Origin of the sequence: Methyloceanibacter sp. (assembly GCF_041573655.1) — a bacterium.
Lineage (GTDB): Bacteria > Pseudomonadota > Alphaproteobacteria > Rhizobiales > Methyloligellaceae > Methyloceanibacter.
The window spans coordinates 1-50,583 of record NZ_JBFFQD010000017.1 but is presented as its reverse complement, the minus strand read 5'-3'; the positions used below and the strand labels follow the sequence as shown (position 1 = coordinate 50,583).

At 62.9% G+C, this 50,583-nt stretch carries 53 protein-coding genes, 2 tRNA genes and 1 pseudogene; 23 read left to right on the top strand and 33 right to left on the bottom strand.

What is annotated here, in order from left to right; translation table 11 throughout:
- From ABY454_RS06120 to ABY454_RS06085, 8 genes and pseudogenes are all read left to right on the top strand, one after another.
- Window positions 1-283: pseudogene (locus ABY454_RS06120) on the top strand (S49 family peptidase); the annotation flags it as partial.
- A 3-nt stretch (window positions 284-286) separates the two neighbouring features.
- Window positions 287-499: a hypothetical protein gene (locus tag ABY454_RS06115; protein WP_372929298.1), complete on the top strand. Its 213-nt coding sequence runs from the start codon at window positions 287-289 to the stop codon at window positions 497-499.
- Window positions 500-593: 94 nt separating this feature from the next.
- The gene (locus ABY454_RS06110) at window positions 594-1,523 is read left to right on the top strand and encodes a glycine--tRNA ligase subunit alpha (protein ID WP_372929297.1); all 930 of its coding nucleotides are present in this window, start codon (window positions 594-596) and stop codon (window positions 1,521-1,523) included.
- On the top strand, window positions 1,520-1,933 hold the full coding sequence (locus ABY454_RS06105; RefSeq protein WP_372929296.1) for a VOC family protein: 414 nt from the start codon (window positions 1,520-1,522) through the stop codon (window positions 1,931-1,933). The genes ABY454_RS06110 and ABY454_RS06105 overlap by 4 nt, the downstream gene beginning before the upstream one ends.
- Window positions 1,926-3,977 (top strand): glycine--tRNA ligase subunit beta, encoded by a 2,052-nt coding sequence (glyS, locus tag ABY454_RS06100; RefSeq protein WP_372929295.1) that lies wholly within the window; start codon window positions 1,926-1,928, stop codon window positions 3,975-3,977. The genes ABY454_RS06105 and glyS overlap by 8 nt, the downstream gene beginning before the upstream one ends.
- 4 nt (window positions 3,978-3,981) lie before the next feature.
- The gene (locus ABY454_RS06095) at window positions 3,982-4,398 is read left to right on the top strand and encodes a gamma-glutamylcyclotransferase (RefSeq protein WP_372929294.1); all 417 of its coding nucleotides are present in this window, start codon (window positions 3,982-3,984) and stop codon (window positions 4,396-4,398) included.
- Window positions 4,399-4,491: 93 nt separating this feature from the next.
- Window positions 4,492-7,182 carry a pyruvate, phosphate dikinase gene (ppdK, locus tag ABY454_RS06090; RefSeq protein WP_372929302.1) on the top strand — a complete coding sequence of 897 codons (2,691 nt, stop codon included), beginning with the start codon at window positions 4,492-4,494 and terminating at the stop codon, window positions 7,180-7,182.
- A gap of 302 nt (window positions 7,183-7,484) precedes the next feature.
- Window positions 7,485-8,570 (top strand): cell wall hydrolase, encoded by a 1,086-nt coding sequence (locus ABY454_RS06085; protein ID WP_372929293.1) that lies wholly within the window; start codon window positions 7,485-7,487, stop codon window positions 8,568-8,570.
- On the opposite strand, the gene nadC is transcribed toward ABY454_RS06085, so the two are convergent.
- Genes nadC through nadA form a run of 3 tightly spaced genes read right to left on the bottom strand, consistent with a single transcriptional unit; the run spans window position 8,515 to window position 12,087 of the window.
- Complete coding sequence (gene nadC / locus ABY454_RS06080) at window positions 8,515-9,387, bottom strand: carboxylating nicotinate-nucleotide diphosphorylase (protein WP_372929292.1); 873 nt, start codon at window positions 9,385-9,387, stop codon at window positions 8,515-8,517. The genes ABY454_RS06085 and nadC overlap by 56 nt on opposite strands.
- Window positions 9,384-10,994 carry an L-aspartate oxidase gene (locus tag ABY454_RS06075; RefSeq protein ID WP_372929301.1) on the bottom strand — a complete coding sequence of 537 codons (1,611 nt, stop codon included), beginning with the start codon at window positions 10,992-10,994 and terminating at the stop codon, window positions 9,384-9,386. Before ABY454_RS06075 ends, nadC begins: the two co-directional genes overlap by 4 nt.
- Window positions 10,995-11,019: 25 nt before the next feature.
- Window positions 11,020-12,087: a quinolinate synthase NadA gene (gene nadA, locus ABY454_RS06070; protein WP_372929291.1), complete on the bottom strand. Its 1,068-nt coding sequence runs from the start codon at window positions 12,085-12,087 to the stop codon at window positions 11,020-11,022.
- Window positions 12,088-12,349: 262 nt separating this feature from the next.
- On the opposite strand from nadA, the gene ABY454_RS06065 reads away from it, so the two are divergent.
- Both ABY454_RS06065 and ABY454_RS06060 read left to right on the top strand, forming a co-directional pair.
- Window positions 12,350-13,936, top strand: a complete 1,587-nt coding sequence (locus tag ABY454_RS06065) for a L,D-transpeptidase family protein (RefSeq protein ID WP_372929290.1) — start codon at window positions 12,350-12,352, stop codon at window positions 13,934-13,936.
- Between the two features lie 17 nt (window positions 13,937-13,953).
- A complete protein-coding gene (locus ABY454_RS06060) occupies window positions 13,954-14,145 on the top strand; it encodes a hypothetical protein (RefSeq protein ID WP_372929289.1) in 192 nt (63 codons plus the stop codon).
- A 13-nt stretch (window positions 14,146-14,158) separates the two neighbouring features.
- On the opposite strand, the gene ABY454_RS06055 is transcribed toward ABY454_RS06060, so the two are convergent.
- From ABY454_RS06055 to ABY454_RS06020, 8 genes are all read right to left on the bottom strand, one after another.
- The gene (locus ABY454_RS06055) at window positions 14,159-15,523 is read right to left on the bottom strand and encodes an APC family permease (protein WP_372929288.1); all 1,365 of its coding nucleotides are present in this window, start codon (window positions 15,521-15,523) and stop codon (window positions 14,159-14,161) included.
- 101 nt (window positions 15,524-15,624) lie between these two features.
- Window positions 15,625-16,386 carry an ABC transporter permease gene (locus tag ABY454_RS06050; protein WP_372929287.1) on the bottom strand — a complete coding sequence of 254 codons (762 nt, stop codon included), beginning with the start codon at window positions 16,384-16,386 and terminating at the stop codon, window positions 15,625-15,627.
- Complete coding sequence (locus tag ABY454_RS06045; RefSeq protein WP_372929286.1) at window positions 16,383-17,309, bottom strand: ABC transporter ATP-binding protein; 927 nt, start codon at window positions 17,307-17,309, stop codon at window positions 16,383-16,385. Before ABY454_RS06045 ends, ABY454_RS06050 begins: the two co-directional genes overlap by 4 nt.
- Window positions 17,310-17,383: 74 nt before the next feature.
- A complete protein-coding gene (locus ABY454_RS06040; protein ID WP_372929285.1) occupies window positions 17,384-17,734 on the bottom strand; it encodes a hypothetical protein in 351 nt (116 codons plus the stop codon).
- Between the two features lie 50 nt (window positions 17,735-17,784).
- Complete coding sequence (locus ABY454_RS06035) at window positions 17,785-18,972, bottom strand: PQQ-dependent sugar dehydrogenase (protein WP_372929300.1); 1,188 nt, start codon at window positions 18,970-18,972, stop codon at window positions 17,785-17,787.
- A gap of 43 nt (window positions 18,973-19,015) precedes the next feature.
- A complete protein-coding gene (locus tag ABY454_RS06030) occupies window positions 19,016-20,026 on the bottom strand; it encodes an NAD regulator (RefSeq protein WP_372929284.1) in 1,011 nt (336 codons plus the stop codon).
- A gap of 3 nt (window positions 20,027-20,029) precedes the next feature.
- A complete protein-coding gene (locus ABY454_RS06025; protein WP_372929283.1) occupies window positions 20,030-20,557 on the bottom strand; it encodes a tyrosine phosphatase family protein in 528 nt (175 codons plus the stop codon).
- Between the two features lie 82 nt (window positions 20,558-20,639).
- The gene (locus ABY454_RS06020) at window positions 20,640-21,254 is read right to left on the bottom strand and encodes an HD domain-containing protein (RefSeq protein ID WP_372929282.1); all 615 of its coding nucleotides are present in this window, start codon (window positions 21,252-21,254) and stop codon (window positions 20,640-20,642) included.
- Window positions 21,255-21,419: 165 nt separating this feature from the next.
- Between ABY454_RS06020 and ABY454_RS06015 the strand changes: the two genes are divergently transcribed.
- On the top strand, window positions 21,420-21,659 hold the full coding sequence (locus tag ABY454_RS06015; protein ID WP_372929281.1) for a DUF2188 domain-containing protein: 240 nt from the start codon (window positions 21,420-21,422) through the stop codon (window positions 21,657-21,659).
- Between the two features lie 6 nt (window positions 21,660-21,665).
- On the opposite strand, the gene ABY454_RS06010 is transcribed toward ABY454_RS06015, so the two are convergent.
- Both ABY454_RS06010 and ABY454_RS06005 read right to left on the bottom strand, forming a co-directional pair.
- Window positions 21,666-22,247, bottom strand: coding sequence for a DNA-3-methyladenine glycosylase I (locus ABY454_RS06010; RefSeq protein WP_372929280.1), 582 nt, complete (start codon window positions 22,245-22,247; stop codon window positions 21,666-21,668).
- Entirely contained in the window at window positions 22,244-23,095 is an 852-nt protein-coding gene (locus ABY454_RS06005) for a folate-binding protein YgfZ (RefSeq protein WP_372929279.1), read from the bottom strand. Before ABY454_RS06005 ends, ABY454_RS06010 begins: the two co-directional genes overlap by 4 nt.
- 77 nt (window positions 23,096-23,172) lie before the next feature.
- Between ABY454_RS06005 and ABY454_RS06000 the strand changes: the two genes are divergently transcribed.
- Window positions 23,173-24,516 (top strand): dihydroorotase, encoded by a 1,344-nt coding sequence (locus ABY454_RS06000; protein WP_372929278.1) that lies wholly within the window; start codon window positions 23,173-23,175, stop codon window positions 24,514-24,516.
- Here the strand turns inward: ABY454_RS06000 and ABY454_RS05995 are convergent.
- Window positions 24,506-25,147 carry a hypothetical protein gene (locus ABY454_RS05995; RefSeq protein ID WP_372929277.1) on the bottom strand — a complete coding sequence of 214 codons (642 nt, stop codon included), beginning with the start codon at window positions 25,145-25,147 and terminating at the stop codon, window positions 24,506-24,508. The two genes, ABY454_RS06000 and ABY454_RS05995, sit on opposite strands and share 11 nt — an antisense overlap.
- A gap of 155 nt (window positions 25,148-25,302) precedes the next feature.
- On the opposite strand from ABY454_RS05995, the gene ABY454_RS05990 reads away from it, so the two are divergent.
- The gene (locus ABY454_RS05990; RefSeq protein WP_372929276.1) at window positions 25,303-25,950 is read left to right on the top strand and encodes a LysE family translocator; all 648 of its coding nucleotides are present in this window, start codon (window positions 25,303-25,305) and stop codon (window positions 25,948-25,950) included.
- 9 nt (window positions 25,951-25,959) lie between these two features.
- On the opposite strand, the gene ABY454_RS05985 is transcribed toward ABY454_RS05990, so the two are convergent.
- From ABY454_RS05985 to ABY454_RS05975, 3 genes are all read right to left on the bottom strand, one after another.
- Window positions 25,960-26,217, bottom strand: coding sequence for a hypothetical protein (locus ABY454_RS05985; protein WP_372929275.1), 258 nt, complete (start codon window positions 26,215-26,217; stop codon window positions 25,960-25,962).
- 111 nt (window positions 26,218-26,328) lie between these two features.
- Window positions 26,329-26,976 (bottom strand): TIGR02301 family protein, encoded by a 648-nt coding sequence (locus ABY454_RS05980; protein WP_372929274.1) that lies wholly within the window; start codon window positions 26,974-26,976, stop codon window positions 26,329-26,331.
- Window positions 26,977-27,040: 64 nt separating this feature from the next.
- Window positions 27,041-27,619, bottom strand: coding sequence for a hypothetical protein (locus ABY454_RS05975; RefSeq protein ID WP_372929272.1), 579 nt, complete (start codon window positions 27,617-27,619; stop codon window positions 27,041-27,043).
- 103 nt (window positions 27,620-27,722) lie between these two features.
- Between ABY454_RS05975 and ABY454_RS05970 the strand changes: the two genes are divergently transcribed.
- Both ABY454_RS05970 and ABY454_RS05965 read left to right on the top strand, forming a co-directional pair.
- Window positions 27,723-28,412: an SOS response-associated peptidase gene (locus ABY454_RS05970; RefSeq protein ID WP_372929271.1), complete on the top strand. Its 690-nt coding sequence runs from the start codon at window positions 27,723-27,725 to the stop codon at window positions 28,410-28,412.
- A 27-nt stretch (window positions 28,413-28,439) separates the two neighbouring features.
- Complete coding sequence (locus ABY454_RS05965; protein ID WP_372929270.1) at window positions 28,440-29,324, top strand: polyphosphate kinase 2 family protein; 885 nt, start codon at window positions 28,440-28,442, stop codon at window positions 29,322-29,324.
- Window positions 29,325-29,330: 6 nt separating this feature from the next.
- Here the strand turns inward: ABY454_RS05965 and ABY454_RS05960 are convergent, their stop codons facing one another.
- Together ABY454_RS05960 and ABY454_RS05955 are read right to left on the bottom strand one after the other, a co-directional pair.
- Window positions 29,331-30,032 (bottom strand): O-methyltransferase, encoded by a 702-nt coding sequence (locus tag ABY454_RS05960; RefSeq protein ID WP_372929269.1) that lies wholly within the window; start codon window positions 30,030-30,032, stop codon window positions 29,331-29,333.
- A gap of 9 nt (window positions 30,033-30,041) precedes the next feature.
- Window positions 30,042-30,992 (bottom strand): L-threonylcarbamoyladenylate synthase, encoded by a 951-nt coding sequence (locus ABY454_RS05955; protein ID WP_372929268.1) that lies wholly within the window; start codon window positions 30,990-30,992, stop codon window positions 30,042-30,044.
- Window positions 30,993-31,068: 76 nt separating this feature from the next.
- Here ABY454_RS05955 and ABY454_RS05950 point away from each other — a divergent pair, with 76 nt between their 5' ends.
- From ABY454_RS05950 to dxs, 3 genes are all read left to right on the top strand, one after another.
- Complete coding sequence (locus ABY454_RS05950) at window positions 31,069-31,995, top strand: histone deacetylase family protein (RefSeq protein ID WP_372929267.1); 927 nt, start codon at window positions 31,069-31,071, stop codon at window positions 31,993-31,995.
- Between the two features lie 31 nt (window positions 31,996-32,026).
- A complete protein-coding gene (locus tag ABY454_RS05945; protein WP_372929266.1) occupies window positions 32,027-32,281 on the top strand; it encodes an exodeoxyribonuclease VII small subunit in 255 nt (84 codons plus the stop codon).
- A 147-nt stretch (window positions 32,282-32,428) separates the two neighbouring features.
- Window positions 32,429-34,357, top strand: a complete 1,929-nt coding sequence (dxs, locus tag ABY454_RS05940) for a 1-deoxy-D-xylulose-5-phosphate synthase (protein WP_372929265.1) — start codon at window positions 32,429-32,431, stop codon at window positions 34,355-34,357.
- Here dxs and ABY454_RS05935 read toward each other — a convergent pair.
- Window positions 34,354-34,824 carry a hypothetical protein gene (locus ABY454_RS05935; RefSeq protein WP_372929264.1) on the bottom strand — a complete coding sequence of 157 codons (471 nt, stop codon included), beginning with the start codon at window positions 34,822-34,824 and terminating at the stop codon, window positions 34,354-34,356. The genes dxs and ABY454_RS05935 overlap by 4 nt on opposite strands.
- 338 nt (window positions 34,825-35,162) lie before the next feature.
- Here ABY454_RS05935 and ABY454_RS05930 point away from each other — a divergent pair, with 338 nt between their 5' ends.
- Window positions 35,163-35,858 carry a TlyA family RNA methyltransferase gene (locus tag ABY454_RS05930; RefSeq protein ID WP_372929263.1) on the top strand — a complete coding sequence of 232 codons (696 nt, stop codon included), beginning with the start codon at window positions 35,163-35,165 and terminating at the stop codon, window positions 35,856-35,858.
- 46 nt (window positions 35,859-35,904) lie between these two features.
- Here ABY454_RS05930 and ABY454_RS05925 read toward each other — a convergent pair whose 3' ends face one another.
- Genes ABY454_RS05925 through aroC form a run of 3 tightly spaced genes read right to left on the bottom strand, consistent with a single transcriptional unit; the run spans window position 35,905 to window position 38,026 of the window.
- A complete protein-coding gene (locus ABY454_RS05925; protein ID WP_372929262.1) occupies window positions 35,905-36,444 on the bottom strand; it encodes a DUF4166 domain-containing protein in 540 nt (179 codons plus the stop codon).
- Window positions 36,444-36,905 (bottom strand): thiol-disulfide oxidoreductase DCC family protein, encoded by a 462-nt coding sequence (locus ABY454_RS05920; RefSeq protein WP_372929261.1) that lies wholly within the window; start codon window positions 36,903-36,905, stop codon window positions 36,444-36,446. Before ABY454_RS05920 ends, ABY454_RS05925 begins: the two co-directional genes overlap by 1 nt.
- Before the next feature lie 29 nt (window positions 36,906-36,934).
- Entirely contained in the window at window positions 36,935-38,026 is a 1,092-nt protein-coding gene (gene aroC, locus ABY454_RS05915; protein ID WP_372929260.1) for a chorismate synthase, read from the bottom strand.
- Window positions 38,027-38,293: 267 nt separating this feature from the next.
- On the opposite strand from aroC, the gene ABY454_RS05910 reads away from it, so the two are divergent.
- Window positions 38,294-38,683: a hypothetical protein gene (locus ABY454_RS05910; RefSeq protein ID WP_372929259.1), complete on the top strand. Its 390-nt coding sequence runs from the start codon at window positions 38,294-38,296 to the stop codon at window positions 38,681-38,683.
- A gap of 32 nt (window positions 38,684-38,715) precedes the next feature.
- Here ABY454_RS05910 and ABY454_RS05905 read toward each other — a convergent pair whose 3' ends face one another.
- The 4 genes from ABY454_RS05905 to ABY454_RS05890 all read right to left on the bottom strand — a co-directional run bounded on the left by ABY454_RS05905 (window position 38,716) and on the right by ABY454_RS05890 (window position 41,286).
- Window positions 38,716-39,810, bottom strand: a complete 1,095-nt coding sequence (locus tag ABY454_RS05905; protein WP_372929299.1) for an alpha-hydroxy acid oxidase — start codon at window positions 39,808-39,810, stop codon at window positions 38,716-38,718.
- Window positions 39,811-39,880: 70 nt separating this feature from the next.
- Entirely contained in the window at window positions 39,881-40,699 is an 819-nt protein-coding gene (fabI, locus tag ABY454_RS05900; RefSeq protein ID WP_372929258.1) for an enoyl-ACP reductase FabI, read from the bottom strand.
- Between the two features lie 88 nt (window positions 40,700-40,787).
- On the bottom strand, window positions 40,788-40,970 hold the full coding sequence (locus ABY454_RS05895; protein WP_372929257.1) for a hypothetical protein: 183 nt from the start codon (window positions 40,968-40,970) through the stop codon (window positions 40,788-40,790).
- 10 nt (window positions 40,971-40,980) lie between these two features.
- Window positions 40,981-41,286 carry an RT0821/Lpp0805 family surface protein gene (locus ABY454_RS05890; protein WP_372929256.1) on the bottom strand — a complete coding sequence of 102 codons (306 nt, stop codon included), beginning with the start codon at window positions 41,284-41,286 and terminating at the stop codon, window positions 40,981-40,983.
- 243 nt (window positions 41,287-41,529) lie between these two features.
- On the opposite strand from ABY454_RS05890, the gene pdxH reads away from it, so the two are divergent.
- Window positions 41,530-42,189: a pyridoxamine 5'-phosphate oxidase gene (pdxH, locus tag ABY454_RS05885; protein ID WP_372929255.1), complete on the top strand. Its 660-nt coding sequence runs from the start codon at window positions 41,530-41,532 to the stop codon at window positions 42,187-42,189.
- 74 nt (window positions 42,190-42,263) lie between these two features.
- Entirely contained in the window at window positions 42,264-43,181 is a 918-nt protein-coding gene (locus ABY454_RS05880; protein WP_372929254.1) for a DUF1499 domain-containing protein, read from the top strand.
- Here ABY454_RS05880 and ABY454_RS05875 read toward each other — a convergent pair.
- Complete coding sequence (locus tag ABY454_RS05875) at window positions 43,129-44,064, bottom strand: MBL fold metallo-hydrolase (RefSeq protein ID WP_372929253.1); 936 nt, start codon at window positions 44,062-44,064, stop codon at window positions 43,129-43,131. The genes ABY454_RS05880 and ABY454_RS05875 overlap by 53 nt on opposite strands.
- Window positions 44,065-44,768: 704 nt before the next feature.
- Window positions 44,769-44,845, bottom strand: a tRNA-Pro gene (locus ABY454_RS05870).
- A 192-nt stretch (window positions 44,846-45,037) separates the two neighbouring features.
- Here ABY454_RS05870 and ABY454_RS05865 point away from each other — a divergent pair.
- A tRNA-Gln gene (locus ABY454_RS05865) sits at window positions 45,038-45,111 on the top strand.
- A 227-nt stretch (window positions 45,112-45,338) separates the two neighbouring features.
- Here ABY454_RS05865 and ABY454_RS05860 read toward each other — a convergent pair.
- From ABY454_RS05860 to ABY454_RS05845, 4 genes are all read right to left on the bottom strand, one after another.
- The gene (locus tag ABY454_RS05860; protein WP_372929252.1) at window positions 45,339-47,084 is read right to left on the bottom strand and encodes a recombinase family protein; all 1,746 of its coding nucleotides are present in this window, start codon (window positions 47,082-47,084) and stop codon (window positions 45,339-45,341) included.
- The gene (locus tag ABY454_RS05855) at window positions 47,077-47,598 is read right to left on the bottom strand and encodes a DUF2924 domain-containing protein (protein WP_372929251.1); all 522 of its coding nucleotides are present in this window, start codon (window positions 47,596-47,598) and stop codon (window positions 47,077-47,079) included. The genes ABY454_RS05860 and ABY454_RS05855 overlap by 8 nt, the downstream gene beginning before the upstream one ends.
- A gap of 273 nt (window positions 47,599-47,871) precedes the next feature.
- On the bottom strand, window positions 47,872-49,473 hold the full coding sequence (locus ABY454_RS05850; RefSeq protein ID WP_372929250.1) for a phytoene desaturase family protein: 1,602 nt from the start codon (window positions 49,471-49,473) through the stop codon (window positions 47,872-47,874).
- Window positions 49,474-49,572: 99 nt separating this feature from the next.
- A partial coding sequence (locus ABY454_RS05845) for an amidase family protein (RefSeq protein WP_372929249.1) occupies window positions 49,573-50,583 on the bottom strand: 1,011 nt, incomplete at its 5' end.

The following is a 50,583-nucleotide window of genomic DNA, read 5'->3' as shown; positions in this document are numbered from 1 at the left end:
GGCGGACATCGAGCTGTTCACCGGCGAGTTCTGGGGCGGCAAGAAGGCTTTGGAGCTCGGTCTCATCGACGGGATCTCGGATGTGCGTACGAAGATGCGTGAGGTCTTCGGCGAAAACGTCCGTTTCAAGCTCATGGCGCCGTCCACCTCTTGGTTACGCCGCAAGCGCAGCGTTTCTTCCGGCACCGGTGGCTTCGATTTCCGCTTGTGGCCGGAGGGGCTCACCGCGGATGTGCTGTCGACGATCGAGGCGCGCGCCCTGTGGTCGCGTTTCGGGCTGTAGGCGATGGCGCAGGTCCTCCTCATCGCCGCCGTGGGCGCCGGGTTTATCCTGGTGCGCCGCTGGTTGCGCCGGGAACAGGAGCGGGTTGCCGCCGACCTGCGCGCGGCCAAGGAGGCCATGGAGCGCCCGAACATGGAAGGCCAGGCCATCGACCATCCCGAGCAGCTGGAGCAGGACCCGGCGACCGGCGTCTACCGGCCGAAGGACCACGCTTAGCTTTAGCCTTTTGTTGCTTCTCCACAGACTAGGGCTTCCCTTGTCGCCCGCGAGCACCTAGCGTGCGCGCGAAAATCGCGGTGCAGAATCGAGCATGGCCAAAGTGAGAAAATCCCAAGGGCGGGCCCACGCGCCGTCTTTCCAGGACCTCATCCTCAAGCTTCAGCGCTTCTGGGCCGATCAGGGCTGCGTCATCCTCCAGCCCTACGACATGGAAGTGGGTGCGGCGACGTTCCACCCCGCCACGACCTTGCGCTCGCTGGGGCCGAAGCATTGGCGCGCGGCCTATGTTCAGCCCTCGCGCCGTCCCAAAGACGGCCGCTACGGCGAGAACCCGAACCGGCTCCAGCACTACTATCAGTTCCAGGTGATCCTGAAGCCCTCGCCGCCCGACATTCAGGATCTCTATCTGGAGAGCCTCTTTGCCATCGGCATCGATCCTGAGAATCACGACATTCGCTTCGTGGAGGACGACTGGGAAAGCCCGACGCTCGGCGCCTGGGGGCTCGGCTGGGAGGTGTGGTGCGATGGCATGGAGGTGTCGCAGTTCACCTATTTCCAGCAAGTGGGCGGGTTCGATTGCGATCCCGTGTCCGGCGAACTCACCTACGGCCTGGAGCGGCTCGCCATGTATGTGCAAGGCGTGGACAATGTCTACGATCTCAACTTCAACGGCGGGGAGGGGGCGAACAAGGTCAAATACGGCGACGTGTTCCTTCAGGCCGAGCAGGAATACTCCCGCTACAATTTCGAGCACGCCGGCACCGCCAAACTGTTCGAGCATTTCCGCGACGCCGAGGCGGAGTGCAAGGCATTGCTTGCCGCCGGTGAGAACGGCGATGAGCATCTGATGGTGCTGCCCGCATACGATCAGGCCATCAAGGCCTCGCATATTTTCAATCTGCTCGATGCGCGCGGCGTCATCTCCGTGACCGAGCGCCAGGCTTACATCTTGCGCGTACGCGATCTTACCAAGGCGTGCTGCGCCGCGTGGCTCAAGACCGAAGCGGGCGGGGCGTCATGACCGAGGCGAAGATCATGGAGCAAGCGCCGGTCCTCTTCGCGCGCGATCTGCCTAAGGCCATCGACTATTGGGCCGACAAGGTTGGGTTCCGCACGCTCGGCGTCTGGGGCGAGCCACCGGACTTTACGATCGCGGTGCGCGATCGTGCGCACGTCATGCTGACACAAGCGCCCAAGGTTCACGAGATCGTGCCGTTCTGGCGCATCAAGTACAAAATGTGGAACGCGTATTTCTGGGTCGATGATGCGCGCGCCATTTATAAAGAGCTGAAGGGCCACGGCGCGCAGATCGACTATCACCTGGGCGAAAAGCCTTACGGTGTCCTCGAATTTGGCATCCAGGATCTGGACGACCAAGACATTGGGTTCGGTCAGGACCTCGCACCCCAGAGCGGAGCCGCCAATGGCTGAACTCCTGCTCGAACTATTCTCCGAGGAAATTCCAGCGCGCATGCAGACCCGCGCGCGCGAAAATCTGGCGCGGCTGCTGGGCGATAAACTGAAGGCCGCTGGTCTCGACTTCGAGGAGATCAGGACCTTCGCCACGCCGCGCCGCCTGACCGCCGTGGTAGATGGTCTGCCGAAGCGCTCCCCCGACGTGAAAGATGAACGCAAAGGTCCGCGTGTCGGTGCGCCGGAGCAAGCGATCGCGGGATTCCTCAAGGCGGCGGGACTGAAGTCGATCGATCAAGCCGAAATCCGCGAGGACAAGAAGGGCAGCTTCTACGTCGCGCTGATCGAGAAGCCTGGGCGTGACGCGAGTGAAGTGATCGCCGAGATCGTCCCGGAAATCATCAAGACCTTCCCATGGCCGAAATCCATGCGCTGGGGCGCCGGGCGCTTGCGTTGGGTGCGGCCTTTGCATTCGGTGCTTTGCGTGCTCGGCGGCAAGGTTGTCGACTTCGAGATCGGCGGCATCGCAAGCGGCAATCGTACGCACGGCCATCGCTTCATGGCGCCCAAACCCTTTGCAGTGAAGAACTTCGAAGACTACGCCGCGAAGCTGCGCGACGCCTTCGTCATTCTCGAAACGGACGAGCGCGCCCATATCATTCTGAAAGACGCGCGCAAGCTCGCCGAGAAGCAAGGGCTGAGCCTGGTCGAGGACGAAGGCCTGCTGGCCGAGAATGCAGGCCTTAGCGAATGGCCCGTGCCGCTCATGGGCGAATTCGACGAGGATTTTTTGAATGTGCCGCCCGAGGTGCTGACCACCGCCATGAAGGCGCATCAGAAATGCTTCTCGCTCAAAAAAGGCGACAAGCTCGCCAACCGCTTTGTCTTGGTTGCCAACCTCAAAGCGGCCGATCGCGGCAAGGCCATCATTGCGGGCAATGAGCGCGTCATCGCCGCACGGCTTTCAGACGCCAAATTCTTCTTCGATCAGGACCGCAAAGTGCCGCTCGAGGAGCGAGCCCCCGCGTTGAAGGAGATCACTTTCCACGAGAAGCTCGGCACGCAATATGATCGCGTGGAGCGCATCTGGCACTTGGCGCGCGATCTGGCGCCGTTGGTGGGCGCCGATCCCGATCTCGCTGAGCGTGCGGGCTATCTCGCCAAGGCCGATCTCGTTAGCGAGATGGTCGGCGAGTTCCCGGAGCTGCAAGGCGTCATCGGCCAGTATTACGCACTGGAGCAGAAGGAGAGCCCGGCGGTCGCGAACGCCATAGCCACCCACTACAAGCCGGTCGGGCCTAATGACGAGGTGCCACGCGAGCCTGTCGGGATTGCCTTGGCTCTTGCCGACAAGTTCGACACGCTCGTAGGCTTCTGGGCCATCGACGAGAAGCCGACGGGATCGAAGGACCCATATGCGCTCCGACGCGCGGCGCTCGGCGTCATCCGCATCGTGTTGGAGAACGGTGTGCGTCTTCCCTTGTTGAAAGAGTTCCGCGCGCATCTTCCGGGCAACGAGTCGAAAAAGAATGATGTTGTGCGTAGTCTCCTCGACTTCTTTGCCGACCGTTTGAAAGTTTACTTGCGCGATCAAGGTGCACGGCACGATCTGGTGGACGCGGTGTTTGCGTTGGGCGGTGATGATCTCCTGATGATCGTGGCCCGCGTCTCCGCGCTCGGCCGTTTCCTTGAAACGGACGACGGCGAACATCTGCTCGCCGGTGCTAAGCGCGCGGCGAACATCTTACGCATCGAAGAGAAGAAAGACGGCAAGCGCCACGACCAAGCGCCCGACCCGGCTTTGCTCGAGCAGCCCGAGGAGAGGGCGCTTGCCGACGCCCTCGATGGTGTTGAGGCTGACACTGCGACCGCCATCGAGAACGAGGACTTCGAGGCCGCCATGCGCGCCATGGCGAAGCTTCGCGCGCCCGTCGATGCCTTTTTCGATAATGTCACCGTTAACGCCGACAATCCGAAGCTGCGCGAAAACCGGTTGCGCCTCCTGAACCGCATCCGCGCGGCAACACTGGAAGTCGCGGACTTCTCCAAGATCTCGGGGTGACCGGGTGGCAGCCGCCCCGGCCCACATCTTCGTCTATGGCACGCTTCGCGCGGACCACGATCATCACATGGCGCGGCGCCTTCTAGCCCAGGCGCGCCTCGTCGGCAGGGGCCGTGCACCCGGCCTGCTTTACGACTGTGGCTGGTATCCGGCGGCGCTGTTCGATAAATGCGAAAAGCAACAGGTCATTGGCGATGTCTTCGCGCTGGCGCCCGGGGCACGTCTCCTTGCCGAGCTCGACGCCTATGAGGCTGGCGATCCGAATTATGCGCGCGCACCGCTCGATGTGACGCTCGATAGCGGCGGCACGATCGTCGCCTGGGCCTATGGTGTGATAAAAGCACCCAACGCGAAGCTTATTCCGGGTGGCGATTTCATCGCACACTGGAACGCCAAAAACCCCCGTCCAACGCGGCGTTAGTGCCGCCTTTAAGCCTTCCGTCCACGCCGGTTTGTGCGAGATGCGCCAGACAGGCTACAAGTACGGGCGACGCGCGGAGGACCAGTGTCAACAATTACGGAAGTCAGAGAGAAAGGCGCAGCGCCCAAATGGGTGTTCACGTTCGGCGGCGGGCGTGCGGACGGCTCGGCAGCCGACAAGGCGCTGCTCGGCGGCAAGGGCGCACATCTTGCGGAGATGTCGCGCCTAGGTCTGCCCGTGCCGCCGGGCTTCACCATTTCGACGGATGTGTGCGCCGCCTATTACGAGCATGGCCGCAAATTGCCCGACGCCTTGAAGCCCATGGTGGACGAGGCGCTGACGGAAATCGGCGAGTTGGCGGGCGCGCATTTCGGCGACGTGGACAATCCTTTGCTGGTTTCGGTACGCTCCGGCGGCCGGGCTTCCATGCCAGGCATGATGGACACTGTCCTTAATCTCGGGCTGAACGATCAGACCGTGGAGGGGCTCGCGCGGGTCACGGAGGATCGCCGTTTCGCCTACGACACCTACCGCCGCTTCATTCAGATGTATGCCGACGTGGTGCTGGGCATCGACCACGGCCTGTTTGAGGAGATCCTCGAAAGCTACAAGAACTTGAAGGGCTTTGAGCTCGACCCCGAGCTTGGCGCCGATGACTGGGTGGAGATCGTCACCCGCTTCAAGGCTCTGGTCGAGACCGAGCTCGACGCGCCCTTCCCGCAAGACATGCGCGAGCAGTTATGGGGCGCCATCTCCGCGGTGTTCGGGTCCTGGCACAACGCGCGCGCCATTGCCTATCGCCGACTCCACGACATCCCGGACGAATGGGGCACGGCCGTCAACATCCAGACCATGGTGTTCGGCAATAAGGGCGACAACAGCGCGACCGGCGTTGTTTTTACGCGCAATCCGTCGACAGGCGAGAACGTGCTGTTCGGCGAATTTCTCCTTAACGCGCAAGGCGAGGACGTCGTGGCGGGCTTGCGCACGCCACAGCCCTTGACCAAGAAGGAGCGCGCGGCCTCCAGCAATGGCAAGCAGTCTCTTGAAGCGTTGTTTCCGGAAGCCTTCGCGGAGCTGAAAGCGTCATGCGAGAAGCTGGAGCGGCATTTCCGCGACCTGCAGGACATCGAGTTCACCGTGCAAGAAGGCGAACTCTTCATGCTGCAGACGCGCGCGGGTAAGCGTACGACGCAAGCCGGACTGAAGATTGCGGTCGACATGGCGCAAGAGGGGATCATCACCCGCGAAGAGGCCGTCCTGAGCCTCAATCCCGCGCAGCTTGATCAGCTGCTGCATCCGACTCTCGATCCGAACGCACAGATGACCGTGCTCGCCAAAGGCTTGCCCGCATCGCCTGGTGCCGCGACGGGCGAGATTGTGTTCGACGCCGACGAGGCGGTGCACATGAAGGCGCAAGGGCACACCGTGATCCTGGCGCGTATCGAAACCTCGCCGGAAGATGTGCAAGGCATGCATGCGGCCGCAGGGATCGTCACCACGCGCGGTGGCATGACGAGCCACGCGGCTGTCGTGGCCCGCGGCATGGGACGTCCTTGCATCGCCGGCGCTGCCGCGGTGCATATCGACCTAGAACGCGAAACGCTCGAAGCCGCGGGCGTCACGCTCCACAAAGCCGACGTCGTTACCATCGACGGCGCAACCGGTCAGCTTATTCAGGGCCGGGTGAGTATGCGCGAGCCGGAGCTGTCGGATGCCTTCGCGATCTTGATGGCGTGGGCCGATGGCTTCCGGCGCATGGACGTGCGCGCCAACGCGGACAACCCTGAAGATGCGAGCCAAGCCCGCGCGTTCGGGGCCGCAGGCATCGGGCTCTGCCGCACAGAGCATATGTTCTTCCAGGAGAACCGCATCGTCGCCATGCGGGAGATGATCCTCGCCGAGGACATCGAGACGCGCCGCAAGGCCCTGGCCGAGCTCCTGCCCGCCCAGCGCCAGGACTTCATCGCGCTGTTCGAGATTATGGCCGGCCGCGCCGTAACGATCCGCCTGCTCGATCCGCCGCTACACGAGTTCCTGCCGCATGGCGATGACGCCATTGCCGATGTTGCAAAAGCCATGGGCGTGGAGGTGGCGCACCTGAAGCGCCGCATCGCGGTGTTGAGCGAGTTCAACCCCATGCTTGGCCAGCGTGGCGCGCGGCTCCTCGTCCGCTATCCGGAGATCGTGGAGATGCAGGCGCGCGCCATCTTCGAGGCGGCCGTCGAGGCCGGCAAGGAACTGCATGACCGGGTGACGCCGGAAATCATGGTGCCGCTGGTCGCCGACAAGAAGGAGCTCGATCTCATCAAGGAACGCATCTTGGCGACCGCGCGTCTCGTGGAGAAGGAGCGTGAGACGAGCCTCGCCTACCACATCGGCACCATGATCGAACTGCCCCGTGCCTGCCTCACAGCCGGAGAGATCGCGCAAAGCGCGGACTTCTTCTCCTTCGGCACCAACGATCTGACCCAAACAACGTTTGGATTGAGCCGCGACGACGCCGGTCGGTTCCTAAGTGAGTACTCCGAGAAAGGTATCATTCACCACGATCCATTTATGAGTCTCGATAAATCCGTCGGTGAACTGATGAAAATCGCCGTTGAGCGGGGTCGAGAGGTCCGTCCCGAACTCAAAATCGGCGCTTGCGGCGAGCACGGTGGCGATCCGGAAAGCATTGGATTCTGTGAGGGAATTGGCCTCGACTACGTGTCGTGTTCACCCTACCGAGTGCCCATCGCGCGCCTCGCAGCGGCGCAAGCAACTCTGAAAATGCAGCGCTAACGGATAATTAGCCGTTCGCGTTCGTAATTGGCGACCGTTGCCGACAATCACAATTTGCCCTATATTATCGGGTAGCGTTTACGGCACGAGACGGGATTTGGCAGGTCTAGAACCGGTGGGGGGACGTCGAGCGGTTTCGCTGATTTCTCACCATTATGCCTGGTGTTGTGGGGACACCCTGGAATTGTGCGGGCCTAAAAGGACGCACGGCTAGGGTTAATTTCGGTGGGGCTTTCCGGACACGACCGGAGGTTCTCCCGTGGGGACCTGGAGGGAAAATGAGCCGACGCTCATCACGTCGGATGTGGTACGCCGTCGCTGCGTTCGTACCGCTCCCCCTCATTGGCGTGAGTATTGTTGTGGCGTTGAACGACGCGCCGGCCACGGTGGTCGAGCTCGAGTTGACGTCGATGGCTGACGCCACGGGTGCGATCCCCAATCAAGCTCGTAGTCGTTTCTCCAATGGCGGCAAAGGCCCGCGCGCGGATAATCACCGCGCCGCCCACGCCGTCACCACGGCCGGCAAGCAATTGATTACCGCGAGCCTAGGCGGCAGCCCGCGCTTTCTGAATCCCAAAGTGGCCGTGAGCCGTGAGGGCAAAGGCGATCGCTTGAACCCGACCAGCTCCGACGTCGCGCTCAAAGTTCCGGAGCGCCGCCGGCCAGAATCGTCGCTGTTCACGCACGCGAGCTACAACTCGCCCTTCAATGCGGATTTCGCGGTCGCTGCCTTCCGGCCGTCGCCGAAGGACATTGCCTACAGCCCAACGCCGAAGGCTTTGGACTTCCGCTACAAGGGTGAGACCGAAGCCGAGTTCCAGGCGCGTGAGAGCCGCTGCCTTGCCGTCGCGATTTACTTCGAGGCGCGCGGTGAGCCACAGCGCGGCCAGGTGGCCGTCGCCCAGGTCATTCTCAATCGTGTCCGCAGCCCGCTTTTCCCGGAGACCATTTGCGGCGTTGTCTATCAGGGGCAGAGGCGCAAAGGCTGCCAGTTCTCCTTCACCTGTGACGGGCACACCGACAACCCGCGCGACAACGCGCAATGGGAACTCGCGCAGCGCCTCTCCAAGGAGATCATGGCCGGCGAGCAATGGCTGCCCGAGGTTGGATACTCCACCTTCTATCACGCGAATTACGTCAGCCCGCGTTGGGCTCGCCGCATGAACAAGATCGACAGGATTGGGCGGCACATCTTCTACAAGAAGCGCAATGAAGAGCCGTATCTCGTCGAAGCGTCCGTCGAGCCGGAGGACGGCTCGGAGGCGGACGAGGACGCGGGCTACCTCTTGCCGACGCTGTCTCTTGCGACGGCCGTGAACACGATCGCCGGCTCTAGCCCGGCGGCGCCCAATCAAGCGATGAGTCTAGGCTACGGGCCGAGTGAGTAAGCGCGCCGACTGAGATCAGGTCGACACCCGTCGCTGCGATATCCGCAACCGTTTCCAAATTCACGCCACCTGACGCCTCGGTGATGACCTTGCCGTGCGCAATGCCGACGGCCTTTTTCAGCGTCGCGGGATCCATGTTGTCGAGCAGGACAGCATCGATGGGAAAGCGCAGCGCCTCTTTCAGCTGATCGAGCGTATCGACCTCCACCTCGACCTTGACCATGTGGCTCCCTTGCGCGCGAACGCGCTCAATCGCTGCTGCCAGTCCGCCCGCGGCGGCAATATGGTTGTCCTTCACCAGCACGGCGTCGTACAGCCCGAAGCGGTGATTGACCCCGCCGCCACAGCGCACGGCGTATTTTTCGAGGGCGCGCAAGCCCGGCGTCGTTTTGCGGGTGCAAGCAATGCGCGCGCCCGCGCCCTCCACCTTCGCCACATACGCCGCAGTCAGCGTGGCAATGCCGCTCAAATGGCAGAAATAGTTCAAGGCCGTGCGCTCGCCCGTCAGAAGCGCGCGCGTGCGTCCCTCGACTTTGGCAATGGTATCGCCCGCTTTGATCCGGTCGCCGTCCTCTACGATGCGCGTGAAGCGCGTCTCAGGATCGAGCGTCTTGAACGCCGCCTCCGCCAGATCAAGCCCGGCCACGACGCCGTCCTCGCGCGCGACGATCGCCGCGGCGCCTTTAGCGTCCGTTGGAATGATGGGGTCGGTGGTGACATCGCCGGCGAGCCCGAGATCCTCGGTAAGCGCGGTGCGAACCGCCTGGTCCACGAGCAGCTTTGGAAGCTCCAGCCGGGAAGCGCGTCGGTCCGTCATCCCTGCGACACGACGCGAAGATGTGGCCGGTTCGACAGGCCCGAGGCTTCACGCGAGATCTCATTGGCCTTCGTGAGCGTGAGGAAGCTGCGCTTCGCCAGTGCTGCGTCGGCGGCCGGATAGTCGCTGCGGAAATGCCCGCCGCGGCTCTCCTTGCGCAAGAACGCGGCCGTGGTTATCAATTTCGCCGTGGTCAGCATGTTGGCAAGCTGGGGATCTCCTGCGTGCGCCTGTTCCAGCTCCAAAATGGTCTGCAATGCTTTGGTCATGGAGCTTGCATCGCGGATCACGCCGACATTGTCCGACATAGTCTGACGCAGCGTCGATTCGACCTCTTCGTCGTGCGCTTGGCGGGACTCGCGCCTGGTTTCGGCCGTGACGCTTCTGGCGGGCGGCGGTGGCGCTGCGGCGATGTCCTGCGCAACCCGCGCGCCGAACACGACAGCTTCGAGCAGCGAGTTTGAAGCAAGGCGATTGGCGCCGTGGGCACCGGTCGAAGTCACCTCGCCACAGGCCCACAGGCCGTCGACTGTGCTGCGCCCGCGCGCGTCCGTGAGAATACCGCCCATGTGATAATGCGCCGCCGGCGCAACCGGCACCGGCTCGCGCGTCGGATCGATGTCAGCGGACTGGCAGGTCTTCAGAAGCATCGGAAACTGCTTGGCGAGACCGGACCCGATCGGCCGGCAATCGAGAAAGGCGCCGCGTCCGCCCATCGCCTCGCGATAAACGGCGCGCGCGACAACGTCGCGTGGGCCGAGTTCGGCATCCTCGTGGACGGCGCGCATGAAGCGCTCGCCTTTACCGTTGATGAGGACAGCGCCTTCACCACGCAGTGCCTCGGTGGCAAGCGGCGCGGGATCGCGGCCGATATTGATTGCCGTCGGGTGGAACTGCACGAACTCGGCATCGGAAATCACCGCACCCGCCCGCGCCGCGATGGCGACGCCTTCGCCGCGGGCTTCCTTAGGATTGGTGGTGATCGCATAGACCTGGCCTGCGCCGCCCGTGGCCAGCACCACGGCACGGGCCGGGAGGACAAGGCCGTCCTCTTCGGCGGCGTCCACCGGCGAGAGCGCGATGCCTTGAACGCGGCCATTGCGGACGATGAGGTCGCGCGCCGTGTAGCCTTCCAGAACGGTGATCGACGGGATCGCGCGCGCGGCTTCCGTGATCGCGCCCATGATTGCGCGGCCGGCCATGTCGCCTTTGACGTGAAGGATGCGGCGGCTACCATGCGCCGCCTCATGCCCCAACGCCAGCCGGCCCTCGAGGTCCTTGTCGAAGGGAACGCCGTAGCGCAGCAGGTCCTCGATGCGCTCGCGCGCTTCCTGCGCCATGAACAGCGCGGTGGTTTCGTCGACGATGCCAGCGCCCGCGCGTACCGTGTCAGCGGCGTGGTCCTCGGGTGTATCGCCCTCGGCCAATGCCGCGGCGATCCCGGCCTGGGCCCAAAGGCTCGATGCGCCTTCGCCGAAGCGCGCAGGGGAGATCACAGTGACCGGAAGCGGCGCGAGCTTCAGCGCGGTGAACAGCCCCGCTAGCCCTGCGCCGACAACCACGACACCGGTGCCCTGAGTTGGAACGTGCGGCTTGCCGGAGTTCATCGCCATTACAGGATCACGCCCTGGCTTAGTGGTTGAGATTGATCATCCGCTCGACCGCGGCCCGCGCCCGGTCGGCGACCGTAGGATCGATGGTGACCTCTTCTTTCATGAAGACGAGGCTGTCCAAGATCTTGGGCAGCGTGATGCGCTTCATGTGCGGACAAAGGTTACAGGGACGCACGAACTCGGTGTTCGGGGCCTCCACGGCGACGTTGTCGCTCATGGAACACTCGGTGACGAGCAGCACCTTGGAGGGCTGATTGTCCTCAACCCACTTGATCATGTTGGAGGTCGAGCCGGTGAAGTCCGCCTCGTCGATGACGTCAGGCGGGCATTCCGGATGCGCGATGATCTTCACGCCCGGATCGGCCTCGCGATAGGCGCGCAGTTCATCGGCGGTGAAGCGCTCATGCACCTCGCAATGGCCCTTCCAGGTGATGATCTCGACGTCCGTCTGAGTCTGCACCCATTTGGCGAGAAACTCGTCGGGGATCATGATCACGCGCTTGACGCCGAGCGACTCCACGACGCGAACCGCGTTCGAAGACGTACAGCAAATGTCGGACTCTGCCTTAACGTCGGCGGAGGTGTTGACGTAGGTCACCACCGGTACGCCGGGATAAGCTTCGCGCAGCGCACGCACATCGGCGCCGGTGATGGAATCCGCGAGCGAACAGCCCGCGCGCATATCCGGAATCAGAACCGTCTTGTCGGGGTTCAGCAGCTTCGAGGTCTCGGCCATGAAGTGAACACCGCATTGCACGATGACGTCCGCGTCTGCTTCGACCGCCTCGCGGGCGAGCTGGAGGGAGTCGCCGGACACGTCGGCAACGCAGTTGAAAATCTCAGGTGTCATGTAGTTGTGCGCCAGCACGACCGCATTACGGGCCTTCTTAAGATCGTTGATCGCTTTGATGTAGGGAGCAAAACCCGGCCACTCGATCGGCGGGATCACGCGTTTCACGCGCTCATAAAGATGTGCGGTCTCTGCCGCCACTTCGGGCGTATAGGCAAGATCTGGCAATAGGGTTGGCGGCAGTACCGCCTGAGCCCGTGCTTTCCATTCAGGGCTACCAGTTTGAACTGTTGCCATGAAATCCTGCCTCCCATCGCTATTAATACTCAATATGAGTATATATGGGGTCTAAAAAGGTCCGGCACAAGGCCGGCACGTCCCAATTCTCAAAAAGAGTATAGGCGATTGACGCACCGCATCAAGAGTGGGCCATCCGCTGTGGGGACAAGAGATCTGGCAGAAACCGGCGAAATTCAAGACTTTGCCCGGCCAAGAGGCAATTCTTGCTGGAAGGAGGTTTCTCCGGGGACTAACCTAGGTCCATAGTGGGGTTCTTGGGATGCGTAGGCGGTCTGTAGTCACGATCCTCGGTGCGGCGACCCTTTTGGGGCTCATCGCATTGTTGGCGGTTCAGCTTGCCACTGGCGAGCAACGCGAGGAGACCGCGGCCGCCGACATCGTCGTCGCGATTCCTGACAATCCAGCCAGCCTTGCAGCGACCGAGGTGCAGGACGCCGAAGTCGTTGCCGTACTGCCGGGTGCGGAGCCTCCGCAAGAGGACGCGGGCGAGGCTTCGGACGCCCCGCAAGACCTGCGCATCACCGATACGATCCGTCAGCTGCTCGACGATCCACTGCTGCACAAAGGCGCTCATGCGGACGATATAGCGGCGGTCAAGGCGTTCTACACCTCCCATAGCGGGCCTGCGCTGTGGCTGACCACGACGGGTATTTCGTCAAACGGGCAAGCTGTGCTGCGCGAGATGGGACGGGGTGGTGAGTGGGGCTTCGACCCAAGCATCTTCCAGGTGCCGCCTGCGGACTTTAAGCCCGCCTCGGCATCGGACCAGGCGGCCACCGAGATCGCGATCAGTCTCGCATCCCTGAAATATGCACGCGCGGCACGCGGCGGTCTCGCCGAGCCGAGCAAAGTCTTCGATCAGACGCCTTCGGTTCGCGATCCGGCAGCCGTCATGACAGCGATCGCCGCATCGCAATCGCCGGACGCCTATCTCACGGATCTGCACCCCAAGCATGAGCAGTTCGCAGCCTTGCGCCAAGCGCTCGCCAAAGCACAGTCGAAAGAAAACATCACGCGCATCGAAGCCAGCATGGAGCGCTGGCGCTGGATGCCGGAAGAGCTGGGCGCATCCTATGTGTGGCTCAACGTCCCGGAGTTCATGTTGCGCGTGGTCAAGGACGGTAAGACCGTGGCGTCGGAGAAGATCGCGGTCGGCAATACCAGAAATCCAACGCCGGTCTTGTCCGCTGACCTCAAGGAAATCGTCCTCAATCCGGAGCGCAAGGTCCCGCTATCGGTCATTCGCCGGGACGTCTTGCCCAAATTGCGCGAAAGCGGCGGGCTGTTCGGCGGCGGGGCTTCTGCGATCATCGAGCAGTACAAGTTGACCGTGAAGAACCGGGGCAGGGTGATCGACCCGGACAATATCGATTGGAACAAGGTCAACCTGTCCAAGCTAACCTTCGTTCAGGCGCCGGGCCGCACCAATGTCTTGGGCAAGGTCCAGTTCCTCTATCCGAACGATCGTGGCGTCTTTATGCATGACACCATCCGGCGCGGACAGTTGACGCGCGCCGTCCGGGCTGAAGGGTCTAAGGAGCCGCGCGTCGCGAACCCTGCGAAGCTCGCAGGCGTTCTGCTCGCCGAGGACAAGGGCTGGAGCCAGGCGAAGGTCAATCAACTGATCAAGAGCGGCAAGACGAGAAGGGTCAAGATCGACAAGCCCATCCCGGTCCACACGACCTACTTCACGGCTGTGGTCGACGATGAGGGCGAGGTTAAGACCTTTGACGATGTTTACAAGCTCGACAAACCGAGCAAGCCGGACGACGAAGCAGCCGCGTCGCCGCCTGTCGCAGGTTCGCCTCCCGCGCGAAAGCCTGTAAGGGCGGCCACCGCGCCTTAGCACCGAGGGCAGGGGCTATGCAGTCGCAGTTCACCGTCGGAATCAACTGCGAGGGGAAGGGCGACCGCGTCGTCGTCAATGCGGAGGACGCGTTGATCGCGGCGCTCAAGGTCAAGGCCGAACGGCCTGAAGCAACGATCACCTATGTGCGCCGTCTCAACCGCCGCGGCGATCAGCGTCACCCGCCGCACCGCCTTGCCGAGAAGTAAGGCCCCACGCCGGCTAGCTATCTTCTTCTAAAGCATGGCGCGCGGAACCGATCGCGCGCATGGCCATATAGAGGACGAAGCAACCCAGCAGTAGCCCGCCGGCGATGGCGGGCGCGCGCCAATCGCCGGTTGAGACGCGAACGACGATAAGGGCGAGGCACACCAAGGCGCCAAGCGCCGGAATGATGCGCGGAATCTCGAATCGGCCGGGCTCTTCCCCTTTTCTACCTTTCAAGACGAAGAGGGCGCCGTTCACGACGGTGAAGACGGAGAGCAGAAGCAACACAGTCGCGGAGGCGAGCTCGGCGATCGTGCCGGAGAGCGCCAGCGGCACGAGAATCAGAAACAGAAGGAAGATGGCGATATGCGGGGTGCGGCGGCCATTGTGCACTCGCCCAAGAATCTGCGGCAGCAGCCCTTGCCGTGCCATGCCGTAAAGAAGGCGCGAGGCTGTCACGAAATTGACGAGCCCCGTGTTCGCCACCGCGAATAAAGTGATGCCGGTAAAGAGAATGGGCGGGATGGCCGGTGCCGCGCGCGCCACCACCTCGGTGATCGGGCCGGGAGCTTGGCTCAGCTCCTGCCACGGCACCACCGACACCGCGGTGATGGCGACGGCGATATAAATGATCGCCGCTGCGACCATGGCCACAACCAGTCCCAGGGGAATTGTGCGCTGCGGCTCCCGGACTTCCTCGGCGACGTTGTACATGTCCTCAAAGCCGATAAAGGCGAAGAAAGCGAGGATCGCGCCTTGAATGACAATCAGCATCGCGTGGTCGTCGCCGTTTGTCGGAGGCGTCTCCAGATAGTTGACCGAGCCCCAATAGGACATGCCGACCAACACCACGAGAATGAGGCCTGACGCCTCGACGATGGTGCACAGAATGTTGACCCACATAGATTCGCGAATGCCGCGGAACACGATGCCGGACATGATCATCAAGAAGCCAAGTGCCAGCCCGGCCACGGGCATCCCATCAAGGCCGATCAGTTCAATAAAGTTGGCGGCGAAGACGCGGGACTGCGTGGCGATAGAGGTGAGGCCGGAGCAAACGAGCGCGAGGCCCACCATGAAGCTCAGCAGCGGAAAGCCATAGGCGCGTTGCGTCACATAGGCCGCGCCCGCCGCGCGCGGGTAGCGCGAGCCGAGCGATGCATAGGAAAGGGCGGTGAGAAGCGCGGCGATCAGTGCCACGATGAAGGCCAGCCAAACGGCATTGCCCACCTGGCCTGCTGCCTTGCCGATCAATCCATAGATGCCCGCGCCCAGCATGCCGCCGAGGCCGTAAAGGGCCATCTGCATTGGTCCGATCGACCGGTGAAGCGTCGGCTCGTCTTCCGAACCCGACGGCGCGCCGGTTTTGTCTTCCCTCATAACTCGCTGCAGTAGCACGCGAGGCAGCTCACGCCTATCCTCGCGGCGGCCTATCGGGACGAGTTTGCAGGGAATTCACAGTCAAGCGTGCGGGGGTTCGCTCAGCTCTTGAGCCGGTATCCGGTCTTGAACACCCACCACACGGCACCAAGACAGATGGCGAGGAACAGCCCGATCATCATGAGGCTGACCTCCACGCTGACATCTGAGGTGCTGTAGAAGCTCCAGCGGAAGCCGCTTACCAGATAGACGACCGGGTTGAACAGCGACACGGTCTGCCAGACCGGGGGCAGCACGTTGAGCGAGTAGAAGGTGCCGCCGAGGAAGGTGAGCGGGGTGATGATCAGCAGCGGTACTAGCTGAAGCTGCTCGAAGCCCTCGGCCCAGATCCCGATCACGAAGCCAAGCAGGCTGAAGGTGACCGCCGTCAGCAGCAAGAACACGACCATCCAGACCGGATGATCGATCCGCAAGGGCACGAACAAGGTCGCCGTCGCCAGAATGATCAGCCCGAGAATTATCGACTTGGTGGCGGCCGCGCCCACATAGCCTGTGACAATCTCGAATGGCGACAGGGGCGCAGAGAGCGGCTCGTAGATCGTCCCGCTGAAGCGCGGGAAATAGATGCCGAAGGACGCGTTCGCCACGCTCTGGGTGAGCAGGTTCAGCATGATGAGGCCGGGCACGATAAACGCGCCGTACGGAACCCCGTCGATCTCGGCAATGCGCGAACCGATCGCGGCGCCGAACACCACAAAATAGAGTGCCGTGGCGATAACCGGTGCCACCAAGCTTTGCAGCAAGGTACGGCCCCAGCGCGCCATTTCGAATTTGTAGATCGCAGCGATCGCCGGGAGGTTCATGGCTCGCGCCTCACCAGGCCCACGAAGATATCCTCCAGCGAGCTTTGCGTCGTGTCGAGGTCTTTGAAGCGAATGCCGGCTTGCGCCAAATCTGTGAGCAGGTGCGTGATGCCGGTCCGCGTTCCTTGGCTGTCATAGGTGTAGATCAGTTCGCTGCCTTCGTTGGCAAGCGTCAGGTCGTGGCTCTCAAGTGCAGGCGGGATCGCGTCGATGGCTTCGTGCAGTTCCAAGGTGAGCTGCTTCTTGCCGAGCTTGTGCATCAGCTCGCGCTTGTCTTCCACCAGGATCAGTTCGCCGTTATTGATGACGCCGATCCGGTCGGCCATGTCTTCGGCTTCTTGGATGTAGTGCGTTGTGAGAATGATGGTCACGCCGGAATCGCGCAAATCGCGAATGACCTGCCACATCTCCTTACGCAGCTCCACGTCGACGCCCGCGGTCGGCTCGTCGAGAAACAGGACTGAAGGCTCGTGCGACAAGGCCTTGGCGATCAGCACGCGGCGTTTCATGCCGCCCGACAAGGTGATGAGCTTTGAGTCCTTCTTGTCCCAGAGCGCGAGATCCTTGAGGACCTTTTCGATGTGCGCCGGGTTCGGCCATTTGCCGAACAGGCCCCGGCTGAACGACACGGTACCCCAGACCGTCTCGAACATGTCGATAGTGAGCTCTTGCGGTACCAGGCCGATCATGGCGCGCGCCGCCCGGTAGTCGGTGACGTTATCGTGCCCGCCGACCGTCACCGAGCCTGAACTCGGTGTTACGATGCCGCAAATGATACTGATGAGTGTGGTCTTGCCTGCGCCGTTGGGCCCGAGCAGCGCGAAGATCTCACCTTTGTCGATGTCGAGGCTGACACCCTTGAGCGCCTCGAAACCCGACTTGTAGGTCTTCGACAGGTCTTTAAGGGAGATGATGGGCGGCATGAGACCAAACAGGGCAGGGCGGTGGGGGCGAAGACGCCTTCCATCGGCGGTGAGTGAGGCAACAATGGGGTCGGTCAGTCCGAGGCGGCTTCTAGTTTAAAGTGATCGACTACACTTGGCTGAATCACTTTTGCATGAAGTGACAGCAGGACGAGTTGTGCGTCGAGATTCGTGCCGTGGGCCAAGGCCGCGTCGATCCTCCGCTCGACGGCTTCCGTCAGCTTCTCACCGTTCGCTCCGGCAAAACCATTTGCGCCGATCATGCAATAGGCGATGATTTCGGCCGCGGCACGGGAGGCGTCCGGGCTGGGCTCGCCGCCACCGTTCTCATCCATCAGGCTCCGCACCGCTGTGAGCTTCACGGCCTCAGGAACCAGTTTGGGATGAAGGTCCACGGCGCGCAGATCCGCGTCGAAGACGCGCAAGGCAGGCGACCGGCCGAACAGCCCGAAAAAGCCTAAAGAGAGCGCGGGCCTCATGGGGCGGCGGGCGTTATCCGCAGCACCTTGCCGTCGCCCTCGTCGGTGAGCGCGTAGACGGAGCCGTCCGGCCCTTGCGCCACGTCGCGGATGCGGGCGTCCAAGGGGATTCTCTCCTCCTCCTTTGCCGTCTCGCCGTCGAGGCTGAGCCGCACGAGCCCTTGCGATGACAGACCGCTGATCAGGAGATTCCCTTTCCAGCCAGGGATAGGGTTCGCGGTCCAGCCCGGGACAGGCTCGCCCGTGTAGAACGCGGTGCCGGATGGCGAGATCACGGGCGTCCACTGGTGCAGCGGGGCCGTGAACTCCGGACGCGTCGGCGGATCGGCAATCTTCTCACCGCTATACTGATCGCCCCAGCTCACGTCGGGCCACCCATAGTTGACCCCGGGCGCGGCGATATTCAGTTCGTCACCGCCGCGTGGTCCGAATTCCGTTTGCCAAAGCTTGCCGGTCCCTGGATGAAACGCGGCGCCTTGGACGTTCCGGTGGCCGTAGGACCAGATCTCGGGCTGCGCATCGTTCTGGCCGATGAAGGGGTTGTCCTCGGGCACGGAGCCGTCTGGGTTGATCCGGACGATCGTCCCGATGTGGTTTGAAAGATCTTGGACAAGATCGTCGTTGCCGCGGTCGCCAAGGGTCACGAAGAGCGTGCCGTCCGGCGCAAACTCAAGCCGTCCGCCGAAATGCCTGCCGCCGGTGACTTTTGGCATCTGGCGGAAGATGACCTTCACATCCTCAAGACCGCTATCGGTGAGGCGCCCACGGGCCAGGGCGGTCCCGGCGCCGTCATCGCCGGCTTCCGCGTAAGTGAGATAGACGAGACCGTTCTCCGCGAAGCCCGGGTCGAGCGCCACGTCCAGAAGGCCGCCTTGGCCCTTGGCCACGACTTCCGGCACGCCCGCGAGCGGTTCCGACAGGGTCCCGTCTGGCGACAGGAGCCGCAAATCGCCGGCCCGCTCTGTCACCAGCAGGCGTCCATCGGGCAGGAAGGTCATGCCCCAGGGATGATCGAGCCCGCTGGCCAGCGTCTCGACCTTGATCTTGCCGGTCTCGGTCTCGATGGTCCGATTCTCGGCGACGCAGGCCGCAGGAAGCAGCGATAGCGATACGACCGCCGTGGCTAAGCCAAGCGCGCCCAATCGCCCAAACGCGTGAAAGACCTGAGAGAACCGCCCGACCATAACCATTCCATGTCGTTCCTTCGCTCTTGGTCTTCAAGGCCCGTTAGGTGCGGGTAGCTTTCACGCGCAAGCCCGGTGCCGGGCGCTCCAAGATCACTTCCCGGCGGAACCTGTAGAGCCGGGCCGGGCGCCCGCCGGTCTGCGTGGAGACATTGCCGGTGGGCTCAACCAGTCCGCCCCTCTCCACCAGCCGCCGGAAGTTCTGCTTATGCAGCAAGCTCCCAGAGATGGCCTCGACGGTCTTCTGCAGATCGTAAAGCGTGAACTCGGCCGGCAGCAACTCAAAGACCACGGGACGGTATTTCAGCTTGCCGCGCACGCGCCCCATGGCGGTAGCGAGAATGCGCCGGTGATCGAGCGCCATGGGCCGCCCGATCTCGGGCAGGTCTGCCCATTGATTGGCCGCCGAGCGGCCGTCGCGCTTGGCCTCCTCGACAAGGCCGGCCTCGTAGAGAAGCTCGTAGCGCTCCAGCACCTTCTCCTCGTCCCAGCCGCCGCCAATGCCAAAGCCGATCTTCAAACGCTCGGGACGCCGTAACGGCCGCGCGGGTGCGTTCGGTGGCGGCGGGCGCTCCGCCCACTCTTTGAGGTGCGGTTCAATTTCCTCCGTCAGGATCTCCGGTTTCCCGGCCCGCCAGTCCTCCCAAGGAAAGTAGGTGTACCAAGGCGACCAATGTGCGCCCATCTTCTCTTCGCCGGCGTCGCGCGTCAGTGCGAGATAGCCGACCGAGAGTGTGTGCGCGCCGCCGGGCTCTGCGTGCCGCCCGCGGTCGCCGAACGTATAGAGCTGCTCCGCGTAGCCGAGCTCGATGCCTGTTTGCCGCTTCACCCATTCGCGCAAGCCGATCTCGAGCGTGCGATGCGCGCGCGGCGCGAACGGCCCGAAGGGCAGCGCATCGCCCGTGCCGGGTCCCGCCGCGCCCGGACGCGCCACGAGGATGTGCGGCTGCTGATTGCGGACCATGACGATGGCCGCGTTCAGGCCGAGTTCGATGTGAGGGTCGCTGATGGAGGCGTCCGCGGCGGTTACGTCACTGCCCCGGGGGTTGGCCATGGCTTATGCGGCGTGCCGCGCGGGAAGCGAAAACACTTTTCCTTCCTCGGCGAGTTGGCCGCGGCCGATATGCTCGACCGCCGCGTTCATGCGGCCGCTGCGCTCAAGCACGGCGTCTGCAAGAGCCACGAGACGGCGGTTGGGATAAGCGGTGGGCGAAGCGCGGCGCAGCGCCCGGGCAAGCGCATGCTCGTCCGTCTCAGGGTTCAGCGCACATAGAGATATAAAGGCACCCGCCGTCGAGCGGCTGATGCCGGCCCAGCAATGGATCAGGAGAGGCGCGCGTTGGTCCCAGTCGCGGGCGAACTGGATGAGCTCGGCCACATGGGTCTCCGTTGGCACCACCAGCCCGTCTTGCGGCGCGCTGATGTCGTTCATGGCGAGCCTCAAATGCTGCTTCCTGCCGATGGTGGGGGGCGTGTCGATGAGGGTCTCGCCGTTGATGAGCGTCACCAGATGGCTGATCTGGGCGTCCACGACCGTGGTCTCGACCAGGCTCAGCGGCGAAACGAAGATGGTATCCGGCGTCATGGCCGGCACCTTAGTTCGATCTTTCTCAGAAATCAGCGTGTCCATTTGAACCTATCGAATCGCATGCAAGTCCCCACAGCCTTCATCTGGCAAGCTCATGATACCGTTTCAAGAACCTTGCCTGCCCTTCTGCCGCGGGAAGTGGGCTTAACTGGGTCAGCCAGGTCACAAGTTTGGGACTGAGGCCCTTCGGCGCCCCAAAGAACCGCCTGGCCTCGTCGAGGGAGAACCCGGCAAGGCCGGTGGCTTCGAAATAGGCGGCGGCTTTGTCGGCGCGCTTGATGAGCTTGGTGGTGGCGTCGGGAAGCGCCGGCGGTAGGCCGAAGCGCACATGGATGGCACCGAGCAGCCTTGCTTCAAATGCGTGGTAGTCCAGGGACAGCGCCGCCTTGAACGGGCTGATCAAGTCGCCAATCACATATTCGGGGGCGTCATGGAGCAGGGCCGCGAGCCGGTACTCCCGTGAGAGCGATCCATCGATGTCTCCGGCGATCTCCTCCACGAGCAGGCTGTGCTCCGCCACGGAGAATGTGTAGTCGCCGGACGTTTGTCCGTTCCAGCGTGCCACTCGCGCCAAGCCATGCGCAATGTCCTCGATCTCAATGTCGAGCGGAGAGGGATCGAGCAGGTCGAGCCGGCGTCCGCTCAGCATGCGTTGCCAAGCACGTGGCGCAGTCTTCCCGGACACGTTGTTCATCTGCTTTCAGTACTCATCATGACTCGCCGAGACACTGAGCGAGTTCGCGCAAATGAGTCAAATGGCGTCATTGAGAAAAACGGTAGACGATCTGCGTCCTGAATGTCATTCATAACCGGCTCATTGGAGAGAGTGACAAGTGAAATAGAGAGTTGGGAGGCCATCATGGCGAAACTGCCCAGGTTTTCGCTCAGCTACAACAATAAGAATAGAAAGTGGGAGCTGAAGCGCGAGGGATCCGGTGAAGTGGTTAGGCGGTTCAAGACCAAAGCCGCCGCGATCAAGGGGGGCGTGCTGGAAAGAGCCGTCAAGAAGTTAGGCTCGGTTCGCATTCGCAAGCGCGACGGCAAGATTCAAGAAGAGCGCACCTATCCACGCAGCATGGACCCACGCGGCCGCGGCTGACATCACTTAAAGCGCGGTGCACGCCGCGTGGCGGTGACAGGTCGTCAGGTGATCATTCACCATCCCCGTGGCCTGCATGAAGGCATAGACGATCGTCGGCCCGCAGAACTTAAAGCCCCGAGACTTAAGCTCCTTGGAGATGGCGCGTGACAGCGCCGTCTCCGCGGGCACTTGGTCCATGGCTTCGTAGCGGTTGACGATCGGCTTGCCGTCGACGAAGTCCCACAAGAAGGCCGAGAAGCCCGGGCCCGTCTCCATCATCTCAAGCCACACGCGCGCCGACGCAATCGTCCCCTCGATCTTCATGCGGTTGCGCACGATGCTCGCGTCCTGCATCAGGGTCTCGACCTTCTTGGCGTTGTAGCGCGCGATCTTCTCGGGCGCGAAGTCGTCGAAGGCACGGCGGAAGGCCTCGCGCTTGCGCAAGATGGTGATCCAAGCGAGTCCGGCCTGAAAGCCGTCGAGGATGAGCTTTTCGTAGAGCGCGCGGTCGTCGCGTTCAGGCACGCCCCATTCCTCGTCGTGGTAAGCCACGTAGAGCGGGTCTGTGCCCGGCCACGGGCAGTTCTTTTGCGCCGCGTCCGTCATGCGGGTACGTCGAACTGCGCGAATGCAGGTTTGTGCAGCGTAATTGCAGTTTCGCCCGCCGTAAGCTTCGTGCCTTTGGCCGATGCGTCGGCCGCGCGGTCGAGGCGAAGCAGCGCCAGTCCAAACTGCCCATCCACCGAACCGATCCTGCCAATCGGCAAGTCGCCGGCGCGCACCTCGGTGCCCGACTCAAGAGGCGCATCGCCCTCCACGGGGACCACGCGCTTGCGGGTCGTGCCACGATGTTGCATGCGCGATACGACCTCCTGGCCAACAAAGCAGCCCTTCTCGAAATCGACCCCGTTCAGCTGATCGAACAGGGCCTCATGCGGGAAGCTATCGCCAAGTGCGAAGTCGCGTCCGCCCTCCGGTACGCCGAGCCGGATGCGGTGCGCGTGGTAGGCTCCTGCGCCGCTCTCATCGCACCCGCCAATCGTACTTCCCTTCGGCAATAAAATGCGTGTGCCGAGCGCCGCAAGGCGTGGGTCGGCGAAGGAGGTCGCGCCCTCTGGCAAATCGGCCGTGCCGTCCCAGACAGCAGCAACCTGAAGGTCCGGCACCTCCGCGATTTCGACCGCAGCTCGCAAGCGATAGAAGCCCAGCCGCGTCGACAACTCAGGAAGCGTGTCCTTTGCCGCCTCGATGAGAAAGCCGCCGTCGTCCGCCACCACGAAAAAGTCGAACAGAATCTTGCCTTGCGGGGTCAATAGGGCCGCATGGACGGCTCCGCCGTCCTCTGTCTTGTCGAGGTCGCTGGTGATGATCCCTTGCAGGAACTTGGCCGCGTCCGCGCCAGTCACGCGCAAAGCCCCGCGATCCAAAAGAAGCGCTGCTTGGCAATGGCTCATGGAGCGCCCTTCTGTTCCGAAAATGCGGGAATCGTGTGAGCATAGGCGCTGACTCTTAGAAAGACCGGACCGCACCCATGGCCGAGACGTTCGACATTGTGTTCAAGGGCGGAACCGTCGTCAATCAGGACGGCGAGGGGCTAGCCGATATTGGCGTTCGCGACGGCAAGATTCGCGCGATCGGCGATATCGGGGAAGGGCTTGCCGGCGAGACCATCGACGCACGCGGTCTGCATATTCTTCCAGGGGTGATCGATAGCCAGGTTCATTTCCGCGAGCCCGGCATGGAGCACAAGGAGGATCTGGAGACCGGCAGCCGCTCGGCGGTGCTCGGCGGCGTGACGGCGGTGTTCGAGATGCCCAACACCAAGCCGCCCACCACGAGCGCGGAAGCCCTGGAGGCGAAAGTCGACGCGGCGACGGACCGCATGCATTGCGACTTCGCCTTTTTTATCGGCGCCACCCGCGAGAACATCGACGAGCTCGCCGAGCTCGAGCGTCTGCCCGGCGCCGCCGGCGTCAAAGTTTTCGCCGGCTCGTCCACCGGCGATTTGCTCGTGGACGACGAGGAGAGCCTTGCCCGCATGTTCGCCACGATCCGGCGGCGCGCGTCGTTCCACTCCGAGTGCGAGTCGCGGCTGAAAGAGCGCGTCTCGGTGCAGCGCGAAGGCGATCCCGCAAGTCACACTGAATGGCGCGATCCGATTGCGGCGATCGCCTCCACCGAACGCCTGTTGCGGCTCGCCACGGACGCCGGCAAACGCATCCATATCCTGCATATCTCGACGGGCGCGGAGATGGAGCTCCTGTCGCTCCACAAGGACGTGGCCAGCGTTGAGGTCACGCCGCAACATCTCACCCTGGCAACGCCTGATGCCTATGAGAGGCTGGGCACGCGCGCGCAAATGAACCCACCGCTGCGCGATCAGGCCAATCAGGACATCTTGTGGTGGGGATTGCAGCAGGGCGTCGTCGACGTTCTTGGGTCGGACCACGCGCCGCACACGCTGGATGAAAAAGCCGGCAGCTATCCGGCGACACCGTCCGGCATGCCGGGCGTACAAACGCTCGTGCCCGTCATGCTCGATCACGTGAATGCCGGGCGTTTGAGCCTTGCGCGCTTTGTCGATCTGACCAGCGCCGGTCCGCAGCGCCTGTTCGGGATCGCCGGCAAGGGCCGCATCGCCGCCGGTTACGATGCGGATTTGACCGTCGTCGATCTCAAGGCGGAGCGCGTCATCGAAAACGCCTGGATCGGCAGCAAATCCGGCTGGACGCCCTTCGCCGGCCGTTCCGTGAAGGGCTGGCCCATCGGCACGATCGTTCGGGGACGGCTTGCCATGTGGGACGGCGAGCTTGGACAGGCCGGCGGCGCGGCGGTCCGTTTCGGCGAAGCGTTGCCAAAAGTCTCTAGCGTATAAAGTAGTGCCACACGCCCGCTGGCGAGATGCCGAGCCGGTAGTAATCGTATTTGCCGCTTTTCAATATGGCCGCCGCGTCCTTGGGCGGCACGACGCGGTAGAACTCCACTTGTTGTGGCGGCGTGAGTTTGCCGATGTCGGTCTCGGCGAAGTAAGGCCAGACATACATCGCGTCGTGTCCCTTCCCCGTCAGAACGCCGCCGGCGGCGATGATGTTGAGCATGGCGGCGAGAACGTCGCGGCCCGAGCCGTTGGCCGATTGCTCTTTCCAGTATTGGATCGGATCGCTCACATGGGCCGCGGCCACCATGGGCTTCAGCTCGTTCGCTTCGAGCGCGTTACGCATCGCCTCGAGACTTCCGGTCTGCGCCGCGGAAACGATTTTGCCCAGCATGCGCTGTACTGGGTCCGGCAGCGTGCCGGGGTCGTAGATCACGTGCGGCGAATCGGCGCTTCGGGCGACGCCGCCTTCAGCCAGGTCCGGCAGCCGTTCGCTAACTTGCGCAATCCGTGCATTCTGCGGGGTTTGTGACACTCCAGCCCCGCCGCCGTCCGGAGCGTAGACAAGGGCGGCGCCTCCCGCTACCAATGCGGCGAGTCCAATAACGGCCACGTTTTTCCAGCGATTCATGCTCCACTCCATGAGTGCTCACGCAATCTCGCAGATCGGCGAACAAGAGCAAGCCCGGGGTCTCCGTGAGCGAAAACCAGACGGGCGCGTTCGTATCCGCACCCGTTCGATAACCGGCGAGTAGGCAGGAAACTTTGGAGTCAGGCGCGCAAATCGTGCTGTCCGGCATTCAGCTCGTGCTTGCTGGGCTGGGGATCGGCCTGCTGATGGCCGCGCCCCTCGGTCCCGTCAACGTACTCGTGATCCAGCGGGCGGTTTCGCGGGGATTTTGGGGCGGCCTTGCCGCCGGCCTTGGCGCGGTCCTCGGCGATGGCGTGCTGGCCGCGATCGGTGCCTTCAGTATCGCTGCGATCTCAGACGTGATCGTTGCCTATAGCGATACGGTTCAGCTTGTCGGCGGTCTGCTGCTGCTCGGATTTGGGCTGGCGCTGTTGCTGTGCCGCCCGGTGCTCTTGACGCCCGTCGACGAGCGCTCGCATCTTTTCGAACATGCCGGCATCATCCCGCAGACCTTTCTGCTCACGGTCACCAATCCTGGTGCCGTTCTCGGCATGGCCGCGATGATCGGCGGCCTTGGCTCCCTCATCGGGGGGCTGAACACAAACCTGGAGGCGTTGATCCTCGTCGCCGCGGTGATGGGCGGCAGCCTTCTGTGGTGGCTGGGCTTGTCCGAGTTGATCGCCACCATCCGGCACAAGCTGACCGAGGGTCGGCTGAACGTCATCAACCGCGTCGCTGGCTTCATCCTGTTCGCCTTCGGCGTGGCACTCCTGATCGAGGTGGCGTTGCGCTACTTCCGCTAGCGCCGGACGTTATTGCGCGGTGCGCTGCAGCGTGAACTCGCCGTGGTGGATGCGGCGCGACAAGCCGGACGTCATGCTGGCCACGGCATGCTCGCCATAGACGTCGACGAGATCGGCAAGGGCCGCGTAAAGCGCCGCGTTGGCGAGCATCTCCGGCTCGATCCCGTCGTGGAGGGCTTCTTCCCACGCGTCCAGGATGTAGCGCAGCGCAGCCTGGCTTGGCGCCTCGGCCGTATCCGTTTCAAATGGTTGCTTAGCCGTCCGCAATTTGTGCCCCTTTCGGCAGGGATGAGTGTGGTGTCACAATTACACCCCTCATCCGGCACCCGTGAGACAGAGTGAACTGACGGTTAAATTTTACGCTTAATTGGGACGGGCCTAATTGGCGCGGGCCGACGGAGGCGGCGCGGCTGGTGGCGCAGGTGCATCCGGCTCCGGGGGCGCGGCTTCGGGCTCCGCCTCCGGTGGCGCGATATCCTGGACCTGGGCCTGGGGCCCGCTGGCGAAGATGGAGGTCTGCGCCAGACTGGCGGCGATCTGCGCGCCTTCCGTGGAAAAGCGCTTGGTGGCCAGCGTCGCCGACTGGGTACAGGTGCGGTAGGTGCGCCGGTAGCCGCGATAGCCGTCGTTGAAGCTCTTGACGAGCTTGGCGCGGCGCACGGCGGTGGTCCCCTCGTTCTTGAGGATTTCCTTCATCTGATCGCGCCACAGCTGCCCTTCGTCGGCGCCGCAAAGCTCGCGCAGATAGTGGACGGCGCCGAGGATCTCGGTGAGCCGCGTCAGCTTGTTGTCGTAAGGCCGGTCGTCCGGCGGCGGCGGCGCCAAGCTCTCGCGCTGCTTGATGGGCGGCAGATCGTCGCCCGGCGGCCGGGCCCGGCGGGTAGACCTCGGTTTGACCTTCTTTTTCGGCTGGCCGAAGAACCAGCCGAACTGTGCCTCGGCCGGCGGGGCATAGCTGACCGTTCCCGTGGCCACCCAAAAGACCGCGAAGGCAAGCAGCAGAAGGCGCTTTGAGAGCCGTCCCATAAGGCCTCAGTACCCCCAATTCATGGTGAAATCTAGTCGGGCCAAGGAGGCTAGGCAGGGCAGACTACGGGTCGAATGGGCCGAGATTGGCGCCGAACACGGCATCGACCGCCGCCTGGCCGTTCTCCTTGCCCGCAGCCGCCGATTGGGCGGGCTTTTCTGGGAGTTCTCCCGTGGCGATGGCATTGGCCTCATCGATCAGGCCCCGCAGCCGCGCGACTGCATCCTGGCAGGCCGCTTCCAGGGTCTCCCCCTTGTCGAGCCGGCCAGCGACCACGGTGACCAGCATCAGGGCCTCGCCGTGGAGCCTGGCGACGGCCTCGTCGAAGCGCACCCGCACCTCGGACGGCGCCCGGCGATAGGCGGCGATGGCCAGGTTCTTGTCCCGGAAGCCGGATTGGCTGAAGTGCTCTTCGTAAGTGAGTGGCCGCCACGCCTGAAGGTCCTTCGCGAATCCCTCCGGCTCGGTGACCAGCGCCTCGAACAGCATCACCAGCTCGTGGAAATGGTTCAGGTAGTCGCTGGCGAGCAGCGTCGATTCGTTGATGTTCGTGCCCGGGATATGGGAGCGGAAATGGCCGACCATGGCCAGACGGAACGCCGAGACGATATCCTCCCGGCTTACGTCGTCCTGAATTTCCACAGCCTGGGCGTTTTGATTTTTGTGAGGCATTATTCGCGAACCATCCTGGGTCAGGAGGCTGCCAAATCATGATTGCCAAAGGGTTACCGCCAGTATTGCCGCTATGTGCTCTCGCTACGATCTGACCTCGCCGCCTGAGGCCGTGCGCGCCCATTTCGCCTACGCGGACCGGCCAAATTTCCCCGCGCGCTACAACGTGGCCCCGACCCAAGCCATTCCCGTGGTCTGCCTGGATGAGACGGGAGCCCGCCGGTTTCGCCTGATGCGCTGGGGGCTGTTGCCGGCCTTCGTCAAGGACCCGAAGACGTTTCCGACCCTGATCAATGCCCGCTCCGAGGGCGTGCTGAACAAACCCTCCTTCCGCCACGCCGTGCGCCGGCGCCGCTGCCTCGTTCCCGCCAACGGCTTTTATGAATGGACCGGGCCGAAGGGCAAACGGCGCCCCTTTCATATAAGACCCCAGCCGCCACGGCTGATCGCCTTCGCTGGTCTCTATGAGTACTGGCAGGATCCGCAAGGCGGCGAGATTGACACGGCCACGATTCTCACTTGCGCGGCCAACCGCACAGTCTCGGGCCTGCATGATCGGATGCCCGTCGTGGTGGAGCCGGAGCACTACGACGATTGGCTGGACGTCACACGCGTGAGCGCTGAAGAAGCGCTTGCCATGATCGGCCCCGCCGACGACGATCTCTTCGAGACACTCGAACTGCATCCGAAGATCAACGATTCGCGAAAAGACGAACCGGGTATCCAAGAACCATTGCAGCCATTGCAGACTTCGCTGCTCTAGGCCCCAAGGGACCCACAGGGGGAAAGCATGCTGTCAGAGAAGATCATCGATCGTTATCGCGTCACCGACGGCGATAAGTTCAAGCTCAAGGATTACGACCCGGACGATACGGGGAATGTCGGCTTCGACAAGGAGGACGGCAGGGAGATCCTCGAAGTCGGTGTCCAGAAACTCGCCAGGCTTCAGGAGCGGCTTTACGCCGAAGGCAGTTGGGCCATTCTCATGGTCCTGCAAGGCATCGATACGGCCGGCAAGGACGGCGTCATCAAGCACGTCCTGTCGGGCGTCAATCCGCAAGGCTGCTCGGTCCATTCCTTCAAGCAGCCGAGCCATATGGAACTCGCACACGATTTCCTTTGGCGCTGCAATTTGGCGCTGCCGATGCGCGGCAATATCGGCATCTTCAATCGCTCCTATTACGAGGAGACGATTGTGGTGCGCGTGCACCCCGAGCTGCTGGCGAAGCAGAACATTCCGCCAAAACTCGTGACCAAGGAAATTTGGAAAGAGCGCTATCAGGACATCAACGCCTTCGAGCGGCGTCTTGCGCGCGCCGGAACCGTGCCGCTCAAATTCTTCCTCAACATCTCCAAGGAGGAGCAGCTGAAGCGCCTGCTGGCCCGCGTCGACGATCACGAAAAGAATTGGAAGTTTTCGCCGTATGACGTGGCCGAGCGGAAGCTGTGGGATAAGTACCAAGACGTCTACGAGGACACGATCAAGAACACCGCGACCAAGCATGCGCCGTGGTACGTGGTGCCGTGCGACAAGAAGTGGTTCGCCCGGCTTGTCGTTGCCGGTGCGCTGATCGAGCACATGAAGGCGCTCGACCTGCACTTCCCCAAAGTCAGCGACGAGGACATGGAGGCCTTAAAGAAGGCCCACGCGGAGCTGCTTGCCGAGAAGAAGTAACGTTCGTTAGGGCGCTTGCGTCACGCGCACGATCGCCAGCCCGTCATGGCCCTTTGAGCCGACGGTCTGAAACGCGGTCGCGCTGACCCGCGGGTCGGCGGCGACGCGGGCATAGAAGTCGCGCAAGCCCTTCACATGCGCACTGTCGCTTTGCGCGGCGAGGATCGCGCCCTCGCGCACCACGTTGTCGACCACGATGAGCGATCCTTCGCGCGCAAGCTTCACCGCCCAGTCGAAATAGTGCGGCGTGTTCGGCTTATCGGCGTCGATAAACACGAGATCGAAGGGCCCGCCGCCTTCCGCATCGAGTGCAGCAAGCGTATCGAGAGCGGGCGCAACACGGACCTCGATGCGGTCGGCAAGGCCTGCGGTGGCGAAGTTCTTACGCGCGATCTCGGCGTACTCCGGATTCATGTCCAGTGTGATGACCCGGCCGCCCCCAGTGAGCCCTCGCGCCAGCCAGATCGTGCTGTAGCCGCCGAGTGTCCCGACTTCGAGGATGTTGCGCGCGCCGAGCGCGGCGGCCAGCATCGTAAGAAGCTTGCCTTGCAGCGGGTCCACCTGGATCGGCGGCAGGCCGGCGGCGTCGCTGGCGGCTAAGGCGGCCTCAAGCGCGGGATCGGCCTCAAGAAAGTGCTCGGCGATGAAGCTGTCGATCGCCTCCCAGTTCGGGTCTTCGGTCCGGTCCCAGAACTTCTTCTTGGTCATGGTGAGCCCCTAGCGCGCTTTGGCGGCGCGCCGCAAGCGGTCGTTGATTGCCTCGCCCAAACCTTGGTCGGGGATTGGCATCACCGCGATGGTTCCTGCGCCGCACGCATCGAGCGCGCGAAGCGAGGCGAAGAGGTTGGTGGCCGCCTCTTGCAGATCGCTGGAGGCGCTGAGGTTGACGGTCTCGCGCGCGCCCTCCGGCACGTTCGGTCCGAAGGCTAGCAGCGCTTCACCTTCGCGGACATCCGCCGCGTCAAGCCGCAACGGTGTGCTGGGCGCGTAGTGCCGCTCCAATTGTCCGGGGGAGGCAATCTCGGTGCCGTCTTGGACGAGGGGGAGGGGACTGCCGAGCACAGCTTCGATGGCCTCGCGCGGCACAGCCCCGAGCCGAAGCAAGACAGGCGCATCGCCGGTGACGCGCACCACGGTCGACTCGATCCCACGCGCGCAAGGACCCCCGTCGAGGATCATGGCGGGGAGGTCGCCCAACTCGGTCTCCACATGAGCCGCCGTGGTCGGGCTGACGCGGCCGGAGCGATTGGCGCTCGGCGCGGCCAGGGGGAGCCCAGTCGCCGCCAGTAGCTTTTGCGCGATCGGGTGATCGGGCGCGCGTAGCGCAATCGTATCGAGACCGGCCGTGACCAGATCGGCTATCCCGCTATCGGGACGCTTGGGTGCGACCAGCGACAGTGGGCCGGGCCAGAACGCCTCGGCGAGCTTGCGTGCCGTGGCATCGAAGGTGGCGTAGCGTTCGGCCGTGGCGATGTCGGGGACGTGCACGATGAGCGGGTTGAAGCGCGGCCGGTCCTTGGCGGCAAAAACCCTCGCGACGGCCGAGGCGTCGAGCGCGTTGGCGCCGAGCCCATAGACCGTCTCCGTGGGAAAGGCGACCGTCTCCCCGCGGGCAAGCGCCTGCGCGGCACGGGCAATGGCCTGATCTGTGGCGGGGAGGGCTGTCATGGTCGGCCTCCTTTGGCGCGTTCTCAAGGGACGGTCAAGCTGTCGTCTGGGCCTCAGTCGGGTATCATGCCCCGACATGACCACGCTGCTTCTGACCCATCCCGCCTGCCTGGAACACGATACGGGCTATGGCCACCCCGAGCGCCCAGACCGCTTGCGCGCCGTAAACAAGGCGTTAGCCGCGCCGGCTTTCAACGCGCTCGCCCGCAAGAAGGCGCCGCGCGCCGACCTGGCCGCGATCGAGCGCATACACCCCAAGGCCTATGTGGAGATGGTCAAGTCCGAGATCCCGGAGCAGAACCACAACTGGCTCGATCCCGACACGGTGGTGTCGTCTGGAAGCTGGGAGGCGGCCTTGCGCGCCACCGGCGCCGTGCTGCACGCGGTCGACCAGGTGGCGGAGGGCAAAGCCAAGAATGCGTTCTGCGCCATTCGTCCGCCGGGCCATCACGCCGAGCCGTCGAAGGCCATGGGCTTTTGCCTGTTCAACTCCGCGGCCGTCGCCGCGATGCACGCCCGCGCCGCCCATGGGGCCAAGCGTGTCGCCGTTGTCGATTTTGACGTGCATCACGGCAACGGCACCCAGGCCGCTTTCTGGGAGGACAAGGACGCGTTCTACGGTTCGACGCACCAAATGCCGCTATTCCCCGGCACTGGCGCGCTCGACGAGACGGGCGTCGGCAATATCTTCAACGCGCCGCTCTCGCCGGGCGACGACGGGGAGAAGTTCCGCGCCGCCTATGCGGAGCGCGTTCTGCCGGGGCTCGATGCCTTCGCCCCCGAGCTCTTGATCGTCTCCGCCGGGTTCGACGCGCATTTGATGGACCCGCTGGCGCAAATAAGGGTGTTGGAGCCTGATTTCGCCTGGGTCACCGAGAAGCTCATGGACGTCGCCGAGAAGCATTGCGGCGGCAAGCTCGTCTCTACGCTCGAGGGCGGCTACGACCTGGACGCGCTCGCCGATTCCACCGCCATCCACGTCAAGACGCTGATGGGCGCTTGATTAAGCCCCGCCGAAGGGGCTAAGCCAGGCCATGGCCGATACCGACAATGCCGATATCAAGACGATGAGCTTCGAGCAGGCGCTGAAGGAGCTCGAAACCATCGTCGATCGCCTGGAGAAGGGCGACGTTGAGCTCGAGGCCTCCATCGTCATCTACGAGCGGGGTGAGGCGCTGCGCGCCCATTGCGACGGGTTGCTGCGCAAAGCGGAAGCCCGTGTGGAGAAGATCTCCCTCAGCCAGAACGGCGAGCCTACGGGCTCCGAGCCCCTCGACGTCAAGGACTAGCGGCGGCCGTTTCACGATAAACGCCTTGGGCCGGACCTGTCTGTCCGCTAAGGTCCAACGTCTTGCTGCCGGGCCCGCCGAGGGCCTCATAAGATATAACGTGCTGATCCTTTGAGGCCTTTTTCCCAATAGTCGCCAGGGCAATCAATGAGCGCCGAGACTGCCACGCCATTGCTGGACAAGGTCCGTGACCCGGAGAATTTGCGTGGCTTGGGCGACGACGAGCTGAAGCAGCTTGCCGACGAACTGCGCCGGGAGACCGTCAGCGCGGTGTCCGTCACGGGCGGCCATCTTGGCGCCGGGCTCGGCGTGGTCGAGCTGACCGTGGCGCTGCATGCGGTCTTCGACACGCCCCGCGACAAAGTCATCTGGGATGTCGGCCATCAGGCCTATCCGCACAAGATTCTCACCGGCCGCCGCGACCGCATCCGCACACTGCGCCAGCCCGACGGCCTGTCGGGTTTCTGCAAGCGCGCCGAGAGCGAATTCGATCCCTTCGGCGCCGGCCATTCCTCCACGTCGATCTCGGCGGGGCTTGGCATGGCCGTGGCCCGCGATCTTGCCGGCGGGGACAACAGCGTGGTCGCCGTGATCGGAGATGGCGCCATGAGCGCCGGCATGGCGTACGAGGCCATGAACAATGCAGGCGCCATGGATTCGCGCCTGATCGTCGTCCTCAACGACAATGACATGTCGATCGCCCCGCCCGTGGGCGCCATGAGCGCGCATCTGGCGCGCCTGATCTCGGGCGGCACTTATCGCAGCTTCCGCCGCTGGATGAAGCAGGTGGCAAACAAGCTTCTGCCGAACAGCTGGTTCCGCCGCGCTGCGCGCGCCGAGGAGTTCACGCGCGGCTTCTGGACCGGCGGCACGCTGTTCGAGGAGTTGGGCTTCTACTATGTCGGGCCCATCGACGGGCACAATCTCGATCACTTGCTTCCCGTTTTGCGTAACGTGAAGAAGATGAAGAACGGGCCGATCCTCGTTCACGTCGTCACGCAGAAGGGCAAAGGCTACGGCCCGGCCGAAGAGTCCGCCGACAAGTATCACGGCGTCGGCCGCTTCAATGTCGTGACCGGCACGCAGGAGAAGGCCGCGCCTGGCGGTCCGCCGAGCTACACCAAAGTGTTCGCGAACGCGCTGATTGACGAAGCGCGGAAGGACGACAAGATCGTCGCCATCACCGCGGCGATGCCGTCGGGGACAGGTCTCGACAAGTTCGCGCAAAGCTTTCCCGAGCGCTGTTTCGATGTCGGCATCGCCGAACAGCACGCGGTGACCTTTGCCGCAGGGTTGGCGACGGAAGGCTATAAGCCCTTCGCCGCGATCTACTCGACATTCCTGCAGCGCGCCTACGATCAGGTGGTGCATGACGTTGCGGTGCAGAAGCTGCCTGTGCGCTTCGCCATAGACCGCGCCGGGCTTGTGGGCGCCGACGGGCCGACTCACGCGGGCACGTTCGACACGGCCTTCTTGTCGTGCCTGCCGGACATGATCGTCATGGCCGCCGCCGACGAGGCGGAGCTGGTGCACATGGTGGCGACCGCCGCCGCCATCGACGATGCACCGTCCGCGTTCCGTTATCCGCGCGGGAGCGGTGCAGGCGTCGCACTGCCGGAGCACGGTATACCGCTTGAGATCGGCAAGGGCCGGATCGTACGCGAAGGTTCCACCGTGGCGCTGCTTTCGTTCGGCGCGCGGCTGACCGAGTGCCTCGGCGCCGCGGATGAGCTTGCAGGCTACGGTCTGTCGGCCACCGTGGCGGACGCGCGTTTCGCCAAACCGCTGGACATTGATCTCATTCGGGACCTCGCCAAGAACCACGAAGTGCTCATCACCGTGGAGGAAGGCTCAAGCGGCGGCTTTGGCGGCCAAGTGCTGCACGCGCTTTCGGCCGACGGCCTGCTCGACCGCGGGCTAAAAGTACGCACCCTCGTGCTGCCGGACCGCTTCATCGATCAGGGCAAGCCGGAGAAGATGTACGCGGACGCGGCGCTCGATGCGCAAGGCATCGTCGCGGCGGTATTCGCCGCGCTCGGCAAGGACGCAAAACCCGGCGCGGCGCGCCTGGCTTAATCCAGCGTGCAATCCTTGGTGAATTTGGCGACGGCGTCGGCGCGTCCCGCATCGGACATGTCGTATCCGATCGCGCCGGATTTCATCGATACGGATCCCTTTTCGCGCAGGACTTTGAGAATGGGCGCAACGGCAATGTCGCCGGCCTCGCCATAGATCACGCCCGTGCCGTCTTCGGCCGCGGTCTCGCCCGCCACCGTCGTCGACTGTCCGCCGGCGCTGAACGTGACGGTAATCGCCGCGCCCGTCTCCCGTTCCGGAAAGTCCATATACACGGACAGCACGGCGATCTTGACGCTGTTCAAGCAGGACAGCAGGAAGCGCGGATGCTCACGGTCAATGAGCGGCCCGTAGCGGAGCGTCACGAAGCTGCCGCTCGATTTTGCCTGCCAGATATTCGTTGCGGCGCTGGCCTCCGTGCTTGCAAGCACAAAGGCGGCCAGAAGAATGAGAAGACGCTTCGTCACGGGACCTCGCAAGGTGCGGTTTCGATGGCGGCTCTTGCTTAGTCGACCCGAAGCGTCTTGGCAAACTTCGGCGTTTTTTGGTGCCGCGCGCTCAAGCTTCAAGCCGTCGATACGCCACTGAAGGTAAGGCGATAAGTGGCCCGCATAACGTTGCCATAAAGCGGGATTGCGCCAGTCCTTGCCCGTCACCTCGCCCCGGCGCGATGCCGAACCTCGCATTTGCGGGTAAGGTATGTGTCTTGGCTCAAAGTGCCTCCGCGCTCGCGTGTCCACGCGTGAATGCGGACCATATATGAGAACAGCCCTTGACCAAAAGAAGACGCATCGATCAACGCCTGGTGGAAGAGTGGCTCGTCGCCTCCCGCGCCCGCGCCGCGGACCTCATCCGCCGGGGCTGCGTCACTGTGGGCGTTGCGAAGCCCGGCGCGCTCGTGGCCGACGAGGCGGCGATTGCCGTTGCCGGCGACGCAGGCGCGCACGTCTCACGGGGTGCGCTCAAACTTCTTGCCGCGCTGCGTTCGTTTGGTCTGTCGCCGCATGATGCCATTGCGCTCGATGTCGGCGCCTCGACCGGTGGGTGCACCGAAGTGCTGTTGGCGGAATGCGCCGCGAAGGTCTACGCGGTCGATGTCGGCCGCGCGCAGCTCCATGAGCGTCTGCGGGCTGACAAGCGCGATGTGTCTTTGGAAGCGACGGACGCGCGCAAGCTCAACGCGACCCTCGTCCCTCAGTCCGTCACTGCCATTGTCGCCGATGTCAGCTTCATCAGTTTGACATTGGCGCTGCCGGCCGCGCTGAAACGTGCCGCCCCAGGTGCTTGGCTTGTGGCACTGATCAAGCCGCAATTTGAGGCGGGGCGCGAGGCGGTTGGCAAAGGCGGTATCGTGCGCGGCGAAGAAGACCGCATGCGGGCCGTCAAGCGCGTGCGCGAATTTCTCGAACGAGAAGGCTGGGAGAGCATCGGCGTGATCGACTCCCCCATCACCGGTGGCAGCGGCAATGTGGAATTCCTGATCGGCGCGCGGAAGCGCTAGCCTGCGGAAAGACTAGTTCCCGTCAGAATGACGATACGCTCGACGTTCATGCTTTCTCTGGCGCTTCGAGCCACCCTTCATACGCTTCGAGTGGCACACCCCCCAGTTTCATGACAACTCTAAATCGATAACGGTCGCCCTCGGCGCTCTCGCGTACGTCAAGGTCAGGCCATAGAAAGCGAGGAAGTAGCAAGCCGAACAGACGAAGCCCGATTAGCACCTGCTGGACCCCATCTTTGTCAGGCTCAAGCTGCAAAACCGCGGTCACCGGCCAGAGCGCTTCTTCGATCGTTCCCGGCGTTCGGGCTGCGCGCAAGTGTGTGGTGAGCGGATGGCCGGCAAATTCGCGGCGCCATGTTTCACCGTCCCCGTCGGGCTGCACGTGGATCAGGATGGGCACGGTCCCTGACGCCGGTGGCAGGGCTGCGAGAGCCCGAACGATGCGCGCGAGCAGGGAGGAACCGGTCGTCACGTTCGCCTCGCCGCGCCAAGTCCGCCCGTTGCCGGTATCGTGGACGCGGACGATGGCTGGAGGAAGCCGTCCGAGGGCCTCGCCATAAGCGCGGTGGAACAATGGTCGGCGCATCAACCGATAAGCCTCCTGGCGATCAGGCAATCTCCCTTGGCCGGGCAGGTTTCATAGCGGCCGAATATGGCGTAGCGATTCTTGGCAATACGATCATAGAGCCAGTCGCTTATTGGGCGTGGCAGGGCAAGCGCAGCCCTGGCCGCGGACCATGGGCCCGCGAGCTCCCCAAGGATGCGGGCGAAAGCCTCGAGCCGTCCGTAGGCGCGGCCATCCTGAATCAAAAGATTCGTCTCGAAGTCGATGTCGTCGAGACCATAATGGCGGAAAAGAGCACCCCCGAGAGCGGACTGCGCCTCGGCGAAGCGAAAGCGTTCCGCGCTATCGCGTTTGGCGACGAACCGGGCAAACCCATTGCATAAGACGCAAACTCCATCGAACACGATCAGCGGCCCATCGTCGGGAAAGTGCGGAACCGCAGGATCATCGCGATAGGAGTACGGCTCAACGCTGACGGACATGGCTTGCCGGCTGCCACTCACGTGCGCTGTCAGCCTTGGCCCGTCTGGCCGCGGTGCCTGAGATAGTGGTCCGCCAGCACGATCGCCATCATCGCTTCGCCAATCGGCACTGCACGAATGCCGACGCATGGATCGTGGCGTCCTTTGGTCGAGACCTCGGTGTCGTTGCCGTCCTTGTCGACCGTTCGCCGTGGCGTGAGAATGGACGAAGTAGGCTTCACCACGAACCGCGCGACAACGGGTTGCCCCGTCGAGATGCCGCCGAGAATTCCACCGGCGTTGTTCGACGTGAACTCGGGCCAGCCGGGAGGGTGCTTGCGCAACTCATCGGCGTTCTCTTCGCCTGAGAGCGCGGCGGCCGCGAAGCCTGCGCCGATTTCAACGCCCTTCACCGCGTTGATGCTCATCAGGCCGGAACAGATGTCCTGGTCGAGCTTGCCGTAGACGGGCGCGCCGAGTCCTGGCGGCACGCCGTCGGCCACGACCTCGATCACCGCGCCGGCCGAAGAACCGGCTTTGCGCACCTCGTCGAGGAACTTGGCCCAAGTGTCGACCGCCTTCGGGTCGGGGCAGAAGAACGGGTTGTCGCCAACCGTGTCCCAGCACCAATTTGCGCGGTCGATTTTGTGCGGACCGACTTGCACGAGGGCGCCGCGCACGACCATCTCCGGGACCACTTTCCGCGCCACGGCGCCGCCTGCGACGCGCGCCGCCGTTTCACGCGCGGATGCACGGCCGGAGCCCCGCCAATCGCGCACGCCGTATTTCTGGAAATAGGTGTAGTCGGCGTGGCCGGGGCGGAACTTGTCCTTGATGTCCCCGTAGTCCTTGGACCGCGCATCGACATTCTTGATCAGCAGCGAGATCGGCGTGCCGGTCGTGACCTGTTCGCCGTCCTCGGTCTCGAACACGCCGGAGAGGATCTCGACCGTGTCGGGCTCCTTGCGCTGGGTCGTGTATTTCGACTGACCTGGCTTGCGCTTGTCCAGATAGGCCTGGATCTCCGTCTCGGTGATCGGGATACCGGGCGGGCAGCCGTCGACCACGCAGCCGATGGCCGGCCCGTGGCTCTCGCCCCAGGTGGTAATGCGGAAAAGGTATCCGAAGCTGTTGTGCGACATGGCGTCTCTCTAGCCGCTTCTAGTTTAGGGGGCGTGAAGGGTCAAACGGCGCAAGCTTGGGGATTTTGAGGGAATAGGGGCGCCAACAGCCCCGCCAGGCCCGAAAATTGGCCCATCCTGGCCGTCTCCGGGGCCAGTTTTCGTCTTATTTTTCCGTAGTTTGCGCCTCCGCGCCAATGAAGCGCGGACCGGCCGAGACCTCGCCGGTCATCCCCTCCCAAGACAAAAAACAAGGAGTATTCGATGCGTGCTGCGCATGCTGTTTTCATGAGTCTGACCATTGCCTTGCTGGCGGGCGCTGCCCCCCTCACCCCGGCTGAGGCTTTCCCCGCGTTCGCGGGGCTGACCAAGAAAGTCGAGAAACCCGCAAAACCCGGGCGCCACAGCGTGGGGCCGAGGCCATCCCGCTGGTGCGGCTGGTGGATGCGGACCCAGTTCGGCGGCGGACCTGAATACAATCTCGCCCGGAACTGGGCCAAGCGGGGCCGGGGCCTGAACGGTCCGCGCGTCGGCGCCGTGGTCGTCTGGTCGCACCATGTGGGCTACATCACCGGCCGCAACGAAGCCGGCCAGTGGATCGTGAAGTCGGGCAATGACGGGGGCCGGGTGCGCGAGCGTCCGCGCTCGGTTAGAGGCGCCGTCTTCCGCAAGATCTAAGCAAACGGGGCAGGGCGTGTTCGCGTCCTGCCCTAATCCTTATCGCAAGGCTCCGCGAGCCAGCTTGCGTCCATGTCTTCGAAACGCTGACATCCAAGCTGCTGCAGACTGCGCGTGATTTCGTCGCGAGTGATTTCGATCACCTGCTTGCCGCCGGCCTCGCCGAGCGCGCCAACTCCGTAGAAGAAACTGCGGCCGCTGAAGGCGGCATGCGCTCCAAGCGCTTTAGCGCGAACGATGTCCAGCCCGGTACGGACACCGCTGTCGATCATCACGGTCAACCGGTCGGTGATGTCGCCGGGCAACTGCCGGAGCGTCTCAAGCGTGGCAGGCGCGGCATCGAGCTGTCGGCCACCGTGATTTGAGATGATGACGCCATCCACCCCGCAGTCAATCGCCGCGCGGAAGTTCTCCTCCGCTTGAAGTCCCTTGATGATCAGCGGCCCGTCCCACAGAGTGCGTATGCGCTGCAAGTGGTCCAGCGGCACGCCCGGACGGGTCATGCTGGTTACGAAGTCGCTTAGACCTTGGCTTGGGTCTGTCCGGTAGCTTGTCACGTTGACGAAATCCGGTGTGCCATGTGTCAGCGTCCGGAGCGCCCAGGTCGGATGCGTCAGGGACTGCCAGACGATGCGTGGTGTCATCGTGAACGGCAGTTTCAGGCCATTCTTCAGTTCCCGGTTGCGCTTGGCGCCCACCGGGACATCCACCGTGACCACCAAGGCCCGAAAGCCTGCGCGCTTCACGCGTGCGATGAGGTCCTCCATGACCTGCTCATCCCGCGGGACATAGAGCTGAAACCAGCACACGTCGGGCGCCAACTGCGCGATGTCCTCGAGCAAGGTGGTGCTGAACGTACTGAGGACGTAGGGGATGCGCGCGCTCTGCGCGGCACGGGCCAGTGCCGCTTCTGCGCCCGGCCACATCATGTTGCCGAGCCCGACCGGCGATACACCGAGGGGCAGCGCGTATCCGGCCCCGAACAGCGTGACGCGCGTGTCGACAGTGCTGACATCGCGCAAGTAACGCGGCGTCAAGTGCACATCTTGGAAGGCTTGTCGGTTTCGTCGCTTTGACGCTTCGTCGTCGATCCCGCCTTCCAGATAGTCGAAGGCAAAGTTTGGCAGGCGGCGTTTTGCGCGGGTCTTGAGATCGGCAATGCCCGGATATCGGCTGTCGTAAAGCGCGCGCAGCGCCCTAATCCTTCGCCACGGAGATGTCCGGCGCGTCCTCGTTCTTCATGCCGACCACGTGGTAGCCGGCGTCGATATGCAGGACCTCGCCGGTGACGCCGTTCGACAGACCCGACAGCAGGTAAAGTCCGCCGCCGCCCACGTCGTCGATGGTCACCGTGCGCCTTAAGGGCGAGTTGTACTCGTTCCACTTCAGTATATAGCGGAAGTCGGAAATGCCGGACGCCGCCAGCGTCTTGATCGGCCCGGCCGAGATGCCGTTGACGCGGATATTGTTCTTGCCGAGATCCGCCGCGAGATAGCGCACGCTTGCTTCAAGCGCCGCCTTGGCCACGCCCATCACGTTGTAATGGGGCATGACCTTCTCCGCGCCGTAATAGCTCAGCGTCAGAAGCGAGCCGCCATTCGGCATAAGCTTCTCGGCGCGTTTTGCCAGCGCCGTGAAGGAGAAGCAGGAGATCAGCAGGGTCTGGGTGAAGTTCTCTTCGGTGGTGTCCACATAGCGGCCGCCGAGCTGGTCTTTGTCGGAGAAGGCGACGGCGTGGACGAGGAAATCTATTTCGCCCCATTCCTTAGCGAGCGTTTCGAACACAGCATCGACCGAGGCGGTGTCGGTCACGTCGCAAGGCAGCACGAGTTTTGAGCCCACCTCGGCGGCGAGCGGCTCGACGCGCTTCTTCAAGGCCTCGCCCTGATAGGTCAGCGCGACCTCGGCGCCTTGATCCGTCACGGCTTTGGTAATGCCCCAGGCGATGGAACGATTATTGGCGACGCCGAAAACGATGCCGCGCTTGCCTGCCATGAGATTTCCGCCGTCGGCCATGACCCCTCCTCCGAGCCTCAAGAATTCGGGGTCTTATACACCGGGCGAAGCTCACGGTAAGGGCTTTCGCCGGATCGAGGCTAACGGCCTAGGATTTTTGAGCGAGGGGGATGAGCGGCGAGCGCATCGGATCGCGCCTGACGTCCTTGCCCAGCGCGCGTGCCGGGGTCACATAAGACCGGAGCGGGGTGAAACGGCGGCTCTTGTCGTCCGCATTGAGGGCAGGCGCCGCTATGGCGGGCGTCGCGCCCCTCTCGTCAAGCTGAGCCATAAAGACCTCTCTAGCCGGCGATGACCCAGCGCCCGTTCTGCGCACGGCAGGCGATGCCTTGGGCCTCGTTCTTCTGGTCACCGCGGGCCAGCGAATAAACCACCTGGCGGCAGATACGGCCCTGATCGTCCCGGAAGGCGGTCACAGGCTTGATTCGGCCTGAAAGCTGGCTGGAGGGCCGGCGCCATTTGAGCGTCACGCCGTCGCCGAGCTCGTTCAGCGCCATTTGCAGCGCCTGGAACGCGATCGTGCGATCGGACTGATCGAGGCTGGCTTTGAGGTCCTGAAGGCCTTGCGGCGCAGGGCCAACGGCCACCACCGTAGTTTTTTGTGCCCCACTCTCCCCGGCCATAAGGGGAGAAAGGGCGGGGAGCAATACAGACAACACGAGAGCCCCCGCCCCGATGATAGGGGCGTTCCAATGGAACGTACGCATAACAAACTCGTCCCCAAACAGTGACGCGGCTACTGAATTCCCCCGCGCCCTCTATCAACGGGATCGATCCTGCACTATCAGGGTGAGGAAATCGTAAATGGCCGTATCGGGCCGGGAATTTTCTTGAATTCCCTCGCGCGCCTTACGGACGTCAATAATGCCGAAGAGAAAAAAGCTATGGAAGTTCAAGACTTCACGGCCGCCGAGGACCCGTTCGCGCTGTTTCAGGATTGGCTGGCGAGGGCAGAAAAATCCGAGCCCGCCGACCCTGACGCCATGGCTGTGGCCACTGTCGATGCGCATGGCCTGCCCAATGTGCGGATGATTCTCTTGAAGGGAATCAGCGAGCGGGGATTCGTCTTCTATACGAACTGCGAGAGCACCAAGGGGCTGGAGCTTGCCGCCAGCCCTAAAGCCGCGCTGCTGTTCTACTGGAAGAGCCTGGGGCGCCAGGTCCGCATTCGCGGGCCCATCGAGCCGGTGACCGACGCGGAGGCGGACGCCTATTTCGCCTCGCGCCATCCCTTAAGCCGGATGGGCGCCTGGGCTTCGCAGCAGTCCCGGCCTTTGGAGAGCCGCGCCGCGCTGGAAGCCGATGTCGACCTCTATAAAGAGAAGTTCGCCGACGGTAAGATCCCGCGGCCGCCCCATTGGCACGGCTACCGGGTGCGGCCGGTGGAGATCGAGTTCTGGAAACGCGGGGAGTTCCGCCTACACGACCGGATCGTGTTCCGGCGCGGGAAGCCGGACGGGCCGTGGGAAAAGACGCGACTCAATCCGTGATGTTGAGCTGCCACCGGGTGGCATTCCCAGCTAAAATGAAGCGGGACGGCGCGAGCCATTGAGGATCAAGTGACGTGACGGCCGAAGACTCCATCGATCGTTTTTCGACCGCGCGCTATGCGGTGAAAGAAGCGCACGAGGCGAAATGGGCGCGCCGCATCGCGCTGTTCTTCCTCCAGCTGCTGATCTTGACCGTGATCCTGCATCGCTTCGCCGGTCTCGGCACGCCAGCGGCGGTCAATCTCGTCGGCGTGTCGGTGGTGGGCATGGCCATCGCCGTCGTCATCGCGCTGATTTCGCTGATACGCATTTGGTTCGGCGGCCAGACCGGCGCCGCGCAGGACTTCGCCGCCATTGCCGTTGGCCTGATTGGGCTCGCGCTTCCGGTCTATTTTCTGGTCAAGGCCGTAGAGCTGCCGCAACTCACTGACATTCAGACTTCGCCGGCCAACCCGCTGATTTTCACCATGCTCGCCGAGCAGCGGCCGCCGGACGCCAACCCCTTGCTCAATCCGGGTCCCGAACAAGCGAAGCTGCAGGCGGAAGCCTATTCCGAGATCGGCCCCATGTATCTGGAGCGTTCTGCACCGGAAGTGTTCACACTGGTAAGCGAGGCGATTTCGCGGCTCGGCTGGAACGTCGTTCTTAATGAGACGCCCGGCGAAAGCGGTATCGGCCGCATCGAGGCGACGGATCAGACCATGATTATGGCGTTCACCGACGACGTCATCGTGCGCGTCAAGGGTGATGACGCGCATACATTGGTCGATATGCGTTCGGCGTCCCGCTACGGCCAGCACGATTTCGGCACCAACGCCGCGCGCATTCGCGCCTTCTATGGTGAGGTGAACACGGCGCTTGAGAAAGGCGAGAAGACGGTGCTTGAGCAGACCGCGCCCAAGAAGGCGGAGGAGCCGGTCGCCGCGCCCGCGAAAGAAATCAAGAAGAAGAAGAAACGGCGTCGGAAGCGGCGCGTACGTAGAAGGCGCTAAATTTGTCCGTGGCGCCTTCCGCCGTCACCACGTCCCGCGCGATCAAGTGCTCCAGATGGGCGAGCACAGACAGCGCCGCCGCGCCTTTGAGGTCCGCGTCAATTGCGCCATAGAGCTTCGCCACGATGCGCGGGATCGTGCTGACGCCATCGTCGATGCAAGCTAGGATATTCTGCTCGCGCCATTTGCGGTGAGTGATGTACGCGCGCACCACGCGCCGCGGCGTTTCGACGTGTCCGCCATGCCCCGGCAGGAACATTCGGTCATGCCGCTGCGCCAGTTTATCGAGCGAAGTGAGGAAGTCGCCCATATTGCCTTCCGGCGGCGCGATCACCGTCGTGTTCCAGCCCATCACATGGTCGCCGGTGAACACGATGCGTTTTCCGACCAACGCGAAGCAAAGATGGTCCGGCGCGTGTCCCGGCATATGCAAGACATCGAGCGAAAAGCCGCGCCCTTTCACTGTGTCGCCGTCGGCGACCGGCAGGTCCGGCGTGAAGGCGGAATCGATAAACGCATCTCCAAGCCCGGGCGTTCCTGCGCCGCGCGTCGTGCCGGTCGGGCCGAAGGCCACGATCTCGCCGCCAAGCCTTTCCTGCAGCGGGAGCGCGCCGTCGCAATGGTCGCGATGGCTATGGGTGATGCAGATATGCGTGATGCGTTCGCCGCGCGTCGCCTCGGCAATCGCGGTCAGATGCGCAGCGTCCGCCGGTCCCGGATCGATCACCGCGACGTCGCCGGAGCCGACGATATAGGTGTTGGTGCCGAGGAAGGTATAGGGGCTCGGATTATTGGCCACGATGCGCCGGACGTCCGGCGCGATCTCCTTGGCCACGCCGTAATCGACATCGGCGCTACGATTGAAAGCAAGCTCCGCTGACATGGTCTGAACGTCTTATCTTATTGGTCTTCTGGTGAATCCGCGCGGCGGCATCTTATGTGGAGCCGCCGCCTTGCGGCAGGGCCGCCCTCCGGCAGCGTTAACTCATTCATGGCGCGCACTTTGGCCATGGCTTCTTGGGCAAAATGTGACTGATTTCCACGCTTTGGGCATGGGTGCCTTTCGATGACATTCAACGGATGCATGAAGGGCAGATCGAGAAGTTTCCGCATCGCGCGCCATACTACAGTGAGGCTGAATACCGCGTCGAAGTAGCGCTGCTTCTCTCAGCTTTACCTTCGGCCAGAACCCGGAGGTTCCTAAGACTTAGACGTGTCTTGCGGAGCAGGGATCTATTTCGATGCACTGGATTGTCCGCTTCTGGCACTTAGCGGACTCTTTAGGCGGGCTCGCCGCACGTCCGCTATCGGAGGCAAAGCAGACATTCCCCGTAACGGGTCAACTGATGACTGCTTATGAGTCCACGCCCTAGGTGGAGAACAGTTGGAAGGTTCGCGGCCGCGCCCATCGGCATGCCGCACACTCCTTCGTCGATCTGGGGGCGGAGCGTTTTGTGGGGGGATGCGGGAAGGGCGACACGGATAACTGGCCATCCAAAGTTGTTTCGTGGGCGTAAGCGTGGGCGAAGCTGCTTCCGAGGATCTGCCACGAAGCGCCTAATATATTGATATTACATCGAGAATTAATGGTCGGAGTGGCAGGATTTGAACCTGCGACCCCCTCGTCCCGAACGAGGTGCGCTACCAGGCTGCGCTACACTCCGCCTTGGCGTGAAGAGGCACGTATATAGACGGCCCCGCGCGGCCCCGCAACAAAGCCGGGGACCTAAGATCTCAGCGCGCTCAAGGGGAGGGCGGGGGCGTTGCCCGCGGGGCCCGATACTGGTAGGAGGGCAGCGCGCCTGCCATATACCGGTGGCGCAAGGCGGCCTTCCTCGGAAGAATATGACGCGCGTTGGGGCGTAGCCAAGTGGTAAGGCACCGGGTTTTGATCCCGTGATCCCAGGTTCGAATCCTGGCGCCCCAGCCACGCTTTTCCTAATCGACCGGGAACAAATAGCGGTCGGGCGGTGAGGCCCGATTTATCGCTGAACTCCGCTAGATTTTGGCGCCTCGGATTCTGGTGTGAGTGGAAGAGACGATTTTGCTTCGTATTCCCGCGCGCTGTGACGCGAGAATCTCTTGAGCGGCATTTGGGGGTCAACATTTCGGGCGGCGGCTGGGACGCAGCGCGTGGGACGCGGGCTAACCTCGCTGCTAAGCTTCCGAGAAACCTAGGAGTTTGCGCTGTTCGGCCCAGTCGGTAGGGAGTTTTAGAGCGAGACGCATGAGGCGCTTTGCGCTGAGCTGAGGCGGATGTTTTCCGTTGATGATGGCCGTGACGATATCGGGCGCTAGAGACGGAAGCCGCAAGAGGCGAGACAGATACCCGATCGTGAGTTGCTCCTGAACGGCAATGGCCGGCACGGTCAGATCGGAGTTTTGCATTAGCCGATCTTGGAAGTCATGTGCACGGGCGATGATGCGAAGCAGGCCGGGATCGGCTTTTGCCTGGTGCTCAGCACCGTGCACGACCAGCTTCATCTCGCGGCCGACGCGTTGAAGTGTTGCCTCTACCGTTAGCCTGAGGGCATCGCTGTCGTGGCTCTGGGCACTCGGTGCCGTCCAAGTGGGTTCAAGCGCCGCAAGCAGGTCGTGAAGCCCTCGGCAACAGCCTGCGATCTCGATGTGGTCGGCTGTGATGTCGATGCGGCGGACGAGCGCCATGACAATGGAGCGCATCGCGTCAGGGCTGAGCGTGTGGAACTCTTCTGAGACCTGACGGGCGCGCGCGATCAGTCTTTGCTGCTCGGTTCCGGTCTCGACCGCTTCGCTGATTGCGCTCAGGATGGCGCCTTCATCAGCGAGGAAAGCCCGCAGCCTGCCGATGACCAAGCGTTCCAGATCGCCGGCGGGAATCCTGCGCCCATGGGAGCTGTCCTTTGCGGCTCCCGTAATCAGAGACTTCGAGACATAGTACCGATAGCGCGTGCCCTTCTTGACGGCATGGGTCGGCGTCAGTCGTTCGCCGCTTTGGTCGAACACCAATCCAGCGAGCAGGCTGGGATGCTTGGCGCATGTTCCAATGTCCCGATCGATCCGGTTCTTGTGGAGCATGGCCTGGACCTGATTCCAAAGCGCTTTGTCCACGATGGGCTCATGCTCACCTGGATAGGCGTTGCCCTTGTGTGTGATCTGGCCGCGATAGATGCGGTTCTGAAGCATGAGATAGAGGGCCCCGCGGGAGAGCTTGCGACCGCCGTAGACTGTTCCGTCCTTGCAGGTCCGATGCTTGCTGCAGATGCCCGCAGAATCGAGTTCTGCCTTGAGAGCACGCACCGATCGAAGGTCGATATAGCGCTTGAATATATGGAGGACAGTCTGCGCCTCATCCTTGTTGATGACGAGTTTCCGGTCGCGGACATCGTAGCCTAGCGGCGGTAGGCCACCCATCCACATGCCCTTCTTCTTGGAGGCAGCAATCTTGTCCCGGATCCGCTCTCCGGCGACCTCTCGTTCGAACTGCGCAAAGGAGAGGAGGACATTCAGGGTCAGACGTCCCATGCTCGTGGTGGTGTTGAACTGCTGGGTAATGGAGACGAACGAGACCCCACGCGCATCAAAGGCTTCCACGATCTTGGCGAAGTCAAACAGCGACCGGGTCAGACGATCGATCTTATAGACCACCACGACATCGACTTTACGGGCTGAGATGTCGGCCAACAGACGCTGCAGGGCAGGGCGGTCGAGCGTCCCGCCTGAGTACCCGCCGTCGTCATAAAGGGTCGGCAAAACAGTCCAACCCTCATGCTTTTGGGAGACCACAAAGGCCGCGCAGGCCTCGCGCTGGGCATCGAGAGAATTGAAGGCCTGATCCAGGCCTTCGTCCGAGGACTTGCGCGTATAGATGGCGCACCGCAGTCGACTTGAGTTGCGACTTGTCGTCCGCTGGGGTTTAGGCACGGACCGCATCCTTCGCAGAGCGACCGTCACGCACGAACCCGAAGAAGCGGGGTCCCGACCAACGCGCACCCGTGATCGCGCGCGCAACCTTTGTCAGTGATGAATAGCTGGTCCCGGCATAGTCGAAGCCGTCCTCCGTTACAGTGACCATGTGCGTGCGGCCATGCCATTCGCGGACCAGGCGGGCGCCCGGCTTCAAGACAAGGCCCGGGTCTGGAGCGACCCGGCAGGTGGTCCGGAACATCTTCGCCAGGGTCTTGAGCTTGCGGCGTGTCGCCTTGCTGAGCCCACCATGCTCAAGCTCTTGCAGCCGATAGGCGATCCCGCGCATCAGAAGATGACGGCTGATTCTCGGGGGTTCGCTCCGGTAAAGCCGACGCCATTCGCAGCGAAGGTCCTCGAGGCTTGCGGTCTCCGCGACGGCTGTTGCCGTCCGGCTGCCGGGTCTTGGCGTCCCAAAGGCATCGCGGTTGTCGTCGCTAGCGCACGTGGAGTGGCGATTTGGGCTGTCCATGGTTGACCTCCTGATCCGAGCCCCGAAATCGAGCTTTTGCACCCCGACAAGCCCGGAAGCGAAGCCGGGCAGGGGCGTGTTCAGAGATCAGTCAGTCTGGCCGTCTCCACCACACACGCTCTCTTTGCGGGCGAAGTCCAGTCGAATCTGCGCCTAGCTTCGCCAGAACGCGCACGCATGAAAAGCGCAGAAACGCCCGCGCCTGAGCCGCGTTGTGGCGTGGATTTGGACGGGGAACATGTCCGCTTTGGAGAGCAAAGCAGACATCACCAATCAGCCCGCCGATGTCCGCTCATGACCCAAAGCGGACAAGTCTCTCAGCATGACCTGCGCGGCGTTACGACCTGGCGCCATTGTGATTCCCGGGCCAGGGTGGCTGCCCGAACCGCACAGGTAAACATTGAGAACCGGCGTGCGATAGTGAGCTAGTTCCGGAAGCGGACGTTGCGAGCCGAGTTGATAGGGCAGAATGGCGCCATGCGTAACTGTACCGTGGACGGCGCTCACCATCAGGCGCTCGATGTCGACCGGCGAATGCACGACTCGCTTGAGGATGTTGCGCTTCAGCGTCGGCGCGTAGGTTTCTGTGAGATAGTCAATCAGGTAATCAGCATAAGGCTCCTTCACTTTGTCCCAAGTGCGCCCGTCGATTTTGCCAGTGGCATCGCCGCCAATCTCGTAGGGTACATTGTGCACGAGGACCTTCATGACCGCCTTCCCCTCCGGACATCGGCTTGGGTCGATTACTGAATCGTTCAGCATCACCATGAAGGGGGACGCAGGTATCCTACCGCTCCGGCATTCCGTGTAGATGCGGGCCAGATACTCGAACGAGGGCGGCGAAGCATGCACATAGGCGCTGGATTGAGCATCCGGTCCCGCGTCGTAGATTACGGGTCCATCGAGCGCCAAGTAGATGACCAAGTATCCATCGCCCCATTCGTAACGCCGCATCTTTTCGACGAGATCTCGACCGATATGGTCCTCGCCGAGAAGATCGACGACGAGTTGGCGGGGGTCGACATTCGACGCGACGATACCCTCAGGCGAGAGAGCTATAACCTCGCCGCTCGTGAGCCGTACCCCTGTTGCCCGGCCGTCTTCGACCACAATCTTTGAAACTCGTACGCCTGTTCGAATCGCGCCGCCTTGCGAGTCCAAATATCCGGCAAGCGCCATCGGTAGTTGGTGCATGCCGCCCTTCACCGCGCGGTTGCCCAGATCTTGAATGAGCGAGGCGAACAGCCAGGCCATGTGGCCACCGCCAACGTCATCCGGGGCTAAACCGACGTGGCACGCCCACCCACCAATGAATAATCTAGTCTCCTCCCGCTCGAAGTGCTCCATGCCCCACGAGCGGAGGCTCTGTAGCCCGGCTCGATACTCCTCCATCCCACTAGGGCTTCGCGCCATGTTGCCGATTTCATCTGCGAGCGAGGCTGGAGGGGAGTTCATCCAACGCGCAATGTTATCCCTCGCCTGAACGAAATCGCCCGCGAGTCGACGCCATGTTTGCCCATCTGCCTTCGAGTATCGGCCAATGCTGGCGACGGTATCCTCTACCTCCCGATGCATCGAAATGATGCCGCCGCCGGGGAATACATGAGAGTAATTGATCTCGGGTCGAATGAGTTCAAGACCGAAGTCCGCCAATCCCAATTCATCTGGAACCGGAGATAGATTGGCAAACTGAAACCCGAATGCATGTACATCGGAACGAAAGCCGGGAAGCGTCAACTCCTCGGTCGTCGCCATCCCGCCGACCGTATGGTACTGATCGAGTACGAGCGTTTGCAGTCCGGCGCGTGCCAGATAGCAAGCGCAAGTCAGTCCGTTATGGCCGGCGCCAACAACAATTGCGTCATACGCCTGCATCCCAGCTCCCGCGTAGAACCCTGGTGACGCCAAGCGCGACTAGTATCACTCAGCGATTTTGCCAGATTCCGATATTCTATTCCCGATTCCCTAGCCGAGTCAGGGCACTGTTGGCCTGAAGGCGGGGGCCCGTCGGGCCTGGGTTGCCTGCTCAAAGGCAAAGGCGTAGCCGAGCAACTTGCCATCCTGCCAAGCGTTGCCGAAGAAAGATAGCGCAACTGGAAGTCCGTGGCAGAAGCCAGCTGGGACCGTGATGTGCGGATAGCCCGCCATCGCGGGAGGTGCGGAGCAGCCGCCGATGATGTGGTCTCCAACCAGGAGATCTATGGCCCAAGGCGGTGTCCCATCAGTTGGCGCGATCAGCGCGTCTAGGGCGTGGGCTGTCAACACCTTGTCGATCCCATCGGTGCGTGACATGCGCCTGCATTCCTTTTTCGCCTTCAAATAATGTTCCTCCTGGAGGCCACCCTTGGACTGCGCACGTTCGAATAGGTCTTGCGGAAAGTACGGCATGACCTTGTCGGCATTGGCCCTATTGAAAGCAATGACGTCTGCCAAGCTCCGCATCGGCGAAGTTGGATGAGAAGCTAGATAGCGATTGATGCCGTGCTTGAATCCATAAAGGCAAAGCTCGACTTCCGCTTCTCCGAAAAATGGAGTCCATGCACCGATCGCCGGATCGATGATCTCGGCCCCCAGATCTCGTAATGCGTGAATTGCGTCTTCGATGACTTTGTCGACGCTCATCTGGCGCAGGCGTTTGCCTTTGCCTCTGTAGACTTCAGCCAAAGCGTGGTTGAAACAGTAGGTGCAATCGTAGGGACAGCCCCGGCTGGTGATAAAGTGTTTGATGCCGCTTTGCGCGGTGAATTCATCCTTTCCGAAAAGCAGATCGCGGTCAGGGAAAGGCAAAAGGTCCAGGTTGTCTTCGGCGGGCCGAACCGGGTTGCGCTCTAAATGGCCATTGTTTTTGAACCACCAGTTGTCGATGCGGGTCAGCGCTTGTTTGGCTTCCACCGCTTCCACCAGATCGAGGATGGCCTCTTCGGCCTCTCCGATGCAGATGGCGTCGACGCCTGGTTCTTCGACGTACTCGGGAAAGTAGGTTGG

What these genes read in the sequence shown, in the direction of transcription:
- ABY454_RS05875 (WP_372929253.1), bottom strand. Translation starts at nt 44,064, where the DNA reads ATGTCAGCGGAGCTTGCTTTCAATCGTAGCGCCGATGTCGATTACGGC.
- ABY454_RS06075 (WP_372929301.1), bottom strand. Translation starts at nt 10,994, where the DNA reads ATGAACTCCGGCAAGCCGCACGTTCCAACTCAGGGCACCGGTGTCGTG.
- aroC (WP_372929260.1), bottom strand. Translation starts at nt 38,026, where the DNA reads ATGTCGCACAACAGCTTCGGATACCTTTTCCGCATTACCACCTGGGGC.
- dxs (WP_372929265.1), top strand. Translation starts at nt 32,429, where the DNA reads ATGAGCGCCGAGACTGCCACGCCATTGCTGGACAAGGTCCGTGACCCG.
- ABY454_RS05850 (WP_372929250.1), bottom strand. Translation starts at nt 49,473, where the DNA reads ATGCAGGCGTATGACGCAATTGTTGTTGGCGCCGGCCATAACGGACTG.
- nadC (WP_372929292.1), bottom strand. Translation starts at nt 9,387, where the DNA reads ATGACGGACCGACGCGCTTCCCGGCTGGAGCTTCCAAAGCTGCTCGTG.
- ABY454_RS05910 (WP_372929259.1), top strand. Translation starts at nt 38,294, where the DNA reads ATGAGTCTGACCATTGCCTTGCTGGCGGGCGCTGCCCCCCTCACCCCG.
- ABY454_RS06105 (WP_372929296.1), top strand. Translation starts at nt 1,520, where the DNA reads ATGACCGAGGCGAAGATCATGGAGCAAGCGCCGGTCCTCTTCGCGCGC.
- ABY454_RS05925 (WP_372929262.1), bottom strand. Translation starts at nt 36,444, where the DNA reads ATGCGCCGACCATTGTTCCACCGCGCTTATGGCGAGGCCCTCGGACGG.
- ABY454_RS06020 (WP_372929282.1), bottom strand. Translation starts at nt 21,254, where the DNA reads ATGAACAACGTGTCCGGGAAGACTGCGCCACGTGCTTGGCAACGCATG.
- ABY454_RS05965 (WP_372929270.1), top strand. Translation starts at nt 28,440, where the DNA reads ATGCTGTCAGAGAAGATCATCGATCGTTATCGCGTCACCGACGGCGAT.
- ABY454_RS05955 (WP_372929268.1), bottom strand. Translation starts at nt 30,992, where the DNA reads ATGACAGCCCTCCCCGCCACAGATCAGGCCATTGCCCGTGCCGCGCAG.
- ABY454_RS05995 (WP_372929277.1), bottom strand. Translation starts at nt 25,147, where the DNA reads ATGAATCGCTGGAAAAACGTGGCCGTTATTGGACTCGCCGCATTGGTA.
- ABY454_RS06110 (WP_372929297.1), top strand. Translation starts at nt 594, where the DNA reads ATGGCCAAAGTGAGAAAATCCCAAGGGCGGGCCCACGCGCCGTCTTTC.
- ABY454_RS06000 (WP_372929278.1), top strand. Translation starts at nt 23,173, where the DNA reads ATGGCCGAGACGTTCGACATTGTGTTCAAGGGCGGAACCGTCGTCAAT.
- ABY454_RS05980 (WP_372929274.1), bottom strand. Translation starts at nt 26,976, where the DNA reads ATGGGACGGCTCTCAAAGCGCCTTCTGCTGCTTGCCTTCGCGGTCTTT.
- ABY454_RS06050 (WP_372929287.1), bottom strand. Translation starts at nt 16,386, where the DNA reads ATGAACCTCCCGGCGATCGCTGCGATCTACAAATTCGAAATGGCGCGC.
- ABY454_RS05960 (WP_372929269.1), bottom strand. Translation starts at nt 30,032, where the DNA reads ATGACCAAGAAGAAGTTCTGGGACCGGACCGAAGACCCGAACTGGGAG.
- ABY454_RS06030 (WP_372929284.1), bottom strand. Translation starts at nt 20,026, where the DNA reads ATGGCCAACCCCCGGGGCAGTGACGTAACCGCCGCGGACGCCTCCATC.
- ABY454_RS05945 (WP_372929266.1), top strand. Translation starts at nt 32,027, where the DNA reads ATGGCCGATACCGACAATGCCGATATCAAGACGATGAGCTTCGAGCAG.
- fabI (WP_372929258.1), bottom strand. Translation starts at nt 40,699, where the DNA reads ATGGCCGACGGCGGAAATCTCATGGCAGGCAAGCGCGGCATCGTTTTC.
- ABY454_RS06045 (WP_372929286.1), bottom strand. Translation starts at nt 17,309, where the DNA reads ATGCCGCCCATCATCTCCCTTAAAGACCTGTCGAAGACCTACAAGTCG.
- ABY454_RS06055 (WP_372929288.1), bottom strand. Translation starts at nt 15,523, where the DNA reads ATGAGGGAAGACAAAACCGGCGCGCCGTCGGGTTCGGAAGACGAGCCG.
- ABY454_RS06010 (WP_372929280.1), bottom strand. Translation starts at nt 22,247, where the DNA reads ATGACGGACGCGGCGCAAAAGAACTGCCCGTGGCCGGGCACAGACCCG.
- ABY454_RS06085 (WP_372929293.1), top strand. Translation starts at nt 7,485, where the DNA reads ATGTGGTACGCCGTCGCTGCGTTCGTACCGCTCCCCCTCATTGGCGTG.
- ABY454_RS05920 (WP_372929261.1), bottom strand. Translation starts at nt 36,905, where the DNA reads ATGTCCGTCAGCGTTGAGCCGTACTCCTATCGCGATGATCCTGCGGTT.
- ABY454_RS05855 (WP_372929251.1), bottom strand. Translation starts at nt 47,598, where the DNA reads ATGGACAGCCCAAATCGCCACTCCACGTGCGCTAGCGACGACAACCGC.
- ABY454_RS06060 (WP_372929289.1), top strand. Translation starts at nt 13,954, where the DNA reads ATGCAGTCGCAGTTCACCGTCGGAATCAACTGCGAGGGGAAGGGCGAC.
- ABY454_RS05970 (WP_372929271.1), top strand. Translation starts at nt 27,723, where the DNA reads ATGTGCTCTCGCTACGATCTGACCTCGCCGCCTGAGGCCGTGCGCGCC.
- glyS (WP_372929295.1), top strand. Translation starts at nt 1,926, where the DNA reads ATGGCTGAACTCCTGCTCGAACTATTCTCCGAGGAAATTCCAGCGCGC.
- ABY454_RS05895 (WP_372929257.1), bottom strand. Translation starts at nt 40,970, where the DNA reads ATGGCTCAGCTTGACGAGAGGGGCGCGACGCCCGCCATAGCGGCGCCT.
- nadA (WP_372929291.1), bottom strand. Translation starts at nt 12,087, where the DNA reads ATGGCAACAGTTCAAACTGGTAGCCCTGAATGGAAAGCACGGGCTCAG.
- ABY454_RS06035 (WP_372929300.1), bottom strand. Translation starts at nt 18,972, where the DNA reads ATGGTCGGGCGGTTCTCTCAGGTCTTTCACGCGTTTGGGCGATTGGGC.
- ABY454_RS06115 (WP_372929298.1), top strand. Translation starts at nt 287, where the DNA reads ATGGCGCAGGTCCTCCTCATCGCCGCCGTGGGCGCCGGGTTTATCCTG.
- ABY454_RS05950 (WP_372929267.1), top strand. Translation starts at nt 31,069, where the DNA reads ATGACCACGCTGCTTCTGACCCATCCCGCCTGCCTGGAACACGATACG.
- ABY454_RS06015 (WP_372929281.1), top strand. Translation starts at nt 21,420, where the DNA reads ATGGCGAAACTGCCCAGGTTTTCGCTCAGCTACAACAATAAGAATAGA.
- ABY454_RS06065 (WP_372929290.1), top strand. Translation starts at nt 12,350, where the DNA reads ATGCGTAGGCGGTCTGTAGTCACGATCCTCGGTGCGGCGACCCTTTTG.
- ABY454_RS06025 (WP_372929283.1), bottom strand. Translation starts at nt 20,557, where the DNA reads ATGACGCCGGATACCATCTTCGTTTCGCCGCTGAGCCTGGTCGAGACC.
- ABY454_RS06005 (WP_372929279.1), bottom strand. Translation starts at nt 23,095, where the DNA reads ATGAGCCATTGCCAAGCAGCGCTTCTTTTGGATCGCGGGGCTTTGCGC.